This is a genomic window from Lysinibacillus xylanilyticus (genome assembly GCF_001183605.1).
GTDB lineage: Bacteria > Bacillota > Bacilli > Bacillales_A > Planococcaceae > Lysinibacillus > Lysinibacillus xylanilyticus.
Window position 1 is genome coordinate 1,664,382 of the sequence record NZ_LFXJ01000005.1, and the last position, 57,671, is coordinate 1,722,052.

Below are 57,671 nucleotides of genomic sequence, written 5' to 3' on the forward strand. Positions count from 1 at the left end.
CATTGGTAATCCATTGCTTTTCACCGTTTAATACCCATGCTGACCCATCCTCATTCAAAATCGCATTTGTTTTGGGACGTAATGCATCTGAACCCGCTTCTGGCTCTGTCAGGGCATAGGCCCCAATCCATTCACCTGAAGCTAGCTTTGGTAAGTACCTCTGCTTTTGTGGCTCATTTCCAAAATAGACATAGGGCAATGTGCCGACTCCAGCATGAATATTGTATGATACGCTAAATGAACCGCCATAGCCCATTTTTTCTGCAATTAGCCCTGAGATTTTTTTGTTGAGCTGCAGTCCTCCATAGGCTTCAGGTATCTCAATGGCAAGTAAACCAAGGTCACCTGCTTTTTGAAATAACTGTCGAGTGATTTCATATTGATGCTGCTCAATTGATGAAATATTAGGTGTGACATCCTGTTTAATGAACAGCTCCGCAGTTTTTGCTATGAGTTCTTCCTCATCTTGAAAGTCCTCAGGTGTAAAGATCTTCATTTTGTCTTCAAGTTTATCCACGCTAGCCCTCCTTGCAAGAAAGAGGAGAAAAGTAGATTACCTTTCTCCTACTTAATTTCCTCTTTAGGTAAGATGGTTTTCGCCAACTCACTATCTAAATCTTCGAATTTGTAATAAGAAATTGTTTCATATAAGTCACTTCTAGTTTGCATATCTTCAATAGCTTCTTTTTGAGTTCCTGTATTTTTTATTAAGTCAAACACTCGTTCATATGCTTTAGCTGCTACTCTCATGGATGTAACGGGATAAATAACCATAGAATAGCCCATTTTTCCGAATTCCTTTGCCGTATAATACGGTGTTTGTCCAAATTCAGTCATATTTGCTAATAAAGGGGTATCTAGCTCACTTGCAAATTGTTTAAACTCTTTTTCTGTTTGTAGAGCCTCTGGAAAAATAGCATCCGCCCCGGCTGCTACATAGGCTTTGGCTCTAATGATAGCCTGTTCTAAATCTTCTACAGACCTTGCATCTGTGCGAGCAATAATAACTAAAGTAGGTGCTATTTGTTTAATCATTTTAATTTTTTGTATCATTTCCTCTTGGGAAACGAGTGTTTTACCATTCAAATGACCACATTTTTTAGGAAGATTTTGATCCTCTAGCTGTACAGCAGCTACTCCTGCCTCTACCATTTCGCGAGCTGTGCGTGCAACGTTTAATACACCACCAAAGCCAGTATCAATATCTACTAGCATTGGTAAATTTGTAGCTCGAATAATATCGCTAGCACGCTGAGCAACTTCATTTGAATAAATCATTCCTAAATCAGGTAAGCCTCTACTTGCTGTGTAGGCAGCTCCAGAAAGATATAATGCCTCAAAGCCTACTTTTTTAGCCATTAAGCCGGCCATAGCATCATGAGCTCCTGGTATTTGTAAAATGGTTGAACGAGTTATGAGAGCTCGAAATTGTTCTGCCAATTGTTCTTGTGAAACTGCTTTGTTCACAATCCACGCCATCTATAAAAACCTCCCATCTATGAAGTTAAATGAATAAATCTACAAATTCATGAACATAGCTATTTTCGACAAGCTCTTTATCAGCACAAATCTGATTAATTTTATTTACTTGTTTTTGAGAATAATGTGTACCAATGTTTTGCTGGAATTTATCAATGATTTGAGGGAATGCCTCCTCACGACGGAATCGGTGTCCTAAAGGATATTCACATTCAACTAGCTCTGATGATGTGCCATCTTTGTAATAAACTTGAACAGCATTGGCAATCGAGCGTTTTTCAGGGTCTAAGTAATCGATTGTATATTGTGTTTTTTCAACGACCACCATTTTATTTCTTAAGTCATCAATACGTGGATCTGCGGCCACGTCATCCTCATAGTGGTCTGCAGTAATGTCACCATAGATGAGACCAATAGCTGTAATGTATTGAATACAGTGATCACGATCAGCTGGGTTATTGAGAGGTCCCTCTTTATCGATGATACGAATGGCAGATTCATGTGTAGTAATTTCAATTCTTTCAATTTCATTTAATCGATTTTTAACTTCATGATGTAAATGCACAGCGCATTCAGCAGCGGTTTGTGCATGAAACTCGGCTGGATAAGAAACTTTGAATAAAACATTTTCCATGACATAAGACGCAAGTGGTCTAGCAAGTTTTAATTCTTGTTTATTAAAGAGAACGTCTTGGAATCCCCAGCCAGGTGCTGATAATGCTGTTGCATAACCCATTTCGCCTTTCACAGCCATCATAGCTAATTGCACTGCCCTGCTTGTTGCATCTCCAGCAGCCCATGATTTTCTAGAACCAGTATTAGGTGCATGTCGATATGTTCGTAGACTTGAATTATCAATCCAAGCATTTGACAATGCATTGATAATTTCTTGATGAGATCCACCTAATGCTTTTGTCACAACTGCTGTTGTCGCAATTTTGACAAACAGAACATGATCTAAGCCTTCACGATTTAAGCTATTTTCTAATGCTAGAATGCCTTGTATTTCATGGGCTTGTATCATCATTTCTAAAACGTCTTTCATTTTAAGAGGCTCTTTACCCTCTGCAATACGTACGCGACTCAAATAATCAGCAACAGCTAATATGCCACCTAAATTATCTGAAGGATGTCCCCATTCAGCCGCAAGCCAAGTATCGTTATAATCCAACCAACGAATCATACAACCGATGTTGAAAGCTCCTCTTACTGGATCAAGAACATAGGAAGTTCCCGGAACACGTGTACCATTAGGGACGACTGTACCTGGTACAACGGGACCGAGAAGCTTCGTACATTCCGGATACTGTAAAGCTAAAATGCCACAACCCAAAGTATCCAATAAAACATATCGTGCTGTTTCGTATGCCTCTTCACTTGTTATCGTTGTATTTAATACGTAATCGGCAATATCAGTTAATAATTGATCTGTCTTAGATATTTCATTTGTTTTAATCATCTATATCTTCCTCTCAAGGCATGAATTTGATATACTAGTATACTGATGGACATTGGTCAGAATGCCCATCAGCTCTATGGCGAGTTGTTAAAACTTGATTATACCGACAATTCTTCAAGGTTATGACGCTCGCCAATATAATTGACACGAGGTCTAAATAATCTATTATTGTCATGCTGCTCTATCACATGAGCACATAAGCCGATAGTTCGTGAGCCGAAGAAAATTGGCGTATATATTTCGATCGGCAAACCAAGCATGTAGTACACTGGTGCTGCATAATAATCTAAATTTGGGTACAACCCTTTTTTCTGTACCATTACTTTTTCACCAGCTTCACACATGTGATATAAGCGGTCATCCCCTTGCTCCAAACATAATTTGTGCAAAGCCTCTTTCATAATTTGCGCTCTTGGGTCCATCTTTTTCATATATACACGGTGCCCAAAGCCCATAATCTTTTCTTTATTTTCTAGTTTGTTTTCCAGCAATGTTTCAAAGCCTTCAACTGTTTTGGCTTCAAGAAGCATATACATCACTGCCTCGTTTGCCCCGCCATGTAAATTACCTTTCAATGATGCGACAGCCCCAGTTAAAGCACCATACAAATCAGATTGTGTAGAGGCAATAACACGAGCCGTAAACGTCGAATTTGGCATCTCATGCTCGCTATATAAAACGAGTGACTGATCAAAGATTTCTTCTTCTAACGCAGTTGGTTTTCTGCCAGTAATCATGTAATAAAAATTTGCACTATAGGAGAGCTCGCTATCAGGCTCCACGACATCTTGACCATTTAATACACGATAGCTATTTGCTACGATATTAGGCATACCACCTAAAAGTCTAAATGCTCGCGTTAAATTCATTTCAGTCGAACGATCATTGATGTACCGATCATAGCCTGCTAAAACAGAAATTCCCGTTCGAAGCCCATCCATAGCATGTGTTCCATTAGGCAATAACTTGAAAATTTGAAAAATCTCTTGTGGAACCTGATAATTAGATTTCAACTTGTCCTGTAAATCAACTCGTTGCTCGGTAGTTGGTATTTCCCCATGCAACAATAAGTAAACAATGTCTAAATACGAATATCTCTGTGATAATTCAATCAAATCATAGCCTCGAATGACAATTTGACTTTCTACTGTGTCTAAAAAAGATAACTTTGTTTCAGCGGCGATGATGCCATCAAGACCCGGTGAATAATTTAACTCCATTCACTACAACCCCTTTGTTTAGCCTTATTTTTGTAAGCGCTACCATTCAAACACGAGAAAACAACAAAAAAACAACTTCTACCCCTTTGAGAAGTTGTTAATCTACACAAGCATGACATAGCAAAAAAACAGTGAATTCATGTAAATTCACAAAAATCATGCAGTAGCTAACACCTCCCTATCCTCGTAGGTCAATTGATGCTTCTTTAGTGGCAGGTCTCCTGACTTATGATCAACGCTACAATAACACCTTCCCATTTTGGCAACCAAAACAGTGGTATTGTTATTGAACTTCCAAATACAGTTGCGGGACAGTGTTGGACTCTCACCAACTTCCCTTTTAATCAAATGAAAAGAAATTCATTTGAACCACCAAAATTTAGCATATTCAATTTGTTATTTAACCTTAACATAGGGTTTTCTAAACAATCAATATAGTTGAATTTCAAAAAAGTGTGATCATAAAAAGCTATTTTTCATTTTTAAAGAACTATTCTACGTAAATAAGCACTATTTCGAATAAAAAAGATTGTTAATCAATGCCAATGAAACTGTTCTTTAAAAAATTGCAAATAAAAAAGAGGATTTATATTTTGGGAATGCGAATATTTTTTATGACAAGTATTAGGAGGTCAAATATGGGATATATTCGAGAATTAAGGAAACATATCGGTAGTAGACCGATTATAAGTATCGGTGCTACAATTCTTGTGATAAACGATGATAAGAAGATTCTCTTTCAACATCGTTCGGATACGTTGGATTGGGGATTACCTGGGGGCTCAATGGAACTAAATGAAACATTAGAAGAAGTTGCTGCTCGTGAGCTTCATGAATAAGCAGGACTCGTGGCCAAAGAATTTGACTTGATCGGTGTTTTTTCAGGACCAGAATATTATTTCCAATATCCAAATGGAGATGAAGGATGGAGAGAGTTTGAACCTTACATATTTCAGTAAAAACGAGCTTCCAGAAAATCTTGAGAAGAGGACAAAAACGTTATTAGACAATCTAGAGAACAAATTGTGGGATTTAGAGAGTTCTTTTGCTAAGTATTAATTTAACAACAATAATCCCCCATTCAAAATTAGGATGGGGGTTAAAATTTTCGCTGCAGAACAACATGGGATTTACGCCCATTTTCCTTCTAATTGAATGAAAGACTTTTCACGCAAACTTGTACTAATTGCTATGAAATTAGAAATAAACATAACATGCTCGATAGTTCACCTCAACTTTATTTTCTGAATGTAATAAAAGTCTCGCAATAATGAAACAACAAAAGACCAGGTACTTACCTGGTCTTCATTGTATTTCGGAGAGAAGATGTAGTAGTTTAAAATAATAATGTTTTCGTTATCTCGGGATAGATTATTGTACTTCCTGGCGCAATCTTTTTGTTGCACCAACCATATTAGCTAAAGCTGCAACGGTTTCTGCTTCTTTTCTTGTTTTTAAGCCACAATCTGGATTCACCCAAAATTGATGGCGATCAAGCACCTGCAAACTATCTCTCATAATAGTTAGCATTTCTTCGTCGCTCGGTACACGAGGACTATGAATATCGTAGACGCCTAAGCCAATGCCTTTTTGATATGGCTGCACTTGCAGTGAAGTAATGAGCTCCCCATGGCTTCGCGATGTTTCGATGGAAATCACGTCTGCATCTAGCGCGCTAATAGGTTCGATGAAATCGTTAAATTCGCAGTAACACATATGTGTATGGATTTGTGTTTTATCTTCGACACTAGATGTAGCAAGCTTGAAGGAATTGACAGCCCAATCTAAGTAAACTCCCCATTCTTCTTTTCGGAGTGGTAACCCCTCCCTTAGAGCTGGCTCATCCACTTGAATAATCGAAATACCTGCATTTTCTAGTGCTTCAACCTCTTTACGAAGTGCTAATGCAATTTGATAAGCGACATCTTTACGTGACAGATCATCTCGCACAAAAGACCAATTTAATATAGTCACTGGCCCAGTCAGCATGCCTTTTACAAAGCGCTTTGTTAAGCTTTGGGCATAGGCTGACTCTTTTACAGTAATTGGCGAAGCCCATGCAACATCTCCATAAATGATTGGTGGCTTGACACAGCGTGATCCATAGGAAACGACCCATGCTTTTTCTGTAAATGCAAAACCAGTCAGCTTTTCACCAAAGTATTCTACCATGTCTGTTCGCTCAAATTCGCCATGTACTAGTACATCGATATCTAGTTCCTCTTGTATAGTAATCCAGCGTTTTGTTTCCTGCTCTATAAATACTTCGTAGGCTTCATTAGATAATTGTTTTTTGCGCCAAGCATTACGATTCTTTTTCACCTCATCGGATTGCGGGAAGCTTCCGATTGTTGTCGTTGGGAACAGCGGTAACGCTAACGCTTCCTGCTGAATCTTTTGACGTTGAGTAAATTCACTATGTCGTTCAAAATCTCCCGATGTCACAGTTTGAACTGCTTGATGGATCACCTTGTTTTGACGGATTGGATGATTTTTCAGAGCCTCAATCGCCTTCATACTTTCTGAAAAATTGTGTTGTAAGGTACCCTCTTTATCTCGTCTACATGCAGTCAGCTCAATAATTTCTACAATTTTTTCATCTGCGAAGGCCAGTGCTTGCTTTAGAACAGGGTCAATCTCATTTTCAAAAGAGGTTGTAATGGGTACATGTTGTAGATTGCTGGATGGTTGAATCCATAGCTCTGCTGCATTGCTTAAATGTTCAATCGCCTGAATCGTAGCGTTGACCTCCGCTAAGTTGGAACGCCAAATATCACGTCCATTTACAGCTCCGATTGCCAATACTTTATCCTGAGGGAAACCAGATTGACGAAGTGACGCCATATTACCTTTATAGCCATGAACAAAGTCTAGACCAAATCCTTGTACAGGCAATGTAATCAATGTTTCATAGGCGCATAATGCTTCAAAATAAGTTTGTAGCATGATCTTAGCTTCTGGAACGGCAACTGCTAACTGGTCGTAAATCTCTTGCACAAGCTTGATGTCTGCTGGATCAAGAGTTGTGACAAGGGACGGCTCTTCTAATTGAATCCAATTTGCCCCTGCCTCCACTAATTCTTTTAATACCTGCGTATAAAGCGGTAGTAAGGCTAATAAGTACTCAACCTGTGTTAATTTGCTGTAGCCTTTCGTTAACTTGCAAAATGTATAGGGACCAATCAATGTCGGCTTCGCAATAATTCCATACACTTCCTTCGCCTCTAAAAAATCGGCTAACACTTTATTTTCTGTAAGGTGTAAAGCTTGTCCCTCATACTCAGGAACAATATAGTGATAGTTTGTATTAAACCATTTTGTCATTTCACTAGCCACTGCTGTTTTATTCCCTCTTGCTACACTGTAGTAAGTATGTAAATCTACTTTACCTCTTTGCCAGTTAAAGCGTTTAGGGACTAGACCAAACATTAAAGCCGTATCTAACATTCTATCGTAGTACGTAAAGTCGCCTACTGTAACCATATCTATGCCAAGTTGTAGCTGCCTGTCAATTCTAGATAAACGGATCTTTTTTAATCTTTTCTTAAAATCCTCTTCAGAAAGTTCATTGCGCCAAAATGCTTCTAATGCCTTTTTCCATTCGCGATCTTCCCCAATATATGGGTAACCAATGAGTGTGCTTGTATAGGTCATTTTAATCTCCCCTTCAGAAAAAAATAAAAAGCCATTCTCCTTCTCGGAAAATGGCTGCATGTTAAAATTATTAATTCAAAAACAATACGAAAAAAGTATATACTTTCGCCTAAATCATTTTTTATCGCACAGTGCCTATTCGGTCACATTTCACCACCTATTTCCACGTAGGTATTGGGTGTGTACTAGAAATTGGCAGGTCTCCTGGCTTCTCATCAACACGCCTCACAGCCTTCCCAGTTTCCCAGTGGCATTTGTGATTTGCTCCGAATTACAGTTGCGGGACAGCGTCGGATTTTCACCGACTTCCCTTTTAAGCCAAACTTTCATTTGGCACCAAGTCTTACACAATATTCAATTATGCTACTACTATAACACATATTTCAGATTAGCAGAAACCATTTTCAGAAAAATAATAAAACTTAGAAATTGGAAGTTTCAACTTCAATTTTTTTCGAAAATAAAATAACTCATTAGATATCTCAATACTCTATACTGAGATTTATGTTCATAATTTAATCGTGCAATTGCACAAATATCTGAAAATCTTTTATTAAAAATAAAAAGTATATGAACCAACTTTATGTACATCGACTTTTATAGAGATATATCAACGTCACACGCGGAAATAACCATTTGAACATCTTGATGTCAATTCATTCTTATTTTCTACTTTTTAGAAACGAAAAATTAAACTACACCTTCTTTTTTATTCTAAAGGCTATGTTAAATTTTATGTATTTTCTCAAGCGTCCACCAAACATTCGTTCTCAACTGATTATACTAACATTTTGGGTAGGTTTCAAATATCATATTTACATTTATTAGGTCCATATTAAAAGCTTCTTTTATCTTGATGAAAATTGGATTTGTTTTATATTTTTTAAAGTAACGGGTCTGGTTTGAAGAAAAAGGAGGAACTGTATCATAAATGAAGCATATATAAAATGTAAAAATTTCTTTATCGTGAGGAGAATGATATGAGAGAAACTACTGGATGAGATATATTCGTTCTTTTGTTAACAAGATAAAGAGCCGCATTAAAATGCGACTCCCCATCTTTGCTTTATTAATTCCCCCGACTTAGATCTTTATGGCCGAACTTTGCTAAAAAAGGGATATGTTTCGTTAGTTTATTATAGATATTGAATAGAACTTGTACGACTGGCTCCAATTTATTGGAGAACTTGATAATGACAAAACTTGCCCCTAATGTCAGAAGGGCTCCACCAATTACGTCGGCTGGATAATGTACTCCGACGAAGATACGCGAAATACCTACTAAGATGGCCCATATTAATACAGGATACTTCCACGAGTCTTTTCGTAAAAATAACGTCCATGCTAGAGAGAATACTAATACTGAATGATCACTTACAAACGAAGAATCATCAGCATGTGGTACTAACTGATGAACATCATATGTAATGAATGGTCGTGGGTGATAGTAGACAGCGTGAATGAGTGCGTTGAGACCCAACCCAAGTAAACATGTAAAGACAATGTATAGAGCAGTATATTGTTTTTCTGTTCTTTTTCCCTTATTTGAAGTAAACCATAAAAATAACATGAATACGATTACGACATAAGGAACGCTATCAGTGATGAAAATCATCCCTTTATCCAGCAAAGGATAGCGACCAGCTAGATCATTAATCCATTGAAATATTCCATAATTCATTTTGTAAATCTCCTTACTTTTAATTTCTGAGTAAATTAATGTTTTTCAAACATGCGCTTATTCCAGTTGAATACCCGCTTACCCTTTCATACATGACGTCATCATAAGCTTTATAGTTTCTTTTTTTTACAAAAAAAACACAATTCATCAACAAACTACAGAAGAGCCTGTTAAAAATCCACATCTCCCCCAAACTAGTTTATACAACATTAAATCATAAACTAGAAAATATTATTGTAAGCTAGCAAAAATCAGTATAAAGATGATAAAATATTTTTATAAAGGGGGGGCTTCAAATATGGGGAAATTAAGCAAAAGAAATATACTGTGGATTGTGCCAATCGGAATTTTAGGGGTGTTCTGGTATTTTTATGGTCCACAGAAGGACATTACAGATAATGAATATATTACATATGTTAAAAACTATTCATTCGATAATAGTAATAAAACTTTAGAATCGGGTTTTGCCAACGCTTGTCAAAATCCATATTGGGTGTATTTTGAAACTCAAAAAGGACAGGATGTTGTGGAATTTAAAGGTGACTGTCCTGTTAATAATAAAACCGAAAAAGTGAATGCTCAATTTTTAGTTGACCGTGATATGACAAATGTTAGAAACGGTGCAATGCTGGTCGATAATAAAATGCAAGAGGAAGCAGATCGAGACAAATACCTTCTCGCATTAGTAAAATAAATAGAAAAAAGCTCTCGTTTGAAAAGCGAACGAGAGCTTCATTTTATTGAATCGCCGGATAGATAGGCTGAACACATTCATAAAGAATTAATCATTTCACAGCTTTCCAAATGGTCCATCTGTCCATTTCAACTATAGAACCCTCAGTTGAAATGGACTTATCAATATAATTCACTAATTCATTTAATTCTTCATCGTCTAACTCGTGCAAAATACTTCTACCAGTTCTTTCTCGTAAATCTTTTAGCATTTGCTCTTTCTGCTCATACACATTTCTCGTTTCCCATAATTTCACTTCTTCAATCTCGCTAAACCCAATTGCCTTAAGTGTCTCAACTACTAGCTCACTACTATGTCTACGTTTAATTTCTTGTTCCTTTAATTTTGGAAAACGCTCAAAGAAATAGCCTCTAATATGGTAGTCATCACCTTTTAATAAACAATCTTCAGGTGTACGGTCTTGGATAATGTAAACCCCTTTATCCTCCAAAATTCTATATGCCTCTTGAAAACAAGCCTTCAAATCCTGGATATGATGTATTAAAGCTCTTTCCAATACTAACTGGAAGCCGTCATTGTCTAAGCCTGTAGCCAATGCATTTCCTTGCCTAAAAGTAATATTATGATAGTCTTTACAATTTTTTTTTGCTCCAACGAGCATAGTCTGTGAAAAATCCACACCTATTACAGAAGATACGCCCATATCTGCTAATGCTTTCGAATAAATTCCTCCGCCACAGCCAATATCTGTAGCCTTTGAAATATTCATGATAGGGACCAGATCTTTCATTGCTTCCATCCATGAGTGGTCAGCCTGTCGAGTTGTATAAGTAGTTTGATTGTCCTTATTGTGAAAATCAATGCCCATCTTCATCACTCTTTTCTGTTTTTATATACCAATCTTTATGGATATTATTGCTAACATTATTTTACAACCGTTTTATACATAAGTAAAATCAATGTTAATTATCTATTTCCATAAGTTATCCTTATAGATAAATAGCAATGATATAGAAAAATATCGTTGAGTTTTCAAATGAGTTAAATCTTAACTAAATTCAAAGGACTTCCTTATCTCCCCTACTCACTATCTTTTTCAAAAATTGAACGTAATCCACTAGCTTCAAAAGTTCCTTTTAAAATTGTTTCTATCAACATCGTGGCGATTTCCTCTGGTGATTGTTGCGTATCGTGTTGTAGCCAGTACGTAATAACTCCCAAAATTGCATTTGAGTTATACGCTAATGTTAATTCAATAGGAAACCTCCATTTGCTTTTATCTGTACGATTACCTAGATAAGCATTGAAGTATCTCACAAAAAACTGTCTCATTTTCTCATGGAAATATGGATCACCATTCGGACCTAATATTAATTTTAAGAAATCAGCTTCTTCATAAAACACTTGTAAAATTCGGACCATTACAGGCAATCGCTCTTGTTTAAACTGATTGATATCTAAATCTAAATTTGTAGTTGCATCTAAAATTGCGTTGAATTTTTCAAAAATTTCGTTCTCGTACTGTTCTAACAAATTGTATTTATCAACGTAGTGTAGATAAAAAGTTCCTCGATTAATATTGGCAAGCTCAGTAATATCTCGAACCGTAATGGCTTCAAAGTTCTTTTCAGAAAGCAAAGAGAAAAATGCTTGTTTAATTTCATTCTTCGTTCGTATAATTCGTCGATCGGTTTTTGACATGAAGTCATTCCTCCCTTTTAATGAACACATTTTTTTATATGTTGAGTATTGAACACTTTTGCTGCTTTTGATTATAGGAAGTGATTTTTTTAGAGTATATAATCAAGCTAAGAAATAATCAACACGATGTACATTATCTGAAAGGAGAATTATGATGAAAGAAAATAAGTTTTTTGGTATAGCTTTTGTTGCTGTACTCTTATTATCCTTCATTTTTGTAGCAACACAAATTCCTGGAGCCCATTCAACACCTAAAGATCTTCCCATAGGTCTAGTTCTCGAGGATGAAGGCAACATGGGGCAAACTTTTGTCGAGATGATACAGAAAAATTCACAAGCAACAAAGGAAGCGCCATTTAAATGGGTTGTATTAAAAAATGAACAAGAAATGAAAGAAAAATTAGCGAATCAAGAATTGTATGGAGCTATTTATATCCCTAAAGATTTTTCTGAAAAGTACGCTTCATTCCAAACACCAACACCTACATCAGCAATGCTTAAAATTTATATAAACCAAGGAAAAAATGCCAACGTTGCGAATATAGTTACACAAGCTTTATCTACAATGGTTGAAAAAATGAATGACAATGTCAGTGCCCAATTATTAGCTGTTACTGAAAAAAATAATATTCCGTTAAATGCTAATCAAGCACGCACTTATTCTACGCCTATCCAGAGTGAAATAGTCAATGTACATGAAACCGGTAAATTAAGCAATGCACCACTTTCATTCTTTCAGCCTATTTGGATGAGTAGTTTAATCAGTGCTATTCTTTTATGGTTTACGGGAAGAAATCGCAAGTTTGACTCTGTATTGGAGCAATTAAAATTCCGAGGATTCCAGGCTTTGATTGCCGTGATCATTGGTTTATTTGGAGGATATTTATTAACTTGGTACTCTACATGGATGCTAGATTATGAGTTTACAGATTTTAACTATGTTGTTCTATTTTTATCACTGACTTGCGCAACCTTTATATTATTAATACTAGCCATCACTACATGGATTAAATACGCAGCTTTACCAATTTTCGTTCTATTAATGTTCTTTGGTTTACCGCTTCTACAAATCGCACCAGAAATGTTACCTAGTTTTTACGCTGATTGGATCTATCCATGGTTACCATTCCGCTTTATGTTTGAAGGATTAAAAGAGATTCTTTTCTTTAGTGGAGAACTTTGGAACACCGCTGCTGTATCATTATGTTGGATTGCTGTTATAAGTATTTTAGTATTACTTCTATCTGTAGTAAAACGTAGTTCCTATAAAGAGGATAAGTCAGCAGAAGGAATAAGTTCTGATATGGAAGGTGAAGAAGTAGAAGTTTAAGTACTCATTTTAAATGAAGTTCATCATAAAGGGTAAACTTGTGATAGTACTTTTAGCAGTATTTCCCCTATTCAATTGAAATTTGAACGAGAAGTCGAAACAAAACAGCTCAGGAGCTTAATACAAAATATAGATAAAAATAAGCACAAAATAACCAGGTACTCGAATTAATTAAATGAGACCTGGTTTTTTGCTTAATTGTATAAGATTAAACGGTTGGTAGCTTTTGAATTACCCGAACAATAAATAAGCAATCCCTATAATTACACAAGCAATTCCACCTAAAAATTGTCCGATTCCTGATGCTTCCCCCATTAATAGCAGATTAAAAATATTTTTGCTTTTTTGGCTCTTCCCAAAAATACCATCATCTGTTTTCATTCGATAAATTCCCCATGCAGTTAAAACAATCCCAAAAATAATAAAAATACTTACTAAACCTAACATACCTATATAAACTCCTTATTTGTCATTTTCATCAAAAATAAAAACTTCCTCTATCGATTTATTAAAAATCGATGCAATTTTATAAGCAAGTATTACAGAAGGATTATACTTCTGATTCTCAAGTGAAATAATCGTCCTTGACGATACACTTACACGATCAGCCAATTCTTGCTGAGTTAAATTATGCTGTTTTCTTAAATCTCGTACTATATTTTCCATATTCGTCCTCCTTTTAAATTAAAGGACTCGTTCATAGAAAAACTTTGTTACAGTATTTAGAATGAAAAGAGCGAGTATTAATAGTAAAAGAACCGCTTTTACTGACAATACAATAAAATTACTCAAAAACAGCAAAATTATTATTAATGAACTTATACATTGCATAGTTGTATTGGAAGCTTGTCCTTCAATAAGAGCATCTCTTTCGTCATACTCTTTCGATAAATCCTCTTCTTTTTCCGATTTTCTTAAATAGATTGTAATCGATACAATCAAAATAATAATACCAACAACGAAAAGATAGATTGCCGTCATTTTTTCTGTTGGATTCATCAAAAGACTAATAACACCTAATATTATTGCAAGGAATGCTGTTAATAATCTTTGAAATAACTTTCGTTTCAATACAATACTCTCCTCTTGAATATGAAGTTTACTTCATATGAAGTTAACTTCATATTAGCGTCTACTTAAAACAATTTCAAGTTAAATATTTGCCAAATAATGAATATTTTATTGAAAACTCTAAAAAAAATACTAAATCAAGAACGCTTCATGCTTAACAACGAACGTCAAAAGTAGAAAATAACGTTTAGTTTTCAACATTTTTGAATGCAAATTAGAGCACGTGCATAAACAAAAAAGTACCAAATACTTAAAAACAGCTTGTATCTTACACTCGATATTTATGTATTTATTATTGTTGTAACTCGAAGCCAACAAAAAACTCATGCAAATAATTATTTTTTGCATGAGTTATTTTTATTTAATTTATTTGGAATCTACGGACTGGATAATGTTTAGCTCAAGGATTCTAATTTCCTTGTTTAACTTTGTAATGGCCGCTTCTATTTGTTCAAAGCGTTCTAACTGACTTTTACTAACACTGTGAGTGGGTAGTGTTTCTTTTAACGCTGCCTGCCCCGCATATAGAATTTCAAGTAGATCCAACTTTTCAAAATAAGCTGTGCTATATTGTATTCCCATTTCACAAAGCTCCTTACTGTTACTTTTTCACTACTAATAAAAACCCTAGCCTTTACTAGCACTATAACCGAAAAAAGCAATCACAAAACCATGTCTTAGTTATCATTTATTATCTAATAAAGGTATACAGCGATGCAAAAAAATATATATCATTAGTATAAGAGAATTAATGTCGAGTTTATCTATTTTTTAAAATGGAATAGACAAATGTATCATGCGCCTGGCCATTTTGATACATATAATCTCGAAGAATTCCTTCCTGTTGAAAGCCAATTTTAGTTAGTAGCTTATTTGAGGCTTCATTTTCTGTAAATACAACAGCACCAATACGAGTCAGCCCCATATGCTCAAAGCCATACGATACAATTTCGCTAACCGCTTCTTGAGTATATCCTTTTCTCCAATAATCAGGATGTATTTCATAACCGATTTCTGCTCGTCTATGGTTAGGCGACCAGAGGTTAAAACCAATTGTCCCGATTATACCCCTTGTTTCTTTTCTTTCAATACCCCATCTTACTCCTCTTTTTCCAGCAAAGTTATTTGAGAATAATATAATTAGATTTTCTGCTTGCTGTATCTCTTTAAATGGCTCTAGTCCATAATAGCGAGTTACTTCTTCATTAGAAAAGCAATTAAAGACACTTTCAGCATCCTCCTGCGTCAGCTCTCTTAAAATAAGTCTTTCTGTCTCTAAATTAGGAAACATTGATTCTCCCCCTTTAATATCATCTATTCTCTATTCTCCACACTTCCAGTAAAATCCTTTTAAAACAAAAAAGCACACCAAATAGAAAGTGTGCTCATCTTGTTTATGTAATTTCATCCAAAAATTTGTGCAGCTATGGCAAATAGCGTATTATTTCTAGTTGGCATTTTTTCAGCGTGAAGAATCATAATAGGAGGTCTATTTGCCTCTGTAAAGCCACTTTGCTCTATCCATTTTATAAATTCAGCATGACCAGATGGTATATCAATTCTTAATTTTCCATGATGGTTTTTTGCTAGAGTATTAATTATAAGACTGGCTGTTTTAGAATCAGGTGCTATGATTGGGCCTAAAATTAGATTAATTGGACCTAAAATGGACAACCCAAAGCCAATAATATTTGCCTGATGGTCTCTCACAACGACACAATGCTTAGATTGCTTTATCCTATTCCGTAGAAAATTACTTCTTTTGTCTCCAAAGGCAGCTGCATCTAGGCTGACAATTTCAGCAAAATCATTCTCATTAAAATCTTCGATCGCATACTCATTAGAAGCTAAGTTATGGGCACCGATATAATTTTCAGTCAGATATTTATGTACATAATCGACAGTGGTAAAGCCCATTTTCTTATATAATGGTTCACCGTCTTTTGTTGCGACGAGCATAATTGCTGTATGTTCTGAAACACTTTCAATACATTTTTGAGTAGCTAATTTCCCGAGTCCGAGCCCTCTGTAATTTTCATGCACAATGACCATACCTATCGAAGCTAAATTTGTATCATATGTGATAATAGCAGCACTTGAAACAATTTCCCCTTCAGCATTTTTATGCCCAAATATTTTGCCCGACATCATCACTGTTTTAATTTCAGATTCATCGTAATCCCACCCGACAGAATCAGAAAGATCAATTAATCCTGGAATATCATTTGCATCGAATAATACTAACTGTAATTGATTATTATATATAGTCATTTATTCCCCTTAGCAAGAACGTTTGCTCTCATTTTATACGCAAATTCCAAAATGCACAAGTATATTTTTTAAATATTTAGATATGTCATAAATATTAATGCTCATATTTTTTAATACTTGCAATTTGAATAAGTTGATTAGAGTGGAGGCTGGGTGTCTCCTTGTGGATTAGCGAATAGAGGAACGAAGGCTAAAACCATCACATCCTGTGATAACGCCTTCGTGACCAACATCAGTGCTGCTGCCGCTACGTTAACACTACGCTTTCGCGCAAAAAACATCTGTTGGCCCGAGACCCTGCAGCGAAGCGACAGCTACAAAGCGCCCAGCCGGAACGGAAATCAACCCCACGTTATGATGTAAAGGATAATAGCATTTGAAAATATTTCTAAATTTACCTTTTAAAAACACCAAATAACTATATAATTGTAGCTAGACTATGCACTCCTACTTTAAGCATATTTAGGTGATTAAAAATGACATCTTATGAACGAATACTTATGATGGTCCCGCCGTTTCCCTAGCTACGTCTACTCTTTTCTAAAGAAGTAGATTTTGCTTGTAGGAGGGCAATAAGTTGAAAAAACATGTAGCACCATCTTTATTATTAATGATTGTTCTTGTAGCTTTTCCACAGATTAGCGAGACAATCTATTCACCATCTCTACCTGATCTTTCAGAGGCATTAAATGCTTCAAATCGCTCTGTACAGTTAACCTTAAGTATTTATTTTATAGGGTTTGCAATTGGTGTCTTTTGTTGGGGATGGATTTCTGATTTTATTGGACGAAGACCGGCCATGCTAGGCGGTTTAATTTTTTATAGTATTGGCAGTTTCATGTGTTTTTACGCTGAAACTATTACATTTCTATTAGTTAGTAGATTTATACAAGCTTTTGGGGCGGCGACAGGCTCGATAATAACGCAAACCATTTTGCGAGAAAGCGTATCTGGCAGTAAGAGACATGCTATGTTTGCACAAATTTCTGCGGTGATTGCCTTTACCCCTGCAGTAGGGCCTTTGATTGGTGGCTGGGTCGATCAAGCACTTGGTTTTAGAGCTGTTTTCTTCGTGCTCGTTGCGATGAGTATTTTGTTGTTTATCTACGCTTATTTCAGACTTCCTGAAACAACAGATAAAACAACGAGAAAAAAAATTGCTATTTTCCCAGTTGTCAAACGTATTATTTCCTCACCAAGGGTTCTTGTATTTGGATTGCTGATTGGCGGGATAAATGGCGTGTTATTCAGTTACTATGCAGAAGCTCCTTTTATCTTTATTGATCATTTCAATTTATCACCTGGACTCTATGGATTTCTTGGTATAATTGTGGCCCTTGCTTCTATTATTGGTGCCATGATTTCCAAAAGACTAATCAATAAATATCGACCGGAAAAAGTGATCCATCTAGGTAGTCTTGTGATGACTGTCGGAGCTTTATTATTACTAATCGTTAGTACATTACCATTGTCTAATATCGTCTTACTAATGGGCATTTTAGTTTCCATTTTTATTACCTTATTAGGATCAGGAATTGCTCTACCTAATTGCTTAAGCCTTGCGCTTGTCAACTTTCAGGACGTTATCGGGACAGCTGGCGCGATTTTCAGTTTAGGCTATTACTTACTCGTAAGCTTAATAACATTTGGTATGAGTTTCCTGCATAATGGTTCATTGATGATTATGCCACTATATTTTTTCATCTTATCGATGATACTGTTATTATTCGGAAGAAAGTTTATTGTGTAAAATATTGTAGCGGGAATATATATAATCAATAGCGCTTCCTTTATCGGCCACCCTATATATCTAGTAGGGTGGCTGCTTTTTTACTGAAAATAATAATTGACTACTTCCTCAGCCGAATGAAAAACGATATTGCTTTGAGTTCTATAAATAAATTTTGGTTCAGTACAAGCTTTTTCGAGGCTTTTTGCATACTTTAATGTATCTGTCATTTGCTCGATTATTTCAGTGTAACCGTCAAGATTATTAGAGATTTTCGGCATCATTGTATCGGAAATGTCTAAAATAATGGAAACTTGATCTTCCGCAAAACTATTTAAATTTATGAAAAAGCACTCCTCTAAACTTTTTGAATGCTTATCTACGTTAATAACAGATTCACTATATTTTGCGATCAACCCAGTTGATGTCACCGTAATAGTAAAGCCCTGTTCGGTTAGTTTTTTATTAATGGCATCTAACAATGTATTGACTTCCGCATCCATTTTAGGCGTTACAGTTGACTGCATTAAATTATCACAATTTTGATGAATGGTATCAATTTCTGCCTGCTTATCAACAAGTAATTTAAAGTTTGATAACGAGTACATACTAAATCTCCCCTTTATTATAAGTTTGACATTAGGGAGTTTTTTTAGTCATCTTTCAGCCATATATTTTTAAAACAATGTTCTGATTACGAACCTATAGAAAATGGCATTAAACCTTTAGTAATTGAGGTTGGCAAGTCTGGTGTAGTTGAAGGAACTTGGAGAAACTTATTGAATTGATTAGTTGTGATCTGAGGATAAATAAAGATTTAACAGAAGGCTGTCACAAAGAGTTCAACAGACAGCCTTTCTAAACTTAAATTAGATGTTTTACCATTGTATAATAGCTACTTCCTGGGGGATAATCTTTTATTTCACCTACAACTTGATAACCCCTAGCCTCATAAAACGTACGTGCTTGAAAGTCATATGTAGTTAACAATGCTTTCGTAGCACCCATTTGCTTGGCAGCTTCTTCAGCTTTCACTAGTAATTTCCCACCAATACCTTTTCCACGATATTCTTTACTAAACCAAAACTTATTGATTTCTACCCACCCCCAATAAACCTCAGCAGTGATACCACCAATCCATTGTTGTTGATGATCGGTTACGATTAAGTTTAACGGACGAACAGAACCTTTTTGTCGAGTATTTTTATGGTATGGTGAATGTTCATCGTTGTACTCTCTAATCTTCGTGTTTAAAAACGTAGTAAAGTCATCGTGTTTTTCTAATAAAACTTCTACTTGATAATCCATAAGAATCCCCCTTTATGTATTTCTATGCTTTATAACGCTCCATGAGTTTTTCCTGATGAGCAGAAAAAATTTCTTCTAGTGAAATATCATATTTATTAGCGATAACAATAATATTCCCTAAAACATCTCCAAGCTCCTCTACTAATTCCTGCTTATTTTCTTCATATGTTTGAATCTTTTCATCTGGTCTATCTCTACCAATTTCTAAAGCTCGTATAGCTCTTGCTACTTCCCCAGTTTCTTCAGCTAGGAAGCCAATACGCGTAAAAATACTTAAATCAGACCAACCACGAGTATCATAATAATCTTTCACCCATTTTTGAAACTCATTTAATTCCATTTCTATTTCCTCCATTTCTTTCCTCTTAAAATTAAATTATACTATAAAAGTGAAACGTGAATCAGTGTGGTTATTTCATCCCCCACTTAAAGTTCACTGCCCGTTAATGCGGAAAGAAACTTATCAGATATGGAGGAACAATGATGGATAGTATTGCAGTATTTTGTGGATCAAGCATCGGTGCTTCTGAGGCATATAAAGAAGGAGCTATTCTTCTAGGAAAAGAATTAGCAAAACGTAATATTACCTTAATTTATGGCGGAGCCAGTGTAGGTGTGATGGGAACAGTTGCAGACACGGTTCTTAGTGAAGGTGGTAAGGTGATTGGCGTTATTCCGACATTGTTAGAGGAACGTGAAATTTCTCATAAGCATTTAACAGAGCTAATTGTCGTCAATTCTATGCATGAACGCAAAAGCAAAATGATGGAACTAGCTGATGGCTTTATTGCTTTGCCTGGAGGACCTGGTACGTTAGAAGAATTTTTTGAAGTATTCACTTGGAATCAAATCGGCCTTCTGCAAAAGCCTTGTGGTATTTTAAATATCAACCATTATTATGATTTACTCATAGAGTTATTTGACCATATGCAAAACGAGCAATTTTTACAAGCCCAATCTCGAAATGCACTACTTGTAGATGATGACGTTGCGGGACTATTAGATAAATGTGCTGCCTATGTTCCTCCTGCAGTTAAAACATATCAAACTAATAAATAAATTTAGGAAATAAAAATTCTTCACTATCTTACATACCGAAAAACAGCTAAAATCTATGAATTCAGCTGTTTTTCATGTTGTTTTTATATCAATAAGATTAAGTGTCATAGTAAATAAAGTATGACTCTTAGGCAAAGCGAGGGACTGATTTCCGTTCCGACTGGGAGCTTTCCTGGAGGGCGTCCAGTCTAAAATCCAATCAACCAATTGGCATAGCGTGTAACTATTGGTAACAAATGCTTCCGATACTTATGTATATTTCTGCACAACCTATTTTTATAGTGTATCAATCTTTAATTCCCTAGCTTGTATCATTAATTCAGAAAGTGGATTCTCTAATAATACGCGTAATTCAAATCCTGTTTCAGTTTTATAGATTTCATCATATAACCACCAAGAGCCTTCTAATTGTTCTGGAATCAAACATTTCTCGACATCACTAAAAGTTAGTTTTACATTTTTGTCATACCAACCTACACTTGTTCCAGCTATAATAAGCGTAATTGTAGATTCAGTTGAAGAGATAGTTAATACTTCTCCATCGTGCAATGATTTTGTACGTATTTCAAGAGCTTGATATGGGAGCTTCTCTTTTATTTCCTCAAATTCTTCCATATACTGTTTACGTATATCATGACTACGACTTTGATAATTTTCATTCCATTCTTCAGCCATTTTTCGTAATTCTTTAGATGGGTATTCTGTTTTTAGAGAGCCATCTAAAATATATGGATGAAATGGTGCTGGAAGAAATGTTAATAAATCATCTTTTCGCCATTCCAACTCTGCTTGTAAAATTTCAAAATAGCTTGTCCCATCTTCGTTTTTCCAATTCAAGCTTTCTTCCCAATCTTCTTTAGAGTCAGGAAAGGTTAAAAAACCATAGACTTGCATTTCTCGATACCAATTTTGAGTGAAATATTTCAATTAATACTCCCCCGTTCGTTTAAGTGCATTTCTTACTAATCTTTATCATTCTATACATATCCATAATTATCCACATCAATACATCGTTGAACATAGTTGTCTTTAAATTAATCGCTAGTATTGGTGTCTACTGAATGAAAGAACTGAACTACAACGATCTAACAATGTTCCATCTAAATCAAATATTACCGCTCCAATCATTAGTATGCATCCCTTTATTTTAAATCTCCATTCTACAACTCTTTACGTTTTTTCACTGCCACTACTGCTATCATCACCATTACTAACTTTATCACCAAAATTAATGCGTAAATGCTAAAGGATATGATCGCTGGTAAAAGCACTAACCACCAAGACCATGCGATAACATTCGTTAGCTTTAATACTACAAAGACAATCGTTAATACTTCAGCAATTCCCATGTTCACACCACCAGACACCAGATTATCGTCATACCAAATTTAGTTTATTGTTGTTAATTCTTCTGAAGTCTTTACCTAAACTTGTCCCCTCAAACTTCATTGTTATACAACTATTTAAACACTTTACACGAAACTTTTAAAACCTTTTAACTTTTTCAAAAATAACGAACCTTTTTATTTGGTAATTCGTCTAAATGTTGGAAACTGTATCTTGAAGAACTTCATCCACCTCAAACATTTGAAGAATATATACAAAACTTCGAGTTAGTAGATATCCCTGCTGAAACTTTAGCAAAACTAAAAAGTATTTATGAGGATATCCCAAAAGCAGAAAAAGATGACAATACTGACTTAGTAGATAAACTATACGAGGAATTCTATGACATCATTGGTCAGTTTATAAAACCTCAAACATTTGATGAATACATGGCTGACAACTATGATTTCAAAGTTAGTAAAGCGGATAGCAAGCAATTAAAACAGCTTTATGAAGATATCTTAAAGCAAGATTACAAAAAAGAACAAGCAAGAATTGAAGAAAAATGGGAAGCATTCGATACTATTTTAGAGCCCTATTTTAAGGCAAATAAAGAAATTCTAATCTCTGCTTCTAAACTAATCATTAACGGCCAAGAATACCTACCACAATAAATAAAAGAATCGGGGTGTCTCAACAATCATTAATATGACTGTTGGGATTCCCTTTTTTGTTGGTTCTACAATAATTTAGCCTCCCTTCCAGAAATACGATAAATATAAACTCCCTTCTCTTTTGGTGTGGAAAAACTACCTTCAATTTTTATTGTTTTCAATCGCATCGCCATTTATCTCCCCCTCTACTTTGATGTCATCTATAGGGTGGTTGCGAAATTGATTAACACATTCTTTTCATATGTACCTTGTACTATTGGTACTGCTCAAGCTTTATTGTTATATCCTATTTAAACACTCAGCATGGAATCTTGGGAAATTTTATCTTATCAAAAAAATAACGAACCTTTTCATTTGGTAATTCGTCTAAATATTGGAAACTAAGAGTTCCATAGTAAAAAAAGGGAGATATAATCATGAAAAAACCAATTAAAAAATCTTGGATGATTGCTTCAGCACTAACAATAGGAATGGCTGTTCTTACACCCCTTCAAGCAGGAGCTACTTCAGTAGAACCAACAAATGGTGTTACTGTTCAAATCGAACAACAAATTACAGGAACGATTACAAAATTCAACGGAGTCGGGGTTGGGATAAAGGGTAGAGATGGTAAAAACTACTACGTCAGTTTCTCTAAATTTTCTGACGAGCAAGTGAAACAAATGAGAAAGAACATAGTAGAAGGACAGGAAATAACAGTTGAAGGTGGAGTAGTCGAACATTATGCAGACTTCTACACTTTCGAAGATTATAAAAAGGACTTGCCTAAAAATATACCAAATGAAGAGTTAACAAAATTAGAAAAAATGTTTAGTGAAATGAAGAAGCTAGAAAAAGAAGCTTCAAAAACGAAAGATATGAAAGAGTCTGAAAAGAAATATGAGGAATTTTTTAAACTTCAGGAAGATATGTTTCAAATCACGAAGCCTTATATTTTAGCTAATTGGCAGCCTGAACCATTTAATGAGTTTCTAGAATACTACTACGAATTTAGTGAAAATAATATAGTTATTGCAGAAAATGATAAAAAAAAGCTTAAAGATATTTATGAAGAATGGGTAAAGCTTAGAAAAGATGGTCAAGAGGAAAAGTCTGAAGAGAAAATGAAAGAATTTAAGAAAGTACTTCGACCATATCTTGATGAACTTAATCCACCTGAAACGTTTGAAAAATACATCGAAGGTGTTAATTTAGAAAAAATCTCAACAGAAGATTTAGCAAAACTAAAAGCTATTTACGAAGATAGTCAAAAAGCAGAAAGAGATGAAAATTATGAATTGTATAACAAACTATCGATGGAGCTTTATGACATCATTAGTCAATTCATAATACCTCCAACGTTTGAAGAATATTTGTCAGAATATATGTCGCTACGTTATGAAATCAAAGTTAATAAAGCAGATAGCAAGAAATTGAAACAGCTTTATGAAGAAATCTTAAAGCTAGATAAAAAAGAAGATTCAACAAAGATTGATGAAAAATGGGAAGCGTTTCACAATATTTTAGAGCCATATTTTGAAGCAAATAAAGAAATTCTGATTTCTGCTTCTAAATTAACAATTAATGGTCAAGAATACCTACCACAAAAGTAAAAGAATCGGGAGTCTTAACACTCATTAACATGACTGTTGGGATTCCCCTTTGTGTTGATTCAACAATAAAAGAACTTCCTTTAAACCCTTCTCTTTTGGTGTAAAAAAAATACCACATTCAATTTTTATTGGGTCATTCGTTATCTCCAGTTATCTACCTTCTCCCTGCTCCTTTGATGCATCCATAGGCAAATGGTGAAAATTATCAACACACTCATTATTTATATGGAATGTTTGAAACTTTTTCAAAAAAACGATGAACCTTTTAATTTGGTAATTCGTCTAAATATTGGAAACATTGAGTTCCATAGTAAATAAAGGGAGATATGACTATGAAAAAACCAATTAAAAAATCTTGGATGATTGCTTCAGCACTAACAATAGGAATGGCTGTTCTAACGCCACTACAAGCAGGAGCTACAGAAGTAAAAACAACAGATAGTAGTAGTACTACTACTATCCAACTTGAACAAAAAATTACAGGAAAGATTAAAGGCATCTATGGCGACGGAATGAACATTAAAGGAAATGATGGTAAAAGTTACTTCGTCAGTTTCTATAAATTTTCAACTGAACAAATAGAAAAAATGAACTTAGTAGAAGGACAGGAAATTTCTGTAGAAGGTAGTGTCGTAGAGAGTTATTCAGACTTCTACACGTTTGCAGTTTATAAAAAAGAATTGCCTAAAGAGGTTACAAAAGAAGATCTAACAAAATTAGAAAAAATGTTTAATGAAATCAAGAAGCTAGAAAAAGAAGTGTCAAAAGAAGAGACTGAAGAAGAGAAAGAAAAGAAATATGAGGAAATAAATAAAATTTACGAAGAAATGTCTAAAATTACAAAGCCATATATTTTAGCTAATTGGCAGCCTCAATCATATGAAGAATATATACAAGAATTCGGATTTAATGAGAAAAATATTGTTATTAAAGAAAACGATACTACACAGCTTAAAGCTATTTATGCAGAATGGGTACAGCTTGTAAAAAGTGGTGATGAAGAAAAAGCTAACGATAAACATGATGAATTGTATAAAATCCTTCAACCATATTTTGATGAACTATATCCACCACAAACTTTTGAAGAATTCGTTAAAGAATTGAAATTAGATATCCCTGCTGAAACTTTAGCAAAACTAAAACCTGTTTTTGAAAACGCTCAAAAGGCAGATAAAGAGGAAGATATGGAGTTGTCTAATAAGCTATGGCATGAAATCTATCAAATGATTAGTCCATACATCAAGCCAGTAACATTTGAAGAATACATGTCTGACTTCGAATTTGAAGTTAGCGAAGCGGATAAAATGCAATTAAAACCGCTTTATGAAGAAGCCTCAGCTCTCGATAGAGAAGGTAATACTGAAAAAGCACAAGAAAAATGGGAAGCAATTTACAAAATTTTAGAACCATATTTTGAAGTAAATCAAGACACTCTAATCTCTGCTTCTAAAGTAATAATTAACGGCCAAGATTATCTAGCAGAATAAGAAAAGGAATTGGGGTGTCTCATTTTGGGATTCCCCCTTTTTTCTTTTAAGAGCTAAAGTTAACCTTTATTCCGAACTATTTAAATGATTCCATTAATTTGGTAACCTAAAACATATGGATAATGTTCCTGGAAATAGAGCGAGTACTTGTAAAGGTTTGATGAGACCAATTGGAGTCGATTATACTGGAAAAAAAGGCTTTCAACTTATCCATCAATGCACAAAATGTCAAAAGATTAGTCGAAATAAAGTGGCTACTGATTCCATTCAAGAGGATCAAATTATCCAATATGTGCAATCAATAGTTTAGTTAAGTGTTCATATTATTTAAAGACACATTGGAAATTAACAATGTGTCTTTTATTTTTAAAAATCAATCTTTTTTTATTCATTTTACCTCTATAGCAAATATAAGAAGAATCTCCTTTGTCCCACCTTCCGGAAATACTAGCTCAATCTCATCGCTACTCACCTATTCTTCTAACATCTATCCCATCCATAGTTTGTTGCTTAAAATTGATTTTAATTGCACTTTGTGGTGAACTGAATACGGAACAATCTTTTTATTAGCTATAATTTCTGGCGGTAGAAATTTATCAACACTTCATTATTTATAATATTTCCCCAACAAAATGTACCTTTTACAAACGGTACCTCTTGGCCTTCCGAAATACAACAGGCTTTTGGCGGTCCAGCATTTATTCATCCATACAAATGTGAAAACAATTATTTTTATCTTTAGTCTTCCCATTTAATTCTCTCCTATCCAGCATTTATGATCACCAATATAATTTCGCTCAAATAGAAAATGCATTTTACTCAATTTCTCGCCATTGTATAACAAAAAAATGAATTAAGTGCATAATTAGCAATCCTATATGACACATTACATATAGGAGGTGGAAGAATAATGTCTAGAATAATTGGTGTGGAACAATCATTAACAAACGTTGAAGACGCTTTAAAGGCAAAAGGTTATGAAGTTATTCAACTTCGTACTGAAGAAGATGCAAAAAAATGTGATGCCTGTGTAATCACTGGGCAAGACAGAGATATTATGGGAATTAGTGATCCTATCATGGCAGGACCTGTTATTGACGCTGATGGTCTTTCTGCTGACGAAGTACTTCAACGTGTCGATAAATATTTCCACTAATAAATGACTTGGTGCTGTCGCTGTAGTTTTTTGACTATAGAGCAGCACCTTTTAAAATTAAATAAAGCGAATATGATAAATATATTAAAAACCTCAATACTGATTAACATCCACTATTAAACATTCTACAAATTCCTTAATTTGGTCCATTTTTACGATTAAACATAATGCAGGTCCACATCCCGTTGCAGCTAATTGATTTTTCTCACCGGCATCTAATACAAAAATTAATTTAATACGAGGCTCATTTTCTTGTCTTTCCTGTTCAGGCATTTGAAAAAGACCATAGCCAGGGAAATGATAGGTACCATATTCAGGAATATGATAAATACACAATCCTGGGTCAAGAAACTCTAGCATGCTTAGATGAATATTATCAATATGCTGTAAATCATCTAATAACTTTAGGAAGTCTCTTTTTAAACAAACGATTTCCGTATTCACCTCGGGAAAAGCATTACCAGAACGGAAATCAATGTGAAATTCTACACTCTCATCATTTACAAATTTGATATTTAGTTCAACTTCACAACTAGGTTTACTAGAGCAATCTTTTAATATCGCCATAACTAAATCTCCTTTCACTATCAAATTTCATTGGTTCGTTAGGTTTATCAACTTATCAATGTATTTTCTTTATTACCCTTTTTTCTTATAAATTAGTCGCAAAAAAACTGCACCTCCAATTGTTAGATGGTGTGACTAACAATTGGGCGCAGTTCATCCTGAAGTGGTCTATATTTATATTCTATTGGCAAACACCTAAAGGATTATTATCTAGATCATAAAAGGTAAAGAATTTCGAAGAACTCTCTCCATGAATAGGGTTTACCTTTACATTCTTTTCAGTTAGAAATTTATAAGTTTCTTCAATATCATTATTTGGAATGAAATTATAATATTTTCCCACACCAAAATTATTATTCGGAAACTCCATTGGCTTATGATTTAAAGTTCTAACCAAACATACTACTGTTTGAGAATGTTCAGCAATCTTCATTACAGCAGCCTCTTCTTCAATGTAAATTAATTCAAATCCGAGTATTTCTGCATACCAATCGGCTGAAATTTTTGGGTCTTTAACAGGAATAAATACACCTTCCATCCCATTTAAAAGTTGTTTAGTCCTAAAATTTATTCTCCTTATACTATTTTCATTAACTATATTTGACAAATTTTTGTTAAATCCTTTTCAATTTATAATTTCATACAGTGACTTATTGTTTTTAATTAAAGTACCGTATTTAGTACTCGACAACAGTCTTTTATAGTTTTTACTTATGTAGACCTTGGTGAAAAAACGTTTTTTATCGCACCTAATATTCCAGGAACGAGAAATACGATACCAAAAAAGATGGTAAGCAAATTAAAATGTTGTGTTTCGTAAAAAGTAAACCAATCTTTGAAAATAGAAGATTCCGTAATTTTGCCAAATAACGTTCCACCAAAATCTCGATAATTAGGTATCCACCCTGTTACTTCAAATGTAATAAAGATTATCTGCGACAATACAAATACACCAATTGAAGACACCCAAGGTCTTTTCAAAAATGGAATATGTTTTTGTTTTTTAGCCATGTAATCAACCTCCCTCCCCCATTAAATACTATTTATAGATACAAGTAAAATCAAGGGTTAAATACCAAAAATAAACAATCATGTCTGTTTTACATTAAAAACTACTTAAAATAATAACATCCGACTCTTAAGGGATTCATAACTACCTCCACCGGGTAGTTCCATCTTGGATTTTCAGTGTTCTGCATAGAAAACTGTAATTTAAGGGCTATCCTCTTTGAACTGTTCGGTCCTTCTCATTCATTCTAGAAGTAAAATTCTGATTGTTAAGTACTTATCGCAAAATAGTTTACAAAGTTTACTTTGCGTTTCCATCAGACCTCCCCAGATATGCCCATGTATTTTCACACCATCGTTTCGCCTCATCTACCTGATATGCCCTTCTTAAGAAAGGATGTTGTTTTGTAATGAAACCTTATCCTATCACACCAGTACTTCTATCATTGTAGTTCGGGACTTACATCCAAAGCATAACTGGCGCACATTAAAAAGCCATACTCAACTGGATATGAGTTAGCTAACACCCAAAATTTTCATAGCTGTTTTAAACCTTTTTCTAAGGAATCCTATGACAGATATCGCAATTCCTGTTGAAAACTAAACATATTATAAATTAAAGAAAGGAGGAATTTTATTATGTCTCAAAATTGTGGTGGTAACGGGGGTTCTGGCTACGGTACAGCATTTGCGCTACTTGTAGTTCTATTCATTCTTCTAATTATTATCGGAGCTGCTTTCCTCTTTAATAGCTATTAACATTTTATCAAAAATCATAGCTATTTAATTCAAAACAATTAAACTTTAAAACCTCTAATGTTCATATAAAAAAATTCCATATACCTCTATTTCTTTGCTAAGGGTCACTATCCTTCGGTGACCTTTTTAATTTGGAATGCCAAACTGCCAAAATGCTTTTTCAATTGATAATAATCCAACATTAAGTTTGAAAGGGTTCTTCACCTTACGAAGGATTAAAGAATTTGTAAATTAAAAGTCATAGTTTTTTCATCCTTTCAAAACATAATAAAAAGCCACACCTTGCTAAAAGATGTGACTTCATACATAAGATTAATCAAATTCTAAAACATTTTTCTCTACTTCAACCTTGTAAACGCCCCAAGTACTAATTAAAATTGTTTTAAAATTTTCCGTCTCAGTAAATGAATACCAAGATTTTTCATTGAACTCATTAGAAATTTCTTCTGTAAATGTTTCTTGTTCAATATTGCTCTTGATTTTATGTTCTTCTTCACGACCTTCGTCAAAGTAAAACTTCACTGTATATTCATACTCCATAAGTCAACACCTCCCATCTATCTATATAATGGATTGTAATGACAAGAAATATGAGCATAATAAAAATCCACACCTAGTTAGGTATGACATTCTATAAATAAGCTTTCTCTTTTTGGTCTCCCGATTCAATTATTGCATACATAATTCTTTAAAATTACACCCTTTACAGTGCCATTTTTCAGAGGTTAATTCAAATTCCTCAATTTCCACTGGTTCATTGGAGAAAATATCCGCCTGATATTTTTTCATTTCTAATACACTTCGCTGAAACGTATGTAAAATATTGTCCATATCAAATGCTGTAAAGGCGTATTTTTTTCGTTTGCCAGTCAATAAATATTCATTATAGACATCAATCTGATCAAGAGATACGCGATATTTCTGCTGAATATAGTAAGCATAGAGTGCTAATTGCTGGCGATCATCATCGGACTCTCCGCCTGTTTTCCAGTCGATAATAATCCACTTGTCTGCCATCTCATCATAATAATGAAAATCCATTACGACGAAAACTTGTATCCCCTCGATTTTCATGGAACGAAATTGTTCAGGCTCACCGATTCGTAGAGAGCCTTTTTGTGCAGTAATTTGCTGGAATGTTTCACTGTTAAGAAAGTTGTCAAAGACAGCCGTCATTCGCTCCTTATAGTCCTGTACAAGTTCAGGATTTAACTGCCCTTCGTAATATACTTCCTGCATCATATAAAATTTATTAGGCTTATGTCTCCACAAATCTACATGACGAGTAGAATCAATAAAAGTGGCATTGAGCTGGCCACGTGCACGATATACTAGCTCAGCAACAGTCGGCGCCTTGCCGGTTTGCAAATAATCATTGATCGATTGCTCTATTAAATGATGGACGATTTGGCCAAATAAAATCGGCATCGATTGAAGCTTTTTTAAGCGATAGACATGTTGATGATATGGCTCCACATTGTAGCTTAGCCAGCCATTATGAGAAAAATAATATTCATAGCCATATTTTCGCGCACAGCTTGTTAACGTTTTATGACGTGACAGTGACCACGAAAAAGATGGATAAGGTGTAATTTCAAACATAGATATCGCCTCCTTAAATCTGTTTGATAAATTCATATACGAGCTGTACTATTAGCACAATTGTCACAATACGTAGTAATAGCTTTACTTGATTTGCCTTAACCTTTCTTGCAAGGATAATTCCTATTTGCGCACCAATTACCGAACCAATCATTAAAACGATTGTTAATGACCAATCAATTTTACCTGTGGCAATATACGTTATTGCGGCTCCAGAGCACATCGCAAAAACGCCTACACGTGAAAGACCTACAGCTTTCATATAAGAGATTTTCTCATGAGCATACGTATAAAGTGCCAGCGTACTGCTACCAGGACCGAACATTCCGTCATAAAAACCAACACCAAGAAGTATTGGTCCGTTTTTGCGATTCATTGTAAAGCTTTCTTTATCTCCAAATTCAGCCCCTCCTATAAAGGACATAATTAGAGCAAAGCCTAATAAAACAATCGCGATGAACGTCAATGTTTGACTGCTCATAAACGATGCAAACAGACCACCAAGTGTACCCCCTACTAGGGAAACAAGTAATACTGAACGCATTTCTGACCATAACAATTCTTTTCTTTTATAAATAGTATAGAAACTTGAAAAGGCACTAACCATATTTGAAACTTTATTCGCACCTATCGCCGAATGGACCGGTACCCCCATAAGCATCATGGTCGGTAATGTGATTAACCCGCCACCTCCCACTAACGTTCCAATGACGTTACCAGTGATACCTATTAGTAAAAACAACAAGTATTCCATTTAATCCTTCTTTCTATGACACACATGATGATATTCATATGATACAGTATAACAGACTGTTATTTTTCAAAAGATATATGAGGTGAACGAATGCTTGAACAACAAAAAACACCTACACCGCGTTTTTGTAAGACACTAACGCTTATTGTCGCGACCATTTTTTTAGCTGGCATTACAGCAACGCTTATCCAATACAATAAGCTCCCCGCATCTATACCAGTTTTGCAAAGCTTTTCGAGTGAACATGCGCAATTTGGGCCGAAAATCGCCATTTTTTATTTACCCTTCATTGCCTTAATGCTATTTTTGCTTTTACAATACTTAGAGATAAAAGCTGCCTATCCTGTCCTACGTAAAAATAAGACAGCCTTATCTCATACTGAGCGACAAAATGGGATCATTACCTTTTGTCTTATCAAAAATAGTATATTATTATACTTTACGTATTCACTTTTCAATGACCTAACAGTGGCTTTAGGCCATAAACGTATTTTACTGCAATGGCATGCTTATTTATTTCTATTTGTACTAAGTATTATATTTACATTTGGTATCGTGCGTGGCATATTATTGAACAAAAAGAAATAGAATTTGTCCTAGTACTAATGTATGGCATCGTTTTACCCCTTTAGATATGTTTTGTCTAAAGGGGTTTCTGTGCTCTTTCATTATGTTCAGAAATATGTACTCTTTTTATCGATTCATTTATTTTTTAAAGGATTAAAATGTAGTTTGTCGAATAACATGGAGAAACAACTATCGTAAATAGATATAATTTTGAGGGGGAAACTTTGTGACAAAAATTGCAATTATTTCAGATATCCACGGGAATAAAACGGCATTAGAAGCAGTTTTAAAAGACATTCGATTAAGAAAGATTGAAAGAATTTTTTGTTTAGGTGATTTAATCGGCAAAGGTCCCCGAGGATCTGAATGTATAGAACTCATCCAAAAGAATTGCGAACGAGTAGTTCGAGGCAACTGGGACGTATTTATTCAATCACCAACAGACGATGTTTTTTTACAGTGGTACAAAGATAGATTAACAGAAAAAGATTATCAGTATCTAGCTTCGTTACCATTTAATATTGATCTAGAATTAAATGGACAATTAATAAGGTTTTTCCATGCATCTCCAAGAAGTGAATTTGAACGTATCTCAGTTAATCATTCAATTGAACAGCGTTTATCTATGTTTGAGAATAGCGAAATAACAAATTCAATTAATTACACTAAACTTCCTGACATTGTATTCTACGGCGATATACATACAACCTTTTTACATACATATAAAAAGGGTATTCTGTGTAACGTTGGTAGTGTCGGAAATTCACTTGACTTAACTTCAGCTTCATATGCGATCCTAGATGGCACACATTCAAACAATGCCATTCAATTTATTAGAGTAGATTATGACAGGCAGGCTGAGCTTAAAATTGCAGAAGAGTTGGGTTTACCTCAATTAGATAAATATTATGGTGAAATTATGTTCGCAAATTATCGAAATGCTTAGAGCCATTTTTAATCGGGGGCGATTGAAGTAATAAATATTTATCCATAAGGTACCTAGTTGGTACTCAAGGCCTTTTTGTGACCAACATCCTGCAGCTGCCGCTACGTTAGCACTACGCTTTCGCGCAAAAAGCATCTGTTTCCCCCAAGCCGCTCATCGGACTCCTCGTTGTGCAGAAAAGCCAAATTTTATATATTATGATACCTTAAATTTATTGAAATAATAGGTTTTATGCAACATGAAAAGAGACCTGGACAAACCCCTTTCTGATACCAAAAAGCCGGTGAAATTTTACTCGTCGTAAAATTTCACCGGCTTTATATTCATTTATTTTTTTCGTTATGTATAACTTTCTTTCGAAAATCATTTTCCTCCTAATCTACAATATCTACTTGAATTTCAAATGACCCAATTCTCTCAAAAGAAAATGCTGGATCCTAAATGCATATATAAACTTGACAATACTGATATAATAGCAAATGGTTATTTAAACATCCCCTATCAAGATACATATTGATAGTTAAAAATAGTAGGGATTCACAAAAACGGAGGTATGAAAGTGGCAAAGAATTCAAATAAAATAGGTGTAGTAATCGCTGGGCTATTGTTAGCGATTTTAATGGCTGCAATGGACAATACAATTGTAGCAACTGCAATCAGTACAATTGTCGGAGATCTTGGTGGATATGACAAACTTGTCTGGGTGACATCAGCTTATATGATCGCGTCGGTTGCAGGTATGCCGATTTTCGGTAAATTATCCGATATGTATGGTCGTAAAAGATTCTTTATTTTCGGTTTAGTTGTATTTTTAATCGGTTCGGCGCTAGCCGGTACAGCAAACTCAATCATTCAGCTTAGCATTTACCGTGCAATTCAAGGTATTGGTGGCGGTGCATTAATGCCTATCGCATTCACAATTATGTTTGATGTAGTGTCTCCAGATAAACGCGGGAAAATGGGTGGCTTATTCGGAGCAGTATTTGGTCTATCAAGTATCTTTGGTCCGCTTCTTGGAGCCTATTTAACAGATTATGTTCATTGGTCTTGGATTTTCTATATTAATTTACCACTTGGGCTAATTGCCTTTGTGTTAGTTACAAAATTTTACAATGAATCTATTGCACATACCAAGCAAAAAATCGACTACTTTGGCGCAGCTACTTTAGTTAGTTCAGTAGTAAGTTTAATGTTTGCTCTTGAGCTAGGCGGCAAACAATATGCTTGGGATTCAGCAATGATTCTTGGATTATTCGCTCTATTTACAGTGTTTCTTATTAGCTTTATCTTAATTGAACTACGTGTAGAAGAGCCTATTATTTCCTTTAAAATGTTCAAAAATCGTCTCTATGCAACGAGTAATATCATTTCAATATTTGCTGGTGCTGCTTACATTACTGCTGCCATCTACATTCCAATTTTTGTTCAAGGTGTACTTGGAGGCTCTGCAACGAACTCAGGTCTTATTTTACTTCCGATGATGGTCGGTTCGGTTGTAACAGCATCTGTGGGTGGAGCTCTCCTCACGAAATTTAAATATCGAACGATTATGTTACCGACTTTAACTCTATTTGTTGTTGGTATTACCTTACTTTCAACATTGACAACTGAAACGTCGCACCTTATGGTAACAATCTTTATGATACTTGTTGGTCTTGGCATTGGCTCGTCTTTCTCTGTGTTGAGCAATGCCGTTATTCATGGTCTTAGTATGAGACAACGTGGCTCGGCTAACTCAACACTAAACTTCAATCGAGAACTTGGAATGACATTAGGAATAACAGTGTTTGGGATTATCCAAAACCATATTTTCTCAAATAAATTAACGTCCGTGTTTAGTGGTCAAGCACCTACTGGTATGGATATAAGTGATCCGAGTGTAATCCTTACATCTGAAACTCGAAGCTTCATTCCTGTAGAGGTTCTCGATAAAATGCAAGAAGCACTTACTATTTCAGTTGCTCATACTTTTGCTTGGGCGATAATCCCAGCTGCTATTGCGCTAATTATGGCATTTGCTATGGGTAGAGAGCAATTCGACCCTGCTTCTGAAATGGAAACGTACAATAAAGAAGCATCACATTAATATATGAGCCTGTATTTCACAAATTAACAAAATGCGGCCTCTCCTCAATTAAAACTGTTATAATTCGAAACAGCAATAAAGATTGAGGTAATCGTATGAAAAAGCAAATGAGATTGCGGAAATCAAAAAGTATGTTTCTTGTATAAAGCTATTTTAGGGAATTATTAATTTAAATTGACTTCAGGAATTTAAAATACCGTTTATATTATATTTACTGGAGCTTTAGTTAAATTTTCAATTCACGAAAAATCAAACGAAAAAGACAGATTTATTCTACACGTTGGTAGGTTAAATCTGTCTTTTAGTTTCAACAGCAACAATCTTTGAGAAAACAGGATTTTTTAAACAATTCTTCCTCTTCATAAATAAAGAGTTTATATTCATCCATTCATCATACATTTCTTCACGAGCATGATTGAACAACTTGGCCTATTTTCGGGCAGTTTGATACTTTTCATGTCCCAAGAAGGTCTGAATACACTCGATCGGCATTCCCTTTTGTGCTAAATGTGTAGCTATAGTAAGGTGTGCGGTGTTACCTGATCTTTTACTAACTTATCCTCTAATTTCATATTATTGTCCAGAATAAAATATGTATAAGTCTATAAATCAATGCGATTGCAATAATGGCAAAAAAATCAGGAGATAAAATAGATAAGTGAACCCCAGCTACTGAAACACCAAAATGAAAATGGCCAGTTTTGTAATTTTATTAATTTCTTCTACTGCAGTTTCCTCCGCATTTTTCGAGAAAAAATAAAGCCAGCTCCAAGGAAGAATACAAGCGCCATAAACTTCATTAGAGGAATAATAAATAACTTGCTAATCACGAAAACTACAAGGATATAATAGACCACCATTGCCAGTAAAAATAAAGTAAGTTTATTCACTGTGTTTCCTACTTTCATTCAGTGCTACTTCAATGGCCGCTAGCGCTTTCGGTCCCATCCCGTGTAAATTTTTTAGCGTTGATAAATCAACCTTTTCCAATTGCTCTAATTGTGTATAGCCTGCCACATTTAATGCACGTATAGCAGGTTTTGCTACTCCCTTTGGCCATTCCGTCATTTATGCTCGTCCCTTCTTTTTTCGTCTATTAAGTATCTCTGTTCCTATAATACCTATTATTAGTATAACTAGTGAGACGACATGATAATCAACAAAAAAAGTCGTAAATGCTATATTATAATAATGGCATATTGCAGTAATAATACGCCCTACCATTAATATAATACCGACAATCAAGCATCCTTTTACTACCTGCTCGATGAATTGCACTTCTATCACCTCTCTGCTTTATTATGCAATCGAACATGATGAAATGCAAATGAGCTAGGCTCTTAGAGGATATTAAACATTGCCATGAAGGCAGCAATCAGATTGACAATACTATGTATGGCCCAGCTTGTAAGGATCGAGCCATTCGATCTTCGTTCATTGATCCACCCCATTAAATAACCTACAAATGCGGTTGCTATAACAACTAATACTACAACTCCAAAAGGAATAAAAGAAAACATCAACAATCCATGTAAAATGCCAAATAGTAAACTTTGCATGATATTTCCCATTTGAAAACCAAACTTATGCATGAATCTTTTCATTAAAAAGCCCCGAAATAACAGCTCCTCTGACAACCCTGTTTGTACTATTGAATGAAAAAGTGCTGGAATGAGCGCTGAAAAACCAAGTCCTGTAAAACGATTGGTCGCTAAGGTTGAACTGTCTAGGTAGAAATAGCTGATTGTAGTAAGGGGTACGAATAATAAAATAATAATGAATAAACACCATAGAAAATAATTCCCTTTATTTTCTATGACAGGCTTTTGAAGGCCGAGCCATGTTAATAATGATTGTTCCTTTCTTGCTGAGAAAAACCACCAAATAATCGGTATAACCGAAAATAAAATGACCTGAAAAACTGCATTTATTACACTTTCCAAAACCATAATTTTTCCCCCTGTTCATAATCTTTACATTAAGAATGACAAGCAATGGGTGCAAGGTGCTTTTCGGAAATCATCGGTAGTCAATATTGCTATCCTTCTTCATATTAAGCATATTAAAGAGTAGAGTTAAAACCAACCATTTTTAACGATAATCATTAAAAATTTATTCTTTATAATTAAAATAAAATAAAAAAAGCAACTAGAATATACTAGTCGCTTTCATTCTTTATTCGGATTTCGCTCAATAAAATCTGTAATTTCATCTTTTAAATCATAAACTAAATCAAAATAATGATGTTCGTTCATTGCGCCTTTCTTGCGCCATTTTTGCATTTCTTGATAGTGGAATGTCACAAAATAATTTATTATTTCACGTTGGTCAATACCTTCCCTTTTTGCCATATCGACAATAGAAAGTCCTTCTTTCCAGTATTGATCATACACGTCTTGCGTGATCCCAAGAACCTTACAAATAGCATCATAATCGTATTTCACATGGTAAACAAGCTGTCCTTCTTCACCATTTGCATGTTGTTGAATTACATTATTTGCATATCCAATTGGTGTAAAGCTCATCATAAGTATGCTCGTGAGAAAAAACTTTTTGACTGGTGCTTTCATTTTAAACCTCCTTCATGTTTCCACTAGTGTGTGAGGTTTTAAAAAATCATATTCCTTTTGATCACAATGCTTTCCGAAAAGAATAGCACCATTTTTCATATCCTAATCGATCTTCATAAAAACGATGCGCACTTGTCCTTTGAATACCAGACTCTAAAGCAAAATAGTGCGCGCCATTTTCTTTGCCCCATTGGTGAAGATATTGTAATAATTTCTCACCATAGCCTCTAGAACGATACTTCTCATCCGTTACTAAATCATAGACAAAAATATGGCGTTCATTATAAAAATTGACTCTCCAACTTAATCCGGAGACGGCCACCATATTCGAATTTTCGCATAAAGCAAATAACAAATAGCCATCTTGAGTCATTTCCCTTAATAATCGGAGATACGTTTCTACTGTTAATTCCGTACGAAGCTGCGCCATAACGGGAAATGCTTCCATCCACTCCTGCTGAGATGTTAACTGCTTGATTGTTACAGTCATCTTTCGAACCTCCTCCTTTTACCAATACTTAATATAATGAAATACCCCATCATCTATTTTCATCCCAAGCTTTTCATATAGTTTTTGAGCACGAACGTTGTCTGTCGCTGTTTCTAACCCAATATAACGTGCATCATTCTGTAAACAGTATGAGTAACACTGTTCAATTAGGCTCTGTGCCACACCTTGTTTTCTGGCATGCTCTGCCACAAATAAATCATTTAAAATAAACGCCTTTTTCATTGCAACAGATGAAAAAACAGGATAGAGCTGGACAAAACCAACTGGCTGCGCGTCCAAATAAGCTAGAAAAATAGCCGATTCCTCCTTTTTTAAACGCTCTACGAGAAACTGCTCAGCTTGCCCTAAGTCTGATGGTTGACCGTAAAATTCTCGATATGCATTAAATAATGGTACCACGTCTCGAACTGTTGCTAAGGTTACTGTACAAATCTCCATTAACTAATCTCCCCATTTCTTTTTATATATAATTCTTGTATTATGATAAAAAACAAACTGACATTTTAAAAGAAACAGTTCTCTACATTCCGACATGTCAAGGAGGGACTTTATGGAGGATTTTATTTTCTTATTCACAGAGGAAGAGGCGAGATATAAACAAATTTATCAGCAAATCAAATGGTTAATCGAACAAGGGAGATTGAAAAAGAATGATTCTCTTCCTTCCATTCGAAGGCTAGCCGAATCTTTGCATGTCAGTAGGAATACCACTTTGACTGCTTATGAGCAGCTCGTAGCGGAAGGATACATACGCGGTGAAGGACGAAGAGGTTATTTCGTCAATGAATTTGAACAGGTTTTTCTACAGGAGGAGGAACGACCAAGTCTTACTCCAAAAACGAATAATACCAGTGGAGATATCATCATTGACTTTCGTGCTGGCGCAGTAGATCAACAGCATTTCCCGCTGAAAGTATGGCGTCAAATGGCTAATCAAGTGTTACTTTTAAAAAAATGCTATGAATATGGCGATTCTTTCGGCGAGCCACTTTTAAAGGAACAGCTTGTGCATTATTTGCTTCAAGCTCGTGGCGTTCATGTAAATGAAGAGGACATTATTATCGGTAGCAGCACGCAGCAAATGTTAATTTATCTAGGCTTTTTATTAAAGCAGGAATTCCAAAGTGTTATTTTAGAAGACCCTGGTTACAACGGTGCACGAGAAGCGTTCAAGCTGCATGGCTTTCAAATAGAGACTTTACCTGTGTCGGAAAACGGTGCAAAGCTTGAGCATTTAACGCATTTACATTCGCGCTTACTCTATGTCACACCATCTCATCATTTTCCATACGGGGTTTCGATGAGCATTCAGCAGCGACAAGCTATAATTCAGTGGGCTAAAAAAGTTGATGGTTATATTCTTGAGGATGATTATGATGGTGAATTTCGATATACGCAGCAGCCATTTCCTGCTCTAGCCTCACTCGACAAGTCACGTGTTATTTATATTGGAACATTTTCAAAATCATTTTTACCAGCTATTCGTTTAAGTTATTTGGTGCTACCGAAAGCACTTGTACAGCCATATAAAGCACGCTTTGCTCATTTTGAACATAACGCTTCATCCTTACATCAATTAACAATGGCGAAATTCATGGAACAAGGTGAATGGACACGACATATAAAAAGAATGCGTATCACCTATAAACATAAAATAAATACGCTTGTAGAGGAATTAAAAAAGCAATTCGGAGAAAAAATTACAATACTTGGAGAGCAATCTGGACTTTATATATTGATCAAAGTTCAAACACAATTTTCAGAAAAACAGCTCATTCAAAATGCACAACAATACGGAGTTAAAGTCTATCCTACAAGCCCATATTTTCTACAACCTCCGAGTTTTGTGCCTATTATTCAATTAGGCTTTAGTAAGTTAAAAATGGAGGAAATCATCCTCGGCGTTCAACTGCTAAAAAAAGCTTGGATCACAGAATAATAAGCCATAACTGAAATGGTTATGGCTACTCATTATCTCGAAAATCATATGTTTCATCAGGCACATTCAATGTCACACCGTTAATACTTACTGTATCATCGTCGCTCCAATTAATGTATGTTCTATTTTCTCGATATTGCCAATATATTTTCTTGGACTTTCTCTTTTCATGATTGAATACTAACTCTCCCAACACTGAAAAAGAAGTCGTCGCACCAGCGTCTGAAACATAAGCTTTCACTGTATAGGTTCCTTGTGGAGATGTAGATTCAGCAATCAGCTCTTGTTTAAACCTAGTCCAATCAAAAAACAGCCAATAAATACCGTACCCTAAAATACCTGCAAAAAACAAAATCCAAATAAGTAGCACTAGAAGAGTTTTTTTGTATACTTTCTTGATTTCTAACTTTTCGGCATCGTTCATCTGCATCCTCCAATCTGTTTAATTAGAGACGATTTCAGCGGAATAGATGTTTCCTTATTTAGGAAATGAATTCGATAGAGAAGTTCTTTCGGGGACCCGGCAGTTCTTGGACTGACCAGATCAGTTTTTGCTGTGACCCGATCAGTTTTCTGTTCAACCTAATCAGTTTTTGCGCTAACCCGATCAGTTTTCCGTTCAACCCGATCAGTTCTGGTGATGACCCGAGCAGTTTTCTGTTGAACCTGAGCAGGTCTGGCAATGACCCGAGCAGTTTTCTGTTCAACCCGAGCAGTTTTGGCTCTGACCCGAGCAGTTTTCCGTTCAACCCGATCAGTTCTGGCGATGACCTGATCAGTTTTTGCGCTAACCCGATCAGTTTTCCATTCAACCCAATAAAAAAGGAATATGCACAGCTGTCTCTGTACATATTCCCCAATAATTTTTTTAAAAATAATCAATAAACGTTGGAATGCCTATTGGTAGCAGCGTCTCTAGTAGTGCTATTTCAATAGCATTGCCTTGTAAACGCTCGATTTTTTCTAAATAGCTCGGTCGTTTATAGCCAAGTAACATCGTAGCAAGTGTTTGAACAGTTAGTTGAATAGCATTTTCTGACTGTGTCTCGCTCACCTTTTCAACTGCAACTTTTCCGTTTTGCTTCGTTATGACAAATGTGCCATTATTCCATTCCACAATGCGATCAGTAACAGCGAGTCTAAGCTGAAAATCATTTCCCGTGAATGGGTAGCGTAACAGAAATTCTTTTACATCTACAATTCGTGCCATAAAATAAGGGGACACCTTTTGTATAATCTCACTATCCTCTAACAAAAAGGCGACGGCTTCATTGCCAGTTGTTTTACCATAGACATTGTAAATCATCGAGCTATGTGCTGAGACAAAATTCCATAAACCTTTACGTGCCTCTTCCTGCAAATAGACAATTTCATCGATATAATAATTTTCCTCCATAATACGATAAAACATATAACCCTGTGGTGTATCATCTTCGTCATAATACACTGCTGCCTGGAGGTTCACATCACTATCAATAAATTTTCCCTCCCAAAAATCTTCCTGAAATTTTTCATTCCAAGCAATACTATTACGTACCATAACACCGTGCGTCTTCTTGGCATAGCTCGCATAAATGGCCACAACATCATCATGTTTCGGATCGACACGGCGAATTTTCCCGTTTAACCCTTTATAGTGCGGAAGCTGCGTATCCTTGATCTGAAATTCAACTATATCACTCATAATTTCCCAGCCCTTTTTTCGGTAATACGGGATAGAATATGGAAATAAATAGGATATGCATAGTCCCTCGTTTCGCATCCGCTCTAAGCTTTCAATAATAAGGCTCTCCATCAAACCATGCCTAGAATATTCAGGATACGTTCCGACCGCCGTAATGCCTCCCATTTCATAAATCCTACCATGAACATTTACTTCAAAAGGTAGGCTTAAAATTTGAGATACAAGATGTGAACCATCAAACCAACCAATCGCATGTCCCTCATTAAATTGCTTACTTTTAGCATTCACAAAGCGACGATCCTTATGAATAGACATGGACATTTGAAAAACATAATTAAGCAAGTCTATTGACTGTGCCATTTCATCTAATCGAATTTCTCGCATGACTAAGCCTTTACGTTGATTCATGATTCTCTCTCCTCATCAAATAACTCTGATAAAATGGTTTCTGGTGCATTTAAAAAGCGCTTCGTAACAATGTAATGTATAGTATCCTCATAACGAATAGACTCAATCTCCCCATTATCAAAACTATAGATTGTAGCATTTGGATAACCAAGCAAAATAGGTGAATGTGTGGCGATAATAAATTGTGCCTCATGCTCTAAATCTTTAATAATTTTGAGTAGGCTCAGCTGTCTTGTTGGTGACAAAGCCGCTTCAGGCTCATCCAATAAATAAATTGCCTTGCCTTTGAAGCGATTCATAAATAGTGATAAAAAGGACTCACCATGTGATTGATGATGTAACGACTTACCCCCAAAAGCGGCATACTTATTTGGATGACCATCTAACAAATCAATATGACTCGCAAATTGATAAAACGTTTCCGAACGTAGGAAAAAGCCATTTGAAACCTTTGGCCACCAGGATAAACGGATAAATTCTCCAAGTGCAGATTCCGCTTTATGTACTTCATATAAATTTTGACGGCCGCCCCCCGCTGTATTAAAATCACAGCGATCAGCTATAGCCTCCAATAAGGTTGATTTCCCAGAGCCATTTTCCCCAACAAAGAAGGTCACGTTCGTAGGAAACTCTAGCTCCTGTAAATCCTGCAAACTTGGTATATTAAAGGGATATTGGTCTTTAACTTCAATATCTCCCCGTAAAACCTTACATGATTTTAAATACATTTCGCTTCCTCCTTTACTACTATTATATCGCTCTTACGCTATTCTGAAACCGATCTTTTTTCCAATACAAGCTACACACCCCCAAAATAAACAATAGGCTTATTCCAAAAAGGGAACTGGCGACCATAATAACCTTGAATCGAGCACCCGAAACAAAAATGCGAATATTAGAACAAATCATAAACTCATCATTATTATTAAAGGAGAACAAAACTGAATACCTATCTGTAATAAATACATCGGAAGCATGACACCGACTGCTGTCACTGCGATTATACATGAAATATTTCCCGAGAAATACTTAAAAAATATGTCGAAAGTCGCGAAAAAAGATAATAAAATTATGCCATAATAACGGTTGGCTAAGATCATAGAAGTAGTCCAACCAGCCTCAATTAAATTCTTAGAATACATCGTACAGAGTACAGCCCCAATCCCACAGCCAACACTCGCTATCAACGCGAAAACCACGGGCAAAGTTATGTCCATTTGAACAGCTGATTTCCCACTCACTACCGCTAATATTAATATAATACAAGCGATAATGGTCCCCGTGGAAATTACCCAATTAGCTTTCGGAATTGATTCCTTTGCAAAAACAGCTAACACCAAGACAAAAAGCGGTTCAATGCCCATCTCAAGTGCTTACAATCGCTGACTTTACATATTATCAATCATGACGCAGCATAATTGCGTCCGGAGGCTTTAACTTCGTTCAGCGGAATAAAGCCCACAAAATGCTAGCACGGATGCGACATTCAACTTCACTACATAATTAATATTTCCCTTCCACATATTAGCTTTTTTATGTTTGCGTGCAAAGAAAGAGAAATAAATAGCCGTAATGAAAACCAGTAAATAAAAATGTCGGTACTTCTTGCACCTTCTTTGCATAGAAAACCTGGCTCATGGATGTTAAAAATGCTGATAATACAAGTGCTACTAACCCTACTGTAGTTGCCTGTTTTTTTGTAATCTCCTTACATTTCCCCCTACTTGTTTTTATAAACACAAACAGACCGAAAATTTTTGTCGATGAAGCAAATCATTCTTTTTTGAGCAATCAGATATTCGTGCGTCTCTCATTTCCCAACTAAAAAAAACTACATCTCAATTAAATATAGAGACAAAGTTATCCGCGGTACTACTCTGATTAGCTAGAAAGCTCACTTTACTATAACGGTATTTGCCTTTCATGCTTATAAAAACTAAGTTCATAAATGATTTGCGATGATTTTCACCAGCCATCACCTCTCTAAAGCAAACTACATTCAATACTACTTCCGATAATTGTTAATATATTTTCGATACATCAGAATTCATTTTAACTTTTTCGTCAAGCAACTAGCCAAAATATGCTCCCCTGGAATATAACAAATGTTCTATATTATAGGTTCTTATCATACATTGAGTAAAACCTTCCCCCTGCTAATTATCCTTCTAAAAACCCAGTCTCTTTTAAATTACATACGAGCAATTAAGGAAGGGCTTTTTTCTAGGTTCAATAAAAAAGTTATAAGGAGAAGAATTATGTTTGTAACTCATTTTTATGAAAACAAAACGTCCGTTTTAAGTCAGCTGCTCGTAAATTTACCTACTGTCGAAGAGAACATTAAAATTAAAGGACGTAAAGCAAAAGTTGTTCAAATTGTCCAAATTGACGACAACAACTATCAAGTAAGTATCATCTTTGAAAAAGTGCCTAAAAAACAACCATTAAAAGAAATTGGTAAGAAAAAGAGGTAGCTCTTCCCTATTTACCTAGCGACGCTATCATTTAATGGTAGCGTTTTAACTTTTAAAAAAACGGGTATCGAACTCTGAGAGAAAAATCCATTGCGAATTATTCTCAACGAAAATAATCTCTTAAAGAAAAGTATTTGACTTTTTAATTGATAACAATTATCATTATCAATAGATTATTTCTTTACTCCAAAAAATGCTTAGTTCAGAATCCCCCCTATTTTTTTGAAATAAGCATGTATCAAACGGATATTCTTACATCAGACTAAGAATATCCGTTTTTTAACTTTAATCAGCGGATGTTTGGACCCCGCTGAAAGCCTCCGGCGGATGTCACGGATTTGGAAAGGAGTTAACAAAGGATGTTAGCCAAAAATCATTGCATCCTGTTGCTGCCGCTTCCCTTTCGAGCTGCAACCCTAAACCAAATCCAGACGCAATTATGCCAAGGCATAAATGATCATTTGAGAGATTTACATAAATAAAGGAGCTGTTTTACATGGATTATCGAATTGAAAAGGACACTATGGGTGAAATTAAAGTACCTTCAGATAAAATTTGGGGTGCTCAAACGCAGCGCAGTAAAGAGAATTTCCAAATCGGAACAGAACAAATGCCTATTGAGCTAATTCAAGCAATGGCCATATTAAAGAAAAGTGCTGCAATCGCCAATAATAAATTAGGTAAATTATCAGATATAAAAACAAATGCGATTGTGCAAGCAGCTGATGAAATTTTAAAGGGTCAATGGGACGATCAATTCCCTCTTGTAGTTTGGCAAACTGGTAGTGGTACACAGTCAAATATGAACGTCAATGAGGTAATTGCGCACCGTGCAAACCAACTTTTACAAAATGCTGGCGAAGGTGAACGCATACACCCAAACGATGATGTCAATAAATCTCAAAGCTCAAATGATACCTTCCCAACGGCTTTGCATATTGCTGCAGTGTTAAAAGTTGAAGATTATTTACTGCCTCGACTACGCTTACTAAAAGCAACACTCGATGACAAAGCAGAGAAATTTAAAGATATTATTAAAATTGGTCGTACACATTTACAAGACGCTACACCTTTAACTTTAGGTCAAGAGATTAGTGGCTGGGTAGCAATGCTTGCTAAATCTGACCAAATGATTATCCAAAATATTGAATATATGAAGGAACTAGCGATTGGTGGAACAGCAGTTGGTACGGGCATTAACGCACATCCCGAATTTGGTGAGCGTGTAGCAGCAGAAATTAGTGAATTAACAGGAAAACATTTTACTTCTGCAGCAAATAAATTCCATGCACTGACGAGTCATGATGAAGCTGTTGTCGCACATGGCGCATTAAAAGCTCTTGCAGCTGACTTGATGAAAATTGCCAATGATGTTCGTTGGTTAGCGAGTGGTCCTCGTTCAGGTATCGGAGAAATTACGATCCCAGAAAACGAACCAGGCTCATCCATTATGCCGGGTAAAGTAAATCCAACGCAAAGTGAAGCGATGACGATGGTCGTTACACAAGTCGTCGGCAATGATGCAACAATTGCCTTTGCCGCTTCCCAAGGTAACTTTGAGTTAAATGTCTTCAAACCAGTAATTATCTATAACTTCATACAATCAACTCGCCTACTAGCAGACACAATGAAATCATTTAATGATAATTGTGCTGTCGGTATCGAGCCAAATAAAGAAGTGCTTGACCATAATTTACAAAATTCATTGATGCTTGTAACTGCACTAAACCCTTATATCGGTTATGAAAATGCGGCAAAAATTGCGAAGAAAGCCCATAAAGAAGGCACAACATTAAAAGAAGCAACGATTGCAACAGGTTTACTAACAGAAGAACAGTTCGATGAATATGTGGACCCTGCGACGATGATTTATCCAAATGTAAAGTGACAGGAATGTAATATGTACTTAACAAGTTGATGTATATTACTGCATGTTTTGGGGTCCTAGTGGAGCTAAAATAGGGCTTATTAATAACACTTTGATAGGCATGTTTATAGGATTGGGTAAGTAGGATTGGGAGTAATGCCCCAGTCCTTTTTATTTTGCCTTCCACAAAAAACACCTGCCGTAGCAAGTGCACTAATACATCTTGGTTATTAAATTGCAAAAAGGCAGTTAAAAATCGGATTCAACCGAACTTTCAACTGCCAACTTAAATATTAGATTTTCATTAGTGCACTGTCCTCTAAACTAGAGATTATAAACTAGTAGGAGGAGTAAGTCCTAAAAGATTAGGAGTTACTACACTAGTGCCAGTTCCAAGGCGTACTTGTTGAACTTGCAGCACTTTTACAGTTAAATCAAGCACGATTTTTTCACGTAAAGTGCTGAAAGCAGCTTCTGGTGCTACCATAACCGGTGAAAAATCAAGTTCAAAGAAGTTTGCAGCGACTAACTCGCCAAATGGTTGTTCATTGTATTTAACTAGATTTTGGAAGAAAACCTTATCTAATCTAGCATCCATTTGAGTTCTTTCATTAAGGAAGTTCGCTTCGGCAAACTCAGAAATTCCTAAGATTGGAGTAGGGCCTCCTGGTGTTTGTGGGAAAGTTAGATCTGTAAAACCTGAAAACGGAACATCGGCAATTCTATCTTGAAGTCCCGCATTACATGCTGCTGCAGCATATTCAATATTTTTACGAATATGTCCTGCTACAAATAATTTAGCCCTTGTTACCCTAAAAAAGTCCGTGTTGGCAATACGTGCAAAGCTAACCGGTACTAGTTTAACTTGATTTAGGAATACATTTTTCTTCACTCTTTTGATTTCAGTTGCTGCAGGATTAAGTGTAATATCCGACTCAATAACAATTTGAATTGTTGGTTCTGCAAGTACAACTGGAACTTTGATAGTTGGAGCTGTAACCGGTGTAGTGACTAGTGAAGTAGCCTCACTATTGAATGGTATTTGTTCAGTTGATGTTACTGGACAAGGTAAATTTTGACTTTCAAATTGACCACTCAAAAAATTTCCCTCCTTTCATTTTTAGCATTAGAGAATGCTCTCTATATTGCTAGAATATGTAGCGTTTAAATCTATGTATGGACGTGTATACTAGTTTTTTTCTGATTTTTAAAAAGGAATTTTTGAACTAAAAGATAAGAAGGAACATCAAAATGCTAGATATTCACCCTTTTGATCACCCGGTTTTAATTGTTTAGTTACCTTTTTAGATTTAGCTAGACATAACACTAATTAATGTTTTATTATAAATCGATTAGATGAAAAATTAATTTCAGGTAATTAAATAATGGTAAAGGGGTGTTCCTTAATGACAAGTAGTAAAACGAATCCGAAGGTAGCTGAATTTTTAAGTAAAGCTAAAAAGTGGCAGGAAGAATATTCGGTGTTGAGAAATATCGTTCTTGATTGTGAACTGACTGAAGAATTTAAATGGATGCATCCTTGTTACACGCTTGAGAAAAAAAACATAGTTTTAATACATGGATTTAAAGATTATTGTGCACTTCTGTTTCACAAAGGTGCCTTGTTAAAAGATGCCCATGGGATTCTAATTCAACAAACAGAAAATGTACAGGCGGCGCGCCAAATTCGTTTCACCAGCGTTCAAGAAATAGTTGGAATGGAAACTATCATAAAAGAGTATATTCGTGAAGCCATTGAAGTAGAAAATGCTGGTTTAGAAGTGCCTATGAAAGAGCATAAGGAATACATAATTCCTGAAGAACTGCACAATAAATTCGATGAAATGCCTACCTTGAAAACCGCTTTTGAAGAATTGACGCCAGGACGACAAAGAGCATATATTCTACATTTTTCTCAACCTAAACAATCTAAAACTCGAGTGTCAAGAATTGAAAAATACACGCAGCAAATACTTGACGGTAAAGGATTAAATGATTAAAAATTACCGTGAGAAATACAAGTAGGATTGGGGATAGTACCCCAGTCCTTTTTTATTTAGGCTGTTTTCTAAAAGATTGTTGCTGTTAAAGCATAAAAAAAGAGTTAATCTACAAAATGTGTAGAATCAACTCTGTATTTATGTTTGATATTTCGTAAATTGAATATTTAACTAAAGCACCCCGTTAGCCATCCATGTAGCGCAAAACCAGAGCTACACCACAGAATATGAAAGATGATTTAGTTCTTTCATGGGAGTTGAAGAAAAAAATTCATTCTTTTAAAAACATTTTATTTACTTCTATGTAAAATAACTATTTTCCTCGGGGCCAAATGAAATATGAAATAGATATGATAAAATCAATTCCCAGTACTATAGACCATACTTTTAGTGTTTCAAAAAGTTTAGAACTACGCTCCGCATCATTTACTAGGTATATCAATATTAATAAAAATCCTGCTCCGATGACATATGCAAATAAATGCTGAAAAGACCCTTTCAAAGAATTACGAGCAAATGCGAAACCAGTCTTTTTTGCAGGTTTTGTTCCCTCTTTTTTTATGTAGTATAAGAACCTTTCATCAGCCCAACGAACGATACTCTTTCCAAAAGCAATTGACACACCTAAATAGATAGCAGCAATTGCGTGAGACGTAGTTGCATTTCCACCCTTTAATAGATCCATAGCAGTTACGATTAACAGAAACAAATCAATCACTGGTGTTAGAAATAAAAAGAACGATCCCATTTTTTTATAGTTATAAACATAACGTAAAGTTAGACCGAGTATTATAACAATCCAAAACCCAATCTCTGCTGCAATAATTGACCAAGTAATAAAATTCAATTAGCCACCCCCACAATTTCACTTACAATAAATTCTAATAGAGTAAAATATACGCCTATATATTGTATATTAAATCCATAAGGAGAAACAATAAAAAAGTTCCAGTTTTTATCAAATTAACTATATTAATTCAGTAAAAACCCCTTCCTCTTCTTCAATTAACCTGCTCCGTTAGCACAACAACAATTTAGTCATTAAACATTTTTTCAATATTATTTAGTTCTATCTTTTCTTCTTCTGTACGATAATCGTTATATTCATTTTCAACAGTTATTCTTAACAGTCCATTCTGAAAGAATGATAACAATCTCCTTGCTTCATTAATCATCTTTGGTTTAATATTTTTTAATATTTCTCTCTTACCATCAAATTCGTTTTTATCCCATTTTTCTTTTTGATGTAATTTAGGAAGATTATCAATTCCAGTAACATAATTAAGCCCTAAATATCGAAGAAACGAATATCCACTGCAATAATCGTCGTATATCTGCTCTAAAACCTCTACTAAATCACCTTTTTCATAAATTATATTTTCTAATAGTGAAACAATCCGCATTTGTTCAAACTCACCAAATGGAATCTTAATTTCAATAACTTTCTCTAGTTCATTTTTAATGTGCCTACTTCTATAGTTCAAATCAAGTAGGTTGAAGTAAAAGTCATCACCATAAACCTTTTCAATTTCTGGTGTATTATAAAGCCACTCCTCGAATTCCGAAACGCTAATTAGCCCTATATAAACTTTATAAAACTGCTTTTGAATGTCCTTTTCATTTCTCACTCGCTTACTTCAACTCCTTACTTCTAACTTCTAACTTCGCTTTGTTTAATAAAGAAAATAGAGCTGCATATGCAACTCTATGATCTTCAAGTTAAGCCCCCGTTAGCCATCCATGTAGCGCAAAACCAGAGCTACACCACAGAATATGAAAGATGGTTAAGTTCTTTCATGGGAGTTGAAGTAATCTAACGCTTTTTTTTGCAAATAATAAAAGCAATATAATCACTTGCATATTATTCACTTAACTGATAAAAAATCTATGGGAATTAACGAATCTATTTGTAACCGTAAACTACTTACTTTGCCTTTGGAATTTCTTCATAAGACTTTCAATTAGTGGTAACCTTATACACTTTGGTAAAAATCGTACTAACCCTTGAAAAATAATACTATTCGTCATTCCTGGTAATAAGGAAGTCTTAACTCCAAGAGAACTAAGAGTCAAAATAGCGACTTTTTCGGGTTCCATAAGGCCGGGTGTATTAATTCCTGAACGTTCTTGAAATTTAGTATTCATTGCTCCGGGACATACGGTTAAAACATCAACATTGTACTTTTTTAACTCTTGCGATATAGTTTCCCCAAAGTTTAACAGTGCTGCTTTACCTGCTGAGTAAACACTCCATAATGGCACAGAGGTATAAGCAACTGCAGAAGAAACTAAAATGACTCCACCCCGACCACGTTTAACCATCTCATTAACAAAAAAATGTGTAAGTGCCATAGGGGTTTTTAATATGGTTTCAAGCAGTTTACTTTGATTCTCCCAATCTTCACAATGAAATTCCCCAGTAATGCTATAACCGGCATTGTTGATCAATAACCCTACCTCTAATGGTCGAGTCACTTTTTTAATTTCAGAAATAGAATCTGAAGTTGATAAATCCGTCGCAATTGTTTTGACTTGAACATGATATTGATTCCTGATCATTTCTTTGGTTTGTAAAAGAGTCCTCTCGTCACGTGCAACTAATACTAAATGAACTCCCTTTTCTGCTAATAAGTGAGCAAATTGATATCCCGTCCCTGATGTAGCACCAGTTATAACTGCCCATGGACCATATTTTTTTATAAAATCATCCAATATAACACCTCCTGAGTAAATACTCAACATAGTTCAAAAATTCCCCACTCCATTTATCTCCTTCTCCTTTAAAGACGGTACCACTGTTATCATTATTACAAGATGCTAACAGTAACGAGAAACTCATAAAGTATTAATATCTTTTTCAAATTGAAAACCACCTTTACTAATTTTCCCAATAAATATATAAGTTCTCCTAAGAATAAATAAATCCTTCTTCAACTATTTTGCCCCGTTAGCCATCCATGTAGCGCAAAAACCAGCGCCACACCACAGAAAATGAAAGATTATTAAATTCTTTCATGGGAGTTCAACAACTTCTTTAAATCAATTCTTATGTAGGCTTTATTATAGGTCGTACCATCATCATTATAAAATATGGCTTTTTTTAAATATGGGTCGGAGATAGGTTCGTAACCGTGTTTGCTAATTAACTTTATCATTCTGGGATTTTCTATTGGGTCAACACTCACAAATATCTCAAAATGGCCTAAACTCTTTGCAATATATTCTCTATACCGAATCAAATCTGAACCTATACCATTGCCCCGATAATCCTCTTTTACATATAGGTCACTTAATTTAGGAAGCAAAGAGCCTTTTAATTTAAGAACTCCAAAACCCAATATAAGTGAGTCTTGTTCAGCGATTGCCAAATATACTTCCCTTTTTGCAAATTGCTTTAAATAATTCGTGAATAAATCTTTATTATTTCTAATATCACATAAATCTGATAAGTCGTTTTCATTCGCTAATCTTATTATGTAGTTCATTGTTATTTCCACTTCCTTATTCTTCAATAAATCACTATTATTAATATTCAATTCTTCCTTCAACTATCCTGCCCCGTTAGCCATCCATGTAGCGCAAAACCAGTGCTACACCACAGAATATGAAAGATGATTTAGTTCTTTCATGGGAGTTGAAGAGCAGCAATCTTTACGAAAACAGCCTTTATTTATCAGTACAATAATAGAGACATCGCCATACCGAATAAAATTATAAAAAGCATTTGAATTTAACATCAAATGCTCTCTCAAGTGGTGAACGATAACATAAACTTAAGGGCTCCCTAGTAGTATTCTATATCTTCCCCAGGTTACACAATTAAGTTTTTGAATCTCCCCTGCTTTGCTTTTTTATTAATTAAATCCAAAGTTTGTACTTTAGTTAAAACTTAAGTCAATATGCTCGAACGGCCAACAGATGATACTTGTTGTACCCATTATTTTTTCTTTAGGGATGAACCCTACCTCAGGAACCCTACTATCTTTACTAACCCGACGATTATCACCTAATACAAAGTAATTCCCTTCAGGTACGGTAGTTTCACCTAAAATTTGTTCTAACGTAAAATCATAAGTGAGTGACCCAGAATCTTTTAATTCCTTTTTGTATTGGTCTAAATAAGGTTCACTGTACTTCTCTCCGTTTATGTATAATTGATCATCCTTATACTCAATTTTATCCCCTGGTAGACCAATGATACGTTTAATATAATTTTCTTCTTCATTCATTTTAACAACAACAATGTCAAATCGATCAACCGACTTAAATTTCGGACCGATTTTGTTAATAATAACACGATCTTGGTCTTCAAGAGTCGGCATCATCGAAGCACCTTTTACGAGGACAGGGGTAAATAAAAACTGTTTGATGACAAACGCCACCAATAAGGCGAATGCAATTGCCTTTATCCATTCAACTAACTCATTTTTTTGTTTTCCTTGTACTTTTTCTTCCAAAATTTCACCTCCCAGTGTTTCTCTTATTTAATACGAAAAAAAAGGAAAATAGTTTCAATTTTATGTTCGTAATCCTATAATAATCCAACATAAAGGGCATTTCTATTTACATAAAGAACATTTTTAAAGGGAGACAAGTTTGTCTCCCTCTCCATTTATTATAGGCAGCCTTTTCAAGTCCTGGGACTCGTTCCAAGACTTCTTCCTCCGTCATTCTCCCAGCGATCAATGTCCCAAACAACATCAACATCTTCCCAGCCGTCATGTATTTCTCCGTTAGGAAGGGTACCAGTTCTTATTATAGAAATAATACATCATCCTTTTTTTATCAATTTCGCCTTGGCGTAATTGAGTCTGGGTTTTGAATTGTGCCGGCACAATTCATTCCTTTCAAAATCCATGACATCCGCCGGAGGCTTTATCTTCATTCAGTAGGTGTTTGAATGAATGAAGATAAATATTTCATGTTTCTATACTATGTAATGTTATTTGTTTTGTTCCCCAAATATGGGGGTTGTTTTGGAGCTGATAATCCAACAGCCACAAAACATAGAACCATTTCCATAGTTGCATACTCTTAAAATGAACTATCATAAAAATTACAGATGCAGGAACAGTCACTGGAATATCAGGGTATAACAAATTTACATATCCTCCTATACCAATCGCTAATAAGATGAAAAGGATACGTCTCTTTTTTGTACTTTCCTACAAAACAATTATCCAATCAAAAGGATTACTTTTAAGTCTGAGAGCATCTGTTGCAACTGAATCAATTATAAGAATTTTTATAGCTAATACAATTTTTCCGTAAAGTTAGGGTAGCGAATTAACTGATATGTTTTTTTCTGGAAGAAATTATACTGTTCAAGAATAAATAAAAAACATACTAAAATTAGTATGTTGTTCATAAGAAAGAGTGAAAGCTTTGAGGGGCTAATAAGATAGATACTTTCGTTTTATATTTTTCCTACCTAAAAATTCTTTTATATATTCAGCAGGTGTTATTACAAGTAAGCTTTTAAATTCTTTGTAATAATGTGAAGGATCATAGTAACCATATTGGTCAATGTTTACAGGTGTCTCTTCAAAAGAAAAATGTTGAAGTAAGAGTTGAATACGTATGAATTTACTTAGTTTTTTTGGTCCAAAACCTGTTTTTTTGTAGAAAATTTCTCGGATATATCGCTCAGAATAACCTGTTTTATGCTGAATTACATCTGGTAAGAACAGCCCATTATTTTCAATAATAGAATCAAAACAAGTAGCGAATATTTCATCACCCAAGCTTTTTTCCTTTTTTTGAGAACAAAAATACTCATTACAATTCTGCACTCTTTGTTCGAAATCTCCTGCTTCAAAAACAGCTTGTATAAATTTAGAGTCTAATGTGCAGCCTAATTCAACATTAACAAACGGTTGTTGAACAATTTGTTTTAATGCGCAATTGTATTGAATAATTGTTTGCTTTGGATTTAGTCGAACACCAAAATATTTACCTTTTGGGGTAAATGAATAAATTCCACGTGTAGTCGGGGTATTACCTAAGACAACCTTTTGATCCTTGCCCATGTAAAACATTAAATCTTGACAAGCATCAGGAATGACATGAATATCACTATTAATGCTTATTGGTTCAAACTCATAATATAATAGTATATCCTGGTTTAAATTACTGTTTGGAGTCATTTCTCTATAATACGTTTTTTGGACCAATTCAGGTTGGATTGGATAATAGCTACTCAATAAGCCGCCCCCTCACTTCACTCTTAGGTAAAATTAAAAGAATCCTTGCGCCTGTTCATTGTAACTAGCTAAGACACATTTAGTTGATTGATACGATTCTAAAGCTTTTAAATGATTTTCTCGACCGATGCCTGACTTTTTGTAGCCGCCAAATGCTGCACCAGCAGGGTATTGGTGATACGTATTAATCCAAACACGTCCTGCTTGGATCTCTCGACTTGCTTTATAGGTAACGTTTGTATTGCGTGACCATACAGCTGCCCCTAATCCATACATAGTATCATTTGCAATTTCAATCGCTTCCTCGAAAGTTTTAAACGTAGTCACTGCCAATACAGGACCGAAAATTTCTTCTTGGAAAATACGCATTTTGTTATCGCCTTTAAAAATAGTTGGTTTAATAAAATAACCATCTAAATTATCAAGGTGATTTTCGGCACCACCGATTAAACATTCTGCACCATCTTGTTTGGCAATTTCAAAATAAGAAAGAATTTTTTTATGTTGTTCTTCTGAAGCCTGTGCACCCATCATTGTTTCAAGTTCGAATGGATCACCAACTTTAATTTGCATTACTCGTTCAATGGCTTTTTCCATGAAACGATCATAAATAGACTCATGGATTAAGGCTCTAGATGGACAAGTGCAAACTTCATCTTGATTTAAAGCAAACATAACTAATCCTTCAATCGCCTTATCTAGATAGCCGTCATCAGCATCCATGACATCTTCAAAGAAGATATTAGGAGATTTGCCACCTAACTCTAGTGTAACAGGAATTAGATTCTCAGATGCATATTTCATAATCAGTTTGCCGACAGCTGTAGAACCAGTAAAGGCCACTTTGGCAATACGTGGGCTTGAAGCTAACTCTTTCCCTGCCTCTATACCAAAACCATTAATGACGTTTAATACACCTTTTGGTAATAGTTCTTGAATAAGTTCAACTACGAATAAGAATGATACCGGCGTTTGTTCTGCTAATTTTAATACAACACTATTTCCTGCAGCAAGTGCTGGCGCCAACTTCCAAGCTGCCATTAAAATAGGAAAGTTCCAAGGAATGATTTGGCCAACTACACCAATAGGTTCTTGGTAATGATAAGCTACTGTATCCTCATCAAAAGGTGTCACTTGCCCTTGTTGTGCGCGAATGGCACTTGCAAAATAGCGGAAATTATCAATTGCCAATGGAATATCAGCATACATAGTTTCACGAATCGCTTTCCCATTATCCCAAGTTTCTACCCTTGCAATTTTTTCAAGGTTTTCTTCCATACGATCAGTAATCGCTAGTAAGATACGTGCCCGTTCTGCTACAGGTGTTTTCCCCCAAGTTTTTTGGGCTTCATGAGCGGCATCTAATGCTAGCTCTACATCTTCTTTTGTTGACCGAGCTACACGTGTAAATACTTCTTTCGTGATAGGCGAAATATTATCGAAATACTCTCCATTTACAGGTGCTACCCATTCACCACCAATAAAATTGTCATATTTCTTTTTGAATTGAATGCCATATTCTTCAATATTCGGTTTAACATTTATCATATTATCGACCCCTTTAATGATGATGATTATGACGTTGTTCCTCTTTTGCAGGTACCTCATTTTGAATCTCAAAACTACTTACTACTAGTACACAAATCATTAAACCAGCCACAATGTAAATATGCTTTGGAATGGCTTTTATAAAGATAGGAAACATCTCACGATTCCATACACCGATAGAAATGATAGCACTTACAATAAACACCATTGTAAAAAAGATAATGCTAAACGTTAAATATTGTGTGGTCATTAAAGTTAGCATCGCGCCCATCATTGCTCCCATAAAACTAGATCCTGCACTTTCCATGAATAGGTGCATTGGTAAACCTGTTGACAGTAAATAGCCTAATGCAATAGAAATAATAATTGATGCTAAATAGAAAGGTTTGAAAGGTATTTAGTAAGGCTGTTTTCGTATAGATTGTTGCTATTAATACATAAAAACCAAGTTAATTCTACACATTTTGTAGATTAACTTGGTCTTTAGTAAATCCTTCTTTAACAAAAGCACACGTTAGTTCAAGAAGAACACAGTGGCAGTCTAGGATAGGAAAAAGTCTTAGATTGCCACTAGCTTATTGAACTACTTCACTGAACTATGGGACTCTATATCAAAATCCACATCCTGAATAAATTCTATAACCTCTCCATTAGGACTATGGACTAGAGCGTTTCTGATAACAAGAGGAGGCTCTCCGAGAGTTAGATTGTCTGCTTCCACATAAGGTTTTGCCCCATGGGCAAGTGCCGTTTGAAACGCTTTGTCGACATCTTCCACATAAAACGCTAGGTGAAGCATAGCTCCGTAAGCAACTTCCTCTTCCGTCCGCGCTTTCTTCCCTTGTGCTGGAATTACAGCATCGTCATCAAAAACCTCGAGACATGTTCGGCCGTCGGGAGAGATCAGCATCGAAGCTTCCTTGATTTGAAACGAAGGAAGGCTCCAATGATGTCCACGCTTAAATCCCAATGCTTCAATGTAAAACCGGATTGTTGCCGGATAATCTTTTGCCTGAATTGCAATATGAGCAAGACCTTTGATATTCAAATATCATTTCCCCTTTCTGATGAATTTAGTATAGAATAGTGTTGTAAGGAAATACATACAATAAAAAAGGAAATTATCGCATTACACTTTCCAAAAATAACGAAAATCAATTAATTTTATTCATTTTCGAAAATGCATTAGGAGGAATTATATATGGAACATTGGATGGATGAAACTGATTACCACATCTTGGGTCTTCTTCAGCAGAATGCACGTATCTCCATTTCACAAATAAGTAA

At 35.1% G+C, this 57,671-nt stretch carries 64 protein-coding genes, 1 pseudogene and 2 riboswitches (2 of these 67 cut by a window edge); of the genes and pseudogenes, 19 read left to right on the plus strand and 46 right to left on the minus strand.

Annotation, left to right across the window (positions count from 1 at the left end; all coding sequences use genetic code 11):
• The 4 genes from ACZ11_RS10975 to mmgD all read right to left on the minus strand — a co-directional run.
• A protein-coding gene (locus tag ACZ11_RS10975; protein ID WP_049667161.1) for an acyl-CoA dehydrogenase family protein crosses the window boundary here: on the minus strand, positions 1–496 show its start. Its footprint begins 1,142 nt before the window's first position; only the first 496 of its 1,638 coding nucleotides appear in the window; the start codon lies at positions 494–496; its stop codon lies beyond the left edge, outside the window.
• Between the two features lie 68 nt (positions 497–564).
• Positions 565–1,479 (minus strand): methylisocitrate lyase, encoded by a 915-nt coding sequence (prpB, locus tag ACZ11_RS10980; RefSeq protein ID WP_049666029.1) that lies wholly within the window; start codon positions 1,477–1,479, stop codon positions 565–567.
• A 25-nt stretch (positions 1,480–1,504) separates the two neighbouring features.
• Positions 1,505–2,938: a 2-methylcitrate dehydratase gene (prpD, locus tag ACZ11_RS10985; protein WP_049666030.1), complete on the minus strand. Its 1,434-nt coding sequence runs from the start codon at positions 2,936–2,938 to the stop codon at positions 1,505–1,507.
• Between the two features lie 98 nt (positions 2,939–3,036).
• On the minus strand, positions 3,037–4,158 hold the full coding sequence (gene mmgD / locus ACZ11_RS10990; protein ID WP_049666032.1) for a citrate synthase: 1,122 nt from the start codon (positions 4,156–4,158) through the stop codon (positions 3,037–3,039).
• A 194-nt stretch (positions 4,159–4,352) separates the two neighbouring features.
• Positions 4,353–4,547: riboswitch (cobalamin riboswitch) on the minus strand.
• A gap of 249 nt (positions 4,548–4,796) precedes the next feature.
• Here mmgD and ACZ11_RS27540 point away from each other — a divergent pair.
• Positions 4,797–4,997: an NUDIX domain-containing protein gene (locus tag ACZ11_RS27540; protein ID WP_403089139.1), complete on the plus strand. Its 201-nt coding sequence runs from the start codon at positions 4,797–4,799 to the stop codon at positions 4,995–4,997.
• A gap of 532 nt (positions 4,998–5,529) precedes the next feature.
• On the opposite strand, the gene metE is transcribed toward ACZ11_RS27540, so the two are convergent.
• Both metE and ACZ11_RS11005 read right to left on the minus strand, forming a co-directional pair.
• On the minus strand, positions 5,530–7,812 hold the full coding sequence (gene metE / locus ACZ11_RS11000; RefSeq protein ID WP_049666034.1) for a 5-methyltetrahydropteroyltriglutamate--homocysteine S-methyltransferase: 2,283 nt from the start codon (positions 7,810–7,812) through the stop codon (positions 5,530–5,532).
• A 177-nt stretch (positions 7,813–7,989) separates the two neighbouring features.
• A riboswitch (cobalamin riboswitch) is annotated at positions 7,990–8,168 on the minus strand.
• Positions 8,169–8,881: 713 nt separating this feature from the next.
• Positions 8,882–9,493, minus strand: a complete 612-nt coding sequence (locus ACZ11_RS11005) for an undecaprenyl-diphosphatase (protein WP_049666036.1) — start codon at positions 9,491–9,493, stop codon at positions 8,882–8,884.
• Positions 9,494–9,791: 298 nt separating this feature from the next.
• Between ACZ11_RS11005 and ACZ11_RS11010 the strand changes: the two genes are divergently transcribed.
• On the plus strand, positions 9,792–10,187 hold the full coding sequence (locus tag ACZ11_RS11010) for a hypothetical protein (protein WP_049666037.1): 396 nt from the start codon (positions 9,792–9,794) through the stop codon (positions 10,185–10,187).
• A 91-nt stretch (positions 10,188–10,278) separates the two neighbouring features.
• Here ACZ11_RS11010 and ACZ11_RS11015 read toward each other — a convergent pair whose 3' ends face one another.
• Positions 10,279–11,055, minus strand: a complete 777-nt coding sequence (locus ACZ11_RS11015; protein ID WP_049666039.1) for a class I SAM-dependent methyltransferase — start codon at positions 11,053–11,055, stop codon at positions 10,279–10,281.
• A gap of 212 nt (positions 11,056–11,267) precedes the next feature.
• Complete coding sequence (locus ACZ11_RS11020; protein WP_049666041.1) at positions 11,268–11,888, minus strand: TetR/AcrR family transcriptional regulator; 621 nt, start codon at positions 11,886–11,888, stop codon at positions 11,268–11,270.
• A gap of 154 nt (positions 11,889–12,042) precedes the next feature.
• On the opposite strand from ACZ11_RS11020, the gene ACZ11_RS11025 reads away from it, so the two are divergent.
• Positions 12,043–13,218, plus strand: coding sequence for a YhgE/Pip domain-containing protein (locus tag ACZ11_RS11025; RefSeq protein WP_049666044.1), 1,176 nt, complete (start codon positions 12,043–12,045; stop codon positions 13,216–13,218).
• Positions 13,219–13,449: 231 nt separating this feature from the next.
• Here ACZ11_RS11025 and ACZ11_RS11030 read toward each other — a convergent pair whose 3' ends face one another.
• The 6 genes from ACZ11_RS11030 to ACZ11_RS11055 form a co-directional block, all read right to left on the minus strand.
• The gene (locus tag ACZ11_RS11030; RefSeq protein ID WP_049666045.1) at positions 13,450–13,665 is read right to left on the minus strand and encodes a hypothetical protein; all 216 of its coding nucleotides are present in this window, start codon (positions 13,663–13,665) and stop codon (positions 13,450–13,452) included.
• Between the two features lie 15 nt (positions 13,666–13,680).
• Positions 13,681–13,884, minus strand: a complete 204-nt coding sequence (locus ACZ11_RS11035; protein WP_049666047.1) for a helix-turn-helix transcriptional regulator — start codon at positions 13,882–13,884, stop codon at positions 13,681–13,683.
• A gap of 18 nt (positions 13,885–13,902) precedes the next feature.
• Positions 13,903–14,289: a hypothetical protein gene (locus tag ACZ11_RS11040; RefSeq protein ID WP_049666049.1), complete on the minus strand. Its 387-nt coding sequence runs from the start codon at positions 14,287–14,289 to the stop codon at positions 13,903–13,905.
• A gap of 366 nt (positions 14,290–14,655) precedes the next feature.
• On the minus strand, positions 14,656–14,871 hold the full coding sequence (locus tag ACZ11_RS11045; protein ID WP_049666050.1) for a hypothetical protein: 216 nt from the start codon (positions 14,869–14,871) through the stop codon (positions 14,656–14,658).
• A gap of 178 nt (positions 14,872–15,049) precedes the next feature.
• Positions 15,050–15,580 carry a GNAT family N-acetyltransferase gene (locus tag ACZ11_RS11050; RefSeq protein WP_049666052.1) on the minus strand — a complete coding sequence of 177 codons (531 nt, stop codon included), beginning with the start codon at positions 15,578–15,580 and terminating at the stop codon, positions 15,050–15,052.
• Between the two features lie 113 nt (positions 15,581–15,693).
• Positions 15,694–16,560: a GNAT family N-acetyltransferase gene (locus ACZ11_RS11055; protein WP_049666053.1), complete on the minus strand. Its 867-nt coding sequence runs from the start codon at positions 16,558–16,560 to the stop codon at positions 15,694–15,696.
• Positions 16,561–17,137: 577 nt separating this feature from the next.
• On the opposite strand from ACZ11_RS11055, the gene ACZ11_RS11060 reads away from it, so the two are divergent.
• A complete protein-coding gene (locus ACZ11_RS11060) occupies positions 17,138–18,310 on the plus strand; it encodes a multidrug effflux MFS transporter (protein WP_049666055.1) in 1,173 nt (390 codons plus the stop codon).
• 80 nt (positions 18,311–18,390) lie between these two features.
• Here ACZ11_RS11060 and ACZ11_RS11065 read toward each other — a convergent pair whose 3' ends face one another.
• The 3 genes from ACZ11_RS11065 to ACZ11_RS11075 all read right to left on the minus strand — a co-directional run bounded on the left by ACZ11_RS11065 (position 18,391) and on the right by ACZ11_RS11075 (position 19,937).
• Positions 18,391–18,897 (minus strand): hypothetical protein, encoded by a 507-nt coding sequence (locus ACZ11_RS11065; protein WP_049666056.1) that lies wholly within the window; start codon positions 18,895–18,897, stop codon positions 18,391–18,393.
• 256 nt (positions 18,898–19,153) lie between these two features.
• Entirely contained in the window at positions 19,154–19,597 is a 444-nt protein-coding gene (locus ACZ11_RS11070; protein ID WP_082172751.1) for a GNAT family N-acetyltransferase, read from the minus strand.
• A gap of 22 nt (positions 19,598–19,619) precedes the next feature.
• Positions 19,620–19,937 carry a MazG nucleotide pyrophosphohydrolase domain-containing protein gene (locus tag ACZ11_RS11075; RefSeq protein WP_049667163.1) on the minus strand — a complete coding sequence of 106 codons (318 nt, stop codon included), beginning with the start codon at positions 19,935–19,937 and terminating at the stop codon, positions 19,620–19,622.
• 143 nt (positions 19,938–20,080) lie between these two features.
• Here ACZ11_RS11075 and ACZ11_RS11080 point away from each other — a divergent pair, with 143 nt between their 5' ends.
• Positions 20,081–20,656 carry an LOG family protein gene (locus ACZ11_RS11080; RefSeq protein ID WP_049666057.1) on the plus strand — a complete coding sequence of 192 codons (576 nt, stop codon included), beginning with the start codon at positions 20,081–20,083 and terminating at the stop codon, positions 20,654–20,656.
• 276 nt (positions 20,657–20,932) lie between these two features.
• Here the strand turns inward: ACZ11_RS11080 and ACZ11_RS11085 are convergent, their stop codons facing one another.
• From ACZ11_RS11085 to ACZ11_RS11090, 3 genes and pseudogenes are all read right to left on the minus strand, one after another.
• Positions 20,933–21,583, minus strand: a complete 651-nt coding sequence (locus ACZ11_RS11085; RefSeq protein WP_049666059.1) for a DUF4085 family protein — start codon at positions 21,581–21,583, stop codon at positions 20,933–20,935.
• A 117-nt stretch (positions 21,584–21,700) separates the two neighbouring features.
• Positions 21,701–21,784 (minus strand): annotated as a pseudogene (locus ACZ11_RS27545) (HAD family hydrolase); the annotation flags it as partial.
• Positions 21,785–21,816: 32 nt separating this feature from the next.
• Positions 21,817–22,005, minus strand: coding sequence for a transmembrane Fragile-X-F protein (locus tag ACZ11_RS11090; protein WP_049666061.1), 189 nt, complete (start codon positions 22,003–22,005; stop codon positions 21,817–21,819).
• Positions 22,006–22,431: 426 nt separating this feature from the next.
• Between ACZ11_RS11090 and ACZ11_RS11095 the strand changes: the two genes are divergently transcribed.
• From ACZ11_RS11095 to ACZ11_RS11115, 5 genes are all read left to right on the plus strand, one after another.
• On the plus strand, positions 22,432–22,656 hold the full coding sequence (locus ACZ11_RS11095) for a hypothetical protein (protein ID WP_049666063.1): 225 nt from the start codon (positions 22,432–22,434) through the stop codon (positions 22,654–22,656).
• A 416-nt stretch (positions 22,657–23,072) separates the two neighbouring features.
• The gene (locus ACZ11_RS11100) at positions 23,073–24,248 is read left to right on the plus strand and encodes a hypothetical protein (protein WP_049666064.1); all 1,176 of its coding nucleotides are present in this window, start codon (positions 23,073–23,075) and stop codon (positions 24,246–24,248) included.
• A gap of 332 nt (positions 24,249–24,580) precedes the next feature.
• Positions 24,581–25,735 (plus strand): hypothetical protein, encoded by a 1,155-nt coding sequence (locus ACZ11_RS11105; RefSeq protein WP_049666065.1) that lies wholly within the window; start codon positions 24,581–24,583, stop codon positions 25,733–25,735.
• 115 nt (positions 25,736–25,850) lie between these two features.
• The gene (locus tag ACZ11_RS11110) at positions 25,851–26,045 is read left to right on the plus strand and encodes an RNHCP domain-containing protein (protein ID WP_053093226.1); all 195 of its coding nucleotides are present in this window, start codon (positions 25,851–25,853) and stop codon (positions 26,043–26,045) included.
• Between the two features lie 600 nt (positions 26,046–26,645).
• Entirely contained in the window at positions 26,646–26,891 is a 246-nt protein-coding gene (locus ACZ11_RS11115; protein ID WP_049666066.1) for a YkuS family protein, read from the plus strand.
• Positions 26,892–26,984: 93 nt separating this feature from the next.
• Here the strand turns inward: ACZ11_RS11115 and ACZ11_RS11120 are convergent, their stop codons facing one another.
• The 3 genes from ACZ11_RS11120 to ACZ11_RS11130 form a co-directional block, all read right to left on the minus strand.
• Positions 26,985–27,458: a hypothetical protein gene (locus ACZ11_RS11120; protein ID WP_049666070.1), complete on the minus strand. Its 474-nt coding sequence runs from the start codon at positions 27,456–27,458 to the stop codon at positions 26,985–26,987.
• Between the two features lie 181 nt (positions 27,459–27,639).
• Complete coding sequence (locus tag ACZ11_RS11125; protein WP_049666073.1) at positions 27,640–27,996, minus strand: VOC family protein; 357 nt, start codon at positions 27,994–27,996, stop codon at positions 27,640–27,642.
• 173 nt (positions 27,997–28,169) lie between these two features.
• Positions 28,170–28,469: a YfzA family protein gene (locus ACZ11_RS11130; RefSeq protein WP_049666075.1), complete on the minus strand. Its 300-nt coding sequence runs from the start codon at positions 28,467–28,469 to the stop codon at positions 28,170–28,172.
• A 636-nt stretch (positions 28,470–29,105) separates the two neighbouring features.
• Between ACZ11_RS11130 and ACZ11_RS25200 the strand changes: the two genes are divergently transcribed.
• A complete protein-coding gene (locus ACZ11_RS25200; RefSeq protein ID WP_082172752.1) occupies positions 29,106–29,225 on the plus strand; it encodes a YjcZ family sporulation protein in 120 nt (39 codons plus the stop codon).
• 312 nt (positions 29,226–29,537) lie between these two features.
• Here ACZ11_RS25200 and ACZ11_RS11135 read toward each other — a convergent pair whose 3' ends face one another.
• From ACZ11_RS11135 to ACZ11_RS11145, 3 genes are all read right to left on the minus strand, one after another.
• On the minus strand, positions 29,538–29,765 hold the full coding sequence (locus ACZ11_RS11135) for a hypothetical protein (RefSeq protein ID WP_049666076.1): 228 nt from the start codon (positions 29,763–29,765) through the stop codon (positions 29,538–29,540).
• Between the two features lie 129 nt (positions 29,766–29,894).
• Positions 29,895–30,827 carry a PD-(D/E)XK nuclease family protein gene (locus ACZ11_RS11140; RefSeq protein WP_082172753.1) on the minus strand — a complete coding sequence of 311 codons (933 nt, stop codon included), beginning with the start codon at positions 30,825–30,827 and terminating at the stop codon, positions 29,895–29,897.
• A 13-nt stretch (positions 30,828–30,840) separates the two neighbouring features.
• Entirely contained in the window at positions 30,841–31,581 is a 741-nt protein-coding gene (locus tag ACZ11_RS11145) for a sulfite exporter TauE/SafE family protein (RefSeq protein WP_049666077.1), read from the minus strand.
• 90 nt (positions 31,582–31,671) lie between these two features.
• Here ACZ11_RS11145 and ACZ11_RS11150 point away from each other — a divergent pair, with 90 nt between their 5' ends.
• The 3 genes from ACZ11_RS11150 (at position 31,672) to ACZ11_RS11160 (ending at position 35,180) form a co-directional block, all read left to right on the plus strand.
• Positions 31,672–32,169: a DUF1648 domain-containing protein gene (locus tag ACZ11_RS11150; protein WP_049666079.1), complete on the plus strand. Its 498-nt coding sequence runs from the start codon at positions 31,672–31,674 to the stop codon at positions 32,167–32,169.
• Positions 32,170–32,374: 205 nt separating this feature from the next.
• Positions 32,375–33,094 carry a metallophosphoesterase family protein gene (locus ACZ11_RS11155; protein ID WP_049666081.1) on the plus strand — a complete coding sequence of 240 codons (720 nt, stop codon included), beginning with the start codon at positions 32,375–32,377 and terminating at the stop codon, positions 33,092–33,094.
• Positions 33,095–33,647: 553 nt separating this feature from the next.
• Complete coding sequence (locus ACZ11_RS11160) at positions 33,648–35,180, plus strand: MDR family MFS transporter (protein ID WP_049666082.1); 1,533 nt, start codon at positions 33,648–33,650, stop codon at positions 35,178–35,180.
• A gap of 882 nt (positions 35,181–36,062) precedes the next feature.
• On the opposite strand, the gene ACZ11_RS11165 is transcribed toward ACZ11_RS11160, so the two are convergent.
• The 6 genes from ACZ11_RS11165 to ACZ11_RS11190 form a co-directional block, all read right to left on the minus strand.
• Entirely contained in the window at positions 36,063–36,248 is a 186-nt protein-coding gene (locus ACZ11_RS11165) for a helix-hairpin-helix domain-containing protein (protein ID WP_049666083.1), read from the minus strand.
• Positions 36,249–36,458 (minus strand): hypothetical protein, encoded by a 210-nt coding sequence (locus ACZ11_RS26590; protein ID WP_049666085.1) that lies wholly within the window; start codon positions 36,456–36,458, stop codon positions 36,249–36,251. It lies immediately after the preceding gene.
• A 62-nt stretch (positions 36,459–36,520) separates the two neighbouring features.
• Positions 36,521–37,129: a CPBP family intramembrane glutamic endopeptidase gene (locus ACZ11_RS11175; RefSeq protein ID WP_049666086.1), complete on the minus strand. Its 609-nt coding sequence runs from the start codon at positions 37,127–37,129 to the stop codon at positions 36,521–36,523.
• Positions 37,130–37,348: 219 nt separating this feature from the next.
• Complete coding sequence (locus ACZ11_RS11180) at positions 37,349–37,750, minus strand: hypothetical protein (protein WP_049666087.1); 402 nt, start codon at positions 37,748–37,750, stop codon at positions 37,349–37,351.
• A gap of 61 nt (positions 37,751–37,811) precedes the next feature.
• A complete protein-coding gene (locus tag ACZ11_RS11185; RefSeq protein ID WP_049666089.1) occupies positions 37,812–38,240 on the minus strand; it encodes a GNAT family N-acetyltransferase in 429 nt (142 codons plus the stop codon).
• A gap of 18 nt (positions 38,241–38,258) precedes the next feature.
• Positions 38,259–38,699 carry a GNAT family N-acetyltransferase gene (locus tag ACZ11_RS11190; RefSeq protein WP_049666091.1) on the minus strand — a complete coding sequence of 147 codons (441 nt, stop codon included), beginning with the start codon at positions 38,697–38,699 and terminating at the stop codon, positions 38,259–38,261.
• A 112-nt stretch (positions 38,700–38,811) separates the two neighbouring features.
• On the opposite strand from ACZ11_RS11190, the gene pdxR reads away from it, so the two are divergent.
• Complete coding sequence (gene pdxR / locus ACZ11_RS11195) at positions 38,812–40,200, plus strand: MocR-like pyridoxine biosynthesis transcription factor PdxR (RefSeq protein ID WP_049666092.1); 1,389 nt, start codon at positions 38,812–38,814, stop codon at positions 40,198–40,200.
• 25 nt (positions 40,201–40,225) lie between these two features.
• Here pdxR and ACZ11_RS11200 read toward each other — a convergent pair whose 3' ends face one another.
• From ACZ11_RS11200 to ACZ11_RS11220, 4 genes are all read right to left on the minus strand, one after another.
• Positions 40,226–40,624 carry a DUF5412 domain-containing protein gene (locus ACZ11_RS11200; protein ID WP_049666094.1) on the minus strand — a complete coding sequence of 133 codons (399 nt, stop codon included), beginning with the start codon at positions 40,622–40,624 and terminating at the stop codon, positions 40,226–40,228.
• Positions 40,625–41,068: 444 nt separating this feature from the next.
• Entirely contained in the window at positions 41,069–42,292 is a 1,224-nt protein-coding gene (locus ACZ11_RS11210) for a GNAT family N-acetyltransferase (protein ID WP_049666097.1), read from the minus strand.
• The gene (locus tag ACZ11_RS11215; protein WP_049666098.1) at positions 42,289–43,020 is read right to left on the minus strand and encodes an AAA family ATPase; all 732 of its coding nucleotides are present in this window, start codon (positions 43,018–43,020) and stop codon (positions 42,289–42,291) included. The genes ACZ11_RS11210 and ACZ11_RS11215 overlap by 4 nt, the downstream gene beginning before the upstream one ends.
• Before the next feature lie 177 nt (positions 43,021–43,197).
• A complete protein-coding gene (locus ACZ11_RS11220) occupies positions 43,198–43,656 on the minus strand; it encodes a hypothetical protein (protein WP_049666099.1) in 459 nt (152 codons plus the stop codon).
• Positions 43,657–44,550: 894 nt separating this feature from the next.
• Between ACZ11_RS11220 and ACZ11_RS11225 the strand changes: the two genes are divergently transcribed.
• Positions 44,551–44,766: a hypothetical protein gene (locus ACZ11_RS11225; RefSeq protein WP_049666100.1), complete on the plus strand. Its 216-nt coding sequence runs from the start codon at positions 44,551–44,553 to the stop codon at positions 44,764–44,766.
• A gap of 496 nt (positions 44,767–45,262) precedes the next feature.
• Positions 45,263–46,654, plus strand: coding sequence for a class II fumarate hydratase (gene fumC, locus ACZ11_RS11230; protein WP_049666102.1), 1,392 nt, complete (start codon positions 45,263–45,265; stop codon positions 46,652–46,654).
• A 310-nt stretch (positions 46,655–46,964) separates the two neighbouring features.
• On the opposite strand, the gene ACZ11_RS11235 is transcribed toward fumC, so the two are convergent.
• Positions 46,965–47,732: a CsxC family protein gene (locus tag ACZ11_RS11235; RefSeq protein WP_049666103.1), complete on the minus strand. Its 768-nt coding sequence runs from the start codon at positions 47,730–47,732 to the stop codon at positions 46,965–46,967.
• 307 nt (positions 47,733–48,039) lie between these two features.
• Between ACZ11_RS11235 and ACZ11_RS11240 the strand changes: the two genes are divergently transcribed.
• On the plus strand, positions 48,040–48,633 hold the full coding sequence (locus ACZ11_RS11240; protein ID WP_049666105.1) for a YdeI/OmpD-associated family protein: 594 nt from the start codon (positions 48,040–48,042) through the stop codon (positions 48,631–48,633).
• A 313-nt stretch (positions 48,634–48,946) separates the two neighbouring features.
• On the opposite strand, the gene ACZ11_RS11245 is transcribed toward ACZ11_RS11240, so the two are convergent.
• The 9 genes from ACZ11_RS11245 to ACZ11_RS11290 form a co-directional block, all read right to left on the minus strand.
• A complete protein-coding gene (locus tag ACZ11_RS11245) occupies positions 48,947–49,480 on the minus strand; it encodes a hypothetical protein (protein WP_049666106.1) in 534 nt (177 codons plus the stop codon).
• 187 nt (positions 49,481–49,667) lie between these two features.
• Positions 49,668–50,261 (minus strand): hypothetical protein, encoded by a 594-nt coding sequence (locus ACZ11_RS11250; RefSeq protein ID WP_049666107.1) that lies wholly within the window; start codon positions 50,259–50,261, stop codon positions 49,668–49,670.
• A 292-nt stretch (positions 50,262–50,553) separates the two neighbouring features.
• Positions 50,554–51,345, minus strand: coding sequence for an SDR family NAD(P)-dependent oxidoreductase (locus ACZ11_RS11255; RefSeq protein ID WP_049666109.1), 792 nt, complete (start codon positions 51,343–51,345; stop codon positions 50,554–50,556).
• A gap of 290 nt (positions 51,346–51,635) precedes the next feature.
• Complete coding sequence (locus ACZ11_RS11260) at positions 51,636–52,181, minus strand: GNAT family N-acetyltransferase (protein WP_236690840.1); 546 nt, start codon at positions 52,179–52,181, stop codon at positions 51,636–51,638.
• A 330-nt stretch (positions 52,182–52,511) separates the two neighbouring features.
• Positions 52,512–53,090, minus strand: a complete 579-nt coding sequence (gene lepB, locus ACZ11_RS11265) for a signal peptidase I (RefSeq protein WP_049666111.1) — start codon at positions 53,088–53,090, stop codon at positions 52,512–52,514.
• 936 nt (positions 53,091–54,026) lie between these two features.
• Positions 54,027–54,836, minus strand: coding sequence for a helix-turn-helix domain-containing protein (locus ACZ11_RS11275; protein WP_049666114.1), 810 nt, complete (start codon positions 54,834–54,836; stop codon positions 54,027–54,029).
• A 33-nt stretch (positions 54,837–54,869) separates the two neighbouring features.
• On the minus strand, positions 54,870–56,384 hold the full coding sequence (locus tag ACZ11_RS11280) for an aldehyde dehydrogenase family protein (protein ID WP_049666115.1): 1,515 nt from the start codon (positions 56,382–56,384) through the stop codon (positions 54,870–54,872).
• 13 nt (positions 56,385–56,397) lie between these two features.
• Complete coding sequence (locus tag ACZ11_RS11285; RefSeq protein WP_134008590.1) at positions 56,398–56,703, minus strand: hypothetical protein; 306 nt, start codon at positions 56,701–56,703, stop codon at positions 56,398–56,400.
• 264 nt (positions 56,704–56,967) lie between these two features.
• Positions 56,968–57,432, minus strand: a complete 465-nt coding sequence (locus tag ACZ11_RS11290) for a VOC family protein (RefSeq protein ID WP_049666117.1) — start codon at positions 57,430–57,432, stop codon at positions 56,968–56,970.
• 153 nt (positions 57,433–57,585) lie between these two features.
• Between ACZ11_RS11290 and ACZ11_RS11295 the strand changes: the two genes are divergently transcribed.
• Positions 57,586–57,671 carry the 5' end (the start) of an Lrp/AsnC family transcriptional regulator gene (locus ACZ11_RS11295; RefSeq protein ID WP_049666119.1) on the plus strand. 367 nt of this gene lie beyond the right edge of the window, so 86 of the gene's 453 nt are visible here — the first part of the coding sequence; the start codon lies at positions 57,586–57,588; its stop codon lies beyond the right edge, outside the window.

Bases quoted from the DNA above. Each gene is read 5' to 3' on its own strand.
- prpB (WP_049666029.1), bottom strand. From the start codon at position 1,479: ATGGCGTGGATTGTGAACAAAGCAGTTTCACAAGAACAATTGGCAGAA.
- prpD (WP_049666030.1), bottom strand. From the start codon at position 2,938: ATGATTAAAACAAATGAAATATCTAAGACAGATCAATTATTAACTGAT.
- mmgD (WP_049666032.1), bottom strand. From the start codon at position 4,158: ATGGAGTTAAATTATTCACCGGGTCTTGATGGCATCATCGCCGCTGAA.
- ACZ11_RS27540 (WP_403089139.1), top strand. From the start codon at position 4,797: ATGGGATATATTCGAGAATTAAGGAAACATATCGGTAGTAGACCGATT.
- metE (WP_049666034.1), bottom strand. From the start codon at position 7,812: ATGACCTATACAAGCACACTCATTGGTTACCCATATATTGGGGAAGAT.
- ACZ11_RS11005 (WP_049666036.1), bottom strand. From the start codon at position 9,493: ATGAATTATGGAATATTTCAATGGATTAATGATCTAGCTGGTCGCTAT.
- ACZ11_RS11010 (WP_049666037.1), top strand. From the start codon at position 9,792: ATGGGGAAATTAAGCAAAAGAAATATACTGTGGATTGTGCCAATCGGA.
- ACZ11_RS11015 (WP_049666039.1), bottom strand. From the start codon at position 11,055: ATGGGCATTGATTTTCACAATAAGGACAATCAAACTACTTATACAACT.
- ACZ11_RS11020 (WP_049666041.1), bottom strand. From the start codon at position 11,888: ATGTCAAAAACCGATCGACGAATTATACGAACGAAGAATGAAATTAAA.
- ACZ11_RS11025 (WP_049666044.1), top strand. From the start codon at position 12,043: ATGAAAGAAAATAAGTTTTTTGGTATAGCTTTTGTTGCTGTACTCTTA.
- ACZ11_RS11030 (WP_049666045.1), bottom strand. From the start codon at position 13,665: ATGTTAGGTTTAGTAAGTATTTTTATTATTTTTGGGATTGTTTTAACT.
- ACZ11_RS11035 (WP_049666047.1), bottom strand. From the start codon at position 13,884: ATGGAAAATATAGTACGAGATTTAAGAAAACAGCATAATTTAACTCAG.
- ACZ11_RS11045 (WP_049666050.1), bottom strand. From the start codon at position 14,871: ATGGGAATACAATATAGCACAGCTTATTTTGAAAAGTTGGATCTACTT.
- ACZ11_RS11050 (WP_049666052.1), bottom strand. From the start codon at position 15,580: ATGTTTCCTAATTTAGAGACAGAAAGACTTATTTTAAGAGAGCTGACG.
- ACZ11_RS11055 (WP_049666053.1), bottom strand. From the start codon at position 16,560: ATGACTATATATAATAATCAATTACAGTTAGTATTATTCGATGCAAAT.
- ACZ11_RS11065 (WP_049666056.1), bottom strand. From the start codon at position 18,897: ATGTACTCGTTATCAAACTTTAAATTACTTGTTGATAAGCAGGCAGAA.
- ACZ11_RS11070 (WP_082172751.1), bottom strand. From the start codon at position 19,597: ATGGATTATCAAGTAGAAGTTTTATTAGAAAAACACGATGACTTTACT.
- ACZ11_RS11075 (WP_049667163.1), bottom strand. From the start codon at position 19,937: ATGGAATTAAATGAGTTTCAAAAATGGGTGAAAGATTATTATGATACT.
- ACZ11_RS11080 (WP_049666057.1), top strand. From the start codon at position 20,081: ATGGATAGTATTGCAGTATTTTGTGGATCAAGCATCGGTGCTTCTGAG.
- ACZ11_RS11090 (WP_049666061.1), bottom strand. From the start codon at position 22,005: ATGGGAATTGCTGAAGTATTAACGATTGTCTTTGTAGTATTAAAGCTA.
- ACZ11_RS11095 (WP_049666063.1), top strand. From the start codon at position 22,432: ATGGCTGACAACTATGATTTCAAAGTTAGTAAAGCGGATAGCAAGCAA.
- ACZ11_RS11100 (WP_049666064.1), top strand. From the start codon at position 23,073: ATGAAAAAACCAATTAAAAAATCTTGGATGATTGCTTCAGCACTAACA.
- ACZ11_RS11105 (WP_049666065.1), top strand. From the start codon at position 24,581: ATGAAAAAACCAATTAAAAAATCTTGGATGATTGCTTCAGCACTAACA.
- ACZ11_RS11110 (WP_053093226.1), top strand. From the start codon at position 25,851: ATGGATAATGTTCCTGGAAATAGAGCGAGTACTTGTAAAGGTTTGATG.
- ACZ11_RS11115 (WP_049666066.1), top strand. From the start codon at position 26,646: ATGTCTAGAATAATTGGTGTGGAACAATCATTAACAAACGTTGAAGAC.
- ACZ11_RS11120 (WP_049666070.1), bottom strand. From the start codon at position 27,458: ATGGCGATATTAAAAGATTGCTCTAGTAAACCTAGTTGTGAAGTTGAA.
- ACZ11_RS11125 (WP_049666073.1), bottom strand. From the start codon at position 27,996: ATGGAAGGTGTATTTATTCCTGTTAAAGACCCAAAAATTTCAGCCGAT.
- ACZ11_RS11130 (WP_049666075.1), bottom strand. From the start codon at position 28,469: ATGGCTAAAAAACAAAAACATATTCCATTTTTGAAAAGACCTTGGGTG.
- ACZ11_RS25200 (WP_082172752.1), top strand. From the start codon at position 29,106: ATGTCTCAAAATTGTGGTGGTAACGGGGGTTCTGGCTACGGTACAGCA.
- ACZ11_RS11135 (WP_049666076.1), bottom strand. From the start codon at position 29,765: ATGGAGTATGAATATACAGTGAAGTTTTACTTTGACGAAGGTCGTGAA.
- ACZ11_RS11140 (WP_082172753.1), bottom strand. From the start codon at position 30,827: ATGTTTGAAATTACACCTTATCCATCTTTTTCGTGGTCACTGTCACGT.
- ACZ11_RS11145 (WP_049666077.1), bottom strand. From the start codon at position 31,581: ATGGAATACTTGTTGTTTTTACTAATAGGTATCACTGGTAACGTCATT.
- ACZ11_RS11150 (WP_049666079.1), top strand. From the start codon at position 31,672: ATGCTTGAACAACAAAAAACACCTACACCGCGTTTTTGTAAGACACTA.
- ACZ11_RS11160 (WP_049666082.1), top strand. From the start codon at position 33,648: ATGAAAGTGGCAAAGAATTCAAATAAAATAGGTGTAGTAATCGCTGGG.
- ACZ11_RS11165 (WP_049666083.1), bottom strand. From the start codon at position 36,248: ATGACGGAATGGCCAAAGGGAGTAGCAAAACCTGCTATACGTGCATTA.
- ACZ11_RS11175 (WP_049666086.1), bottom strand. From the start codon at position 37,129: ATGGTTTTGGAAAGTGTAATAAATGCAGTTTTTCAGGTCATTTTATTT.
- ACZ11_RS11180 (WP_049666087.1), bottom strand. From the start codon at position 37,750: ATGAAAGCACCAGTCAAAAAGTTTTTTCTCACGAGCATACTTATGATG.
- ACZ11_RS11185 (WP_049666089.1), bottom strand. From the start codon at position 38,240: ATGACTGTAACAATCAAGCAGTTAACATCTCAGCAGGAGTGGATGGAA.
- ACZ11_RS11190 (WP_049666091.1), bottom strand. From the start codon at position 38,699: ATGGAGATTTGTACAGTAACCTTAGCAACAGTTCGAGACGTGGTACCA.
- pdxR (WP_049666092.1), top strand. From the start codon at position 38,812: ATGGAGGATTTTATTTTCTTATTCACAGAGGAAGAGGCGAGATATAAA.
- ACZ11_RS11200 (WP_049666094.1), bottom strand. From the start codon at position 40,624: ATGAACGATGCCGAAAAGTTAGAAATCAAGAAAGTATACAAAAAAACT.
- ACZ11_RS11210 (WP_049666097.1), bottom strand. From the start codon at position 42,292: ATGAATCAACGTAAAGGCTTAGTCATGCGAGAAATTCGATTAGATGAA.
- ACZ11_RS11215 (WP_049666098.1), bottom strand. From the start codon at position 43,020: ATGTATTTAAAATCATGTAAGGTTTTACGGGGAGATATTGAAGTTAAA.
- ACZ11_RS11220 (WP_049666099.1), bottom strand. From the start codon at position 43,656: ATGGGCATTGAACCGCTTTTTGTCTTGGTGTTAGCTGTTTTTGCAAAG.
- ACZ11_RS11225 (WP_049666100.1), top strand. From the start codon at position 44,551: ATGTTTGTAACTCATTTTTATGAAAACAAAACGTCCGTTTTAAGTCAG.
- fumC (WP_049666102.1), top strand. From the start codon at position 45,263: ATGGATTATCGAATTGAAAAGGACACTATGGGTGAAATTAAAGTACCT.
- ACZ11_RS11240 (WP_049666105.1), top strand. From the start codon at position 48,040: ATGACAAGTAGTAAAACGAATCCGAAGGTAGCTGAATTTTTAAGTAAA.
- ACZ11_RS11280 (WP_049666115.1), bottom strand. From the start codon at position 56,384: ATGATAAATGTTAAACCGAATATTGAAGAATATGGCATTCAATTCAAA.
- ACZ11_RS11285 (WP_134008590.1), bottom strand. From the start codon at position 56,703: ATGCACCTATTCATGGAAAGTGCAGGATCTAGTTTTATGGGAGCAATG.